Annotated in this window: 52 protein-coding genes, 1 other RNA gene and 1 riboswitch (1 of these 54 running past the window's edge); of the genes, 36 read left to right on the top strand and 17 right to left on the bottom strand. The window is 58.3% G+C overall.

The genetic code is table 11. The features are described from left to right. On the bottom strand, nt 1–735 hold the 5' portion of the coding sequence (locus GS612_RS19855) for a DUF1013 domain-containing protein (RefSeq protein ID WP_171119869.1). It extends 27 nt beyond the left edge of the window; 735 of the gene's 762 nt are visible here — the first part of the coding sequence; its start codon is at nt 733–735; its stop codon lies off the left edge, out of view. Between the two features lie 130 nt (nt 736–865). Between GS612_RS19855 and GS612_RS19850 the strand changes: the two genes are divergently transcribed. Next, nucleotides 866–1,507 carry a ribonuclease T2 gene (locus tag GS612_RS19850; RefSeq protein ID WP_171642643.1) on the top strand — a complete coding sequence of 214 codons (642 nt, stop codon included), beginning with the start codon at nt 866–868 and terminating at the stop codon, nt 1,505–1,507. On the opposite strand, the gene GS612_RS19845 is transcribed toward GS612_RS19850, so the two are convergent. Continuing rightward, complete coding sequence (locus GS612_RS19845) at nt 1,504–1,992, bottom strand: hypothetical protein (RefSeq protein ID WP_152459209.1); 489 nt, start codon at nt 1,990–1,992, stop codon at nt 1,504–1,506. The genes GS612_RS19850 and GS612_RS19845 overlap by 4 nt on opposite strands. Nucleotides 1,993–2,198: 206 nt before the next feature. On the opposite strand from GS612_RS19845, the gene GS612_RS19840 reads away from it, so the two are divergent. Continuing rightward, nucleotides 2,199–2,696: a lactoylglutathione lyase family protein gene (locus GS612_RS19840; RefSeq protein WP_171642641.1), complete on the top strand. Its 498-nt coding sequence runs from the start codon at nt 2,199–2,201 to the stop codon at nt 2,694–2,696. Between the two features lie 69 nt (nt 2,697–2,765). Here GS612_RS19840 and recR read toward each other — a convergent pair whose 3' ends face one another. The 3 genes from recR to GS612_RS19825 form a co-directional block, all read right to left on the bottom strand. Then, a complete protein-coding gene (gene recR, locus GS612_RS19835; RefSeq protein WP_171642639.1) occupies nt 2,766–3,359 on the bottom strand; it encodes a recombination mediator RecR in 594 nt (197 codons plus the stop codon). A 61-nt stretch (nt 3,360–3,420) separates the two neighbouring features. Further along, entirely contained in the window at nt 3,421–3,774 is a 354-nt protein-coding gene (locus GS612_RS19830) for a YbaB/EbfC family nucleoid-associated protein (protein WP_152459206.1), read from the bottom strand. A gap of 400 nt (nt 3,775–4,174) precedes the next feature. Then, complete coding sequence (locus tag GS612_RS19825; protein ID WP_171642637.1) at nt 4,175–5,938, bottom strand: DNA polymerase III subunit gamma/tau; 1,764 nt, start codon at nt 5,936–5,938, stop codon at nt 4,175–4,177. A 171-nt stretch (nt 5,939–6,109) separates the two neighbouring features. Between GS612_RS19825 and GS612_RS19820 the strand changes: the two genes are divergently transcribed. After that, nucleotides 6,110–6,622, top strand: coding sequence for a dual specificity protein phosphatase family protein (locus GS612_RS19820; RefSeq protein ID WP_171207025.1), 513 nt, complete (start codon nt 6,110–6,112; stop codon nt 6,620–6,622). Here the strand turns inward: GS612_RS19820 and GS612_RS19815 are convergent. Then, entirely contained in the window at nt 6,614–7,021 is a 408-nt protein-coding gene (locus tag GS612_RS19815) for a hypothetical protein (RefSeq protein WP_171642635.1), read from the bottom strand. The two genes, GS612_RS19820 and GS612_RS19815, sit on opposite strands and share 9 nt — an antisense overlap. 90 nt (nt 7,022–7,111) lie before the next feature. Beyond that, nucleotides 7,112–7,334: riboswitch (cobalamin riboswitch) on the bottom strand. 70 nt (nt 7,335–7,404) lie between these two features. Between GS612_RS19815 and GS612_RS19810 the strand changes: the two genes are divergently transcribed. Continuing rightward, nucleotides 7,405–8,325 carry a hypothetical protein gene (locus GS612_RS19810; RefSeq protein ID WP_371809366.1) on the top strand — a complete coding sequence of 307 codons (921 nt, stop codon included), beginning with the start codon at nt 7,405–7,407 and terminating at the stop codon, nt 8,323–8,325. A gap of 39 nt (nt 8,326–8,364) precedes the next feature. Here the strand turns inward: GS612_RS19810 and rsgA are convergent, their stop codons facing one another. The 3 genes from rsgA to GS612_RS19795 form a co-directional block, all read right to left on the bottom strand. Beyond that, nucleotides 8,365–9,390: a ribosome small subunit-dependent GTPase A gene (gene rsgA / locus GS612_RS19805; protein WP_171642631.1), complete on the bottom strand. Its 1,026-nt coding sequence runs from the start codon at nt 9,388–9,390 to the stop codon at nt 8,365–8,367. A 157-nt stretch (nt 9,391–9,547) separates the two neighbouring features. Next, nucleotides 9,548–9,646: signal recognition particle sRNA small type (gene ffs, locus GS612_RS19800), an RNA gene on the bottom strand. Nucleotides 9,647–9,685: 39 nt separating this feature from the next. Beyond that, nucleotides 9,686–11,554, bottom strand: coding sequence for a bifunctional 2',3'-cyclic-nucleotide 2'-phosphodiesterase/3'-nucleotidase (locus GS612_RS19795; protein WP_371809365.1), 1,869 nt, complete (start codon nt 11,552–11,554; stop codon nt 9,686–9,688). Between the two features lie 182 nt (nt 11,555–11,736). Here GS612_RS19795 and nudC point away from each other — a divergent pair, with 182 nt between their 5' ends. From nudC to GS612_RS19780, 3 genes are read left to right on the top strand one after another with little or no spacing between them, the layout of a single operon-like run. After that, a complete protein-coding gene (gene nudC, locus GS612_RS19790; RefSeq protein WP_171642627.1) occupies nt 11,737–12,720 on the top strand; it encodes an NAD(+) diphosphatase in 984 nt (327 codons plus the stop codon). 37 nt (nt 12,721–12,757) lie between these two features. After that, entirely contained in the window at nt 12,758–13,225 is a 468-nt protein-coding gene (locus GS612_RS19785; RefSeq protein WP_171642625.1) for an SRPBCC family protein, read from the top strand. Nucleotides 13,226–13,274: 49 nt separating this feature from the next. Beyond that, nucleotides 13,275–13,817: a chloramphenicol phosphotransferase CPT family protein gene (locus GS612_RS19780; RefSeq protein WP_171172569.1), complete on the top strand. Its 543-nt coding sequence runs from the start codon at nt 13,275–13,277 to the stop codon at nt 13,815–13,817. 4 nt (nt 13,818–13,821) lie between these two features. On the opposite strand, the gene GS612_RS19775 is transcribed toward GS612_RS19780, so the two are convergent. Beyond that, a complete protein-coding gene (locus GS612_RS19775; RefSeq protein WP_171642623.1) occupies nt 13,822–14,655 on the bottom strand; it encodes a prephenate dehydratase in 834 nt (277 codons plus the stop codon). A gap of 120 nt (nt 14,656–14,775) precedes the next feature. Between GS612_RS19775 and GS612_RS19770 the strand changes: the two genes are divergently transcribed. The 5 genes from GS612_RS19770 (at nt 14,776) to GS612_RS19750 (ending at nt 21,140) form a co-directional block, all read left to right on the top strand. Further along, nucleotides 14,776–15,288 carry a cytochrome c family protein gene (locus tag GS612_RS19770; protein WP_152459925.1) on the top strand — a complete coding sequence of 171 codons (513 nt, stop codon included), beginning with the start codon at nt 14,776–14,778 and terminating at the stop codon, nt 15,286–15,288. Between the two features lie 170 nt (nt 15,289–15,458). Beyond that, nucleotides 15,459–17,363, top strand: a complete 1,905-nt coding sequence (locus GS612_RS19765; protein ID WP_171642621.1) for an extracellular solute-binding protein — start codon at nt 15,459–15,461, stop codon at nt 17,361–17,363. Between the two features lies 1 nt (nt 17,364). Then, nucleotides 17,365–18,459 (top strand): microcin C ABC transporter permease YejB, encoded by a 1,095-nt coding sequence (locus tag GS612_RS19760; protein WP_152459198.1) that lies wholly within the window; start codon nt 17,365–17,367, stop codon nt 18,457–18,459. Continuing rightward, complete coding sequence (locus GS612_RS19755; protein WP_171642619.1) at nt 18,460–19,566, top strand: ABC transporter permease; 1,107 nt, start codon at nt 18,460–18,462, stop codon at nt 19,564–19,566. Beyond that, a complete protein-coding gene (locus tag GS612_RS19750; protein WP_171642617.1) occupies nt 19,563–21,140 on the top strand; it encodes an ABC transporter ATP-binding protein in 1,578 nt (525 codons plus the stop codon). Before GS612_RS19755 ends, GS612_RS19750 begins: the two co-directional genes overlap by 4 nt. Before the next feature lie 24 nt (nt 21,141–21,164). On the opposite strand, the gene GS612_RS19745 is transcribed toward GS612_RS19750, so the two are convergent. Both GS612_RS19745 and hemN read right to left on the bottom strand, forming a co-directional pair. Next, the gene (locus GS612_RS19745) at nt 21,165–23,093 is read right to left on the bottom strand and encodes an elongation factor G (protein ID WP_171642615.1); all 1,929 of its coding nucleotides are present in this window, start codon (nt 23,091–23,093) and stop codon (nt 21,165–21,167) included. A 212-nt stretch (nt 23,094–23,305) separates the two neighbouring features. Beyond that, nucleotides 23,306–24,661: an oxygen-independent coproporphyrinogen III oxidase gene (gene hemN, locus GS612_RS19740; protein WP_171233864.1), complete on the bottom strand. Its 1,356-nt coding sequence runs from the start codon at nt 24,659–24,661 to the stop codon at nt 23,306–23,308. Nucleotides 24,662–24,722: 61 nt separating this feature from the next. Here hemN and fnrL point away from each other — a divergent pair, with 61 nt between their 5' ends. Together fnrL and GS612_RS19730 are read left to right on the top strand one after the other, a co-directional pair. Beyond that, on the top strand, nt 24,723–25,466 hold the full coding sequence (gene fnrL / locus GS612_RS19735) for a transcriptional regulator FnrL (protein ID WP_152459193.1): 744 nt from the start codon (nt 24,723–24,725) through the stop codon (nt 25,464–25,466). 70 nt (nt 25,467–25,536) lie between these two features. After that, nucleotides 25,537–25,791: a GlsB/YeaQ/YmgE family stress response membrane protein gene (locus tag GS612_RS19730; protein WP_152459192.1), complete on the top strand. Its 255-nt coding sequence runs from the start codon at nt 25,537–25,539 to the stop codon at nt 25,789–25,791. A 52-nt stretch (nt 25,792–25,843) separates the two neighbouring features. Here GS612_RS19730 and GS612_RS19725 read toward each other — a convergent pair whose 3' ends face one another. Further along, a complete protein-coding gene (locus GS612_RS19725; RefSeq protein ID WP_171233862.1) occupies nt 25,844–26,683 on the bottom strand; it encodes a universal stress protein in 840 nt (279 codons plus the stop codon). Between the two features lie 200 nt (nt 26,684–26,883). Here GS612_RS19725 and ccoN point away from each other — a divergent pair, with 200 nt between their 5' ends. The 4 genes from ccoN to ccoP are packed head-to-tail and all read left to right on the top strand — an operon-like array spanning nt 26,884 to nt 30,292. Beyond that, entirely contained in the window at nt 26,884–28,491 is a 1,608-nt protein-coding gene (gene ccoN, locus GS612_RS19720; protein ID WP_171642613.1) for a cytochrome-c oxidase, cbb3-type subunit I, read from the top strand. Between the two features lie 14 nt (nt 28,492–28,505). Next, nucleotides 28,506–29,234: a cytochrome-c oxidase, cbb3-type subunit II gene (ccoO, locus tag GS612_RS19715; protein ID WP_171642612.1), complete on the top strand. Its 729-nt coding sequence runs from the start codon at nt 28,506–28,508 to the stop codon at nt 29,232–29,234. Between the two features lie 12 nt (nt 29,235–29,246). Beyond that, nucleotides 29,247–29,432, top strand: coding sequence for a CcoQ/FixQ family Cbb3-type cytochrome c oxidase assembly chaperone (locus GS612_RS19710; protein WP_050605006.1), 186 nt, complete (start codon nt 29,247–29,249; stop codon nt 29,430–29,432). Beyond that, on the top strand, nt 29,429–30,292 hold the full coding sequence (ccoP, locus tag GS612_RS19705; RefSeq protein ID WP_171642610.1) for a cytochrome-c oxidase, cbb3-type subunit III: 864 nt from the start codon (nt 29,429–29,431) through the stop codon (nt 30,290–30,292). Before GS612_RS19710 ends, ccoP begins: the two co-directional genes overlap by 4 nt. Nucleotides 30,293–30,295: 3 nt before the next feature. Here ccoP and GS612_RS19700 read toward each other — a convergent pair whose 3' ends face one another. Next, complete coding sequence (locus GS612_RS19700; protein ID WP_171642608.1) at nt 30,296–30,712, bottom strand: hypothetical protein; 417 nt, start codon at nt 30,710–30,712, stop codon at nt 30,296–30,298. Here GS612_RS19700 and ccoG point away from each other — a divergent pair. The 6 genes from ccoG (at nt 30,712) to nusG (ending at nt 35,974) form a co-directional block, all read left to right on the top strand. Continuing rightward, the gene (ccoG, locus tag GS612_RS19695; RefSeq protein WP_171642606.1) at nt 30,712–32,139 is read left to right on the top strand and encodes a cytochrome c oxidase accessory protein CcoG; all 1,428 of its coding nucleotides are present in this window, start codon (nt 30,712–30,714) and stop codon (nt 32,137–32,139) included. The two genes, GS612_RS19700 and ccoG, sit on opposite strands and share 1 nt — an antisense overlap. Before the next feature lie 2 nt (nt 32,140–32,141). Beyond that, the gene (locus GS612_RS19690; RefSeq protein WP_171638250.1) at nt 32,142–32,600 is read left to right on the top strand and encodes a FixH family protein; all 459 of its coding nucleotides are present in this window, start codon (nt 32,142–32,144) and stop codon (nt 32,598–32,600) included. A 2-nt stretch (nt 32,601–32,602) separates the two neighbouring features. Beyond that, complete coding sequence (locus GS612_RS19685) at nt 32,603–34,780, top strand: heavy metal translocating P-type ATPase (RefSeq protein ID WP_171642604.1); 2,178 nt, start codon at nt 32,603–32,605, stop codon at nt 34,778–34,780. A 5-nt stretch (nt 34,781–34,785) separates the two neighbouring features. Then, complete coding sequence (gene ccoS / locus GS612_RS19680; RefSeq protein WP_152459183.1) at nt 34,786–34,944, top strand: cbb3-type cytochrome oxidase assembly protein CcoS; 159 nt, start codon at nt 34,786–34,788, stop codon at nt 34,942–34,944. Nucleotides 34,945–35,043: 99 nt separating this feature from the next. Continuing rightward, on the top strand, nt 35,044–35,241 hold the full coding sequence (gene secE, locus GS612_RS19675; protein WP_050605011.1) for a preprotein translocase subunit SecE: 198 nt from the start codon (nt 35,044–35,046) through the stop codon (nt 35,239–35,241). Between the two features lie 199 nt (nt 35,242–35,440). Continuing rightward, nucleotides 35,441–35,974, top strand: coding sequence for a transcription termination/antitermination protein NusG (nusG, locus tag GS612_RS19670; RefSeq protein WP_152459924.1), 534 nt, complete (start codon nt 35,441–35,443; stop codon nt 35,972–35,974). 86 nt (nt 35,975–36,060) lie between these two features. On the opposite strand, the gene GS612_RS19665 is transcribed toward nusG, so the two are convergent. Next, entirely contained in the window at nt 36,061–37,290 is a 1,230-nt protein-coding gene (locus GS612_RS19665; RefSeq protein WP_171172544.1) for a peptidoglycan-binding domain-containing protein, read from the bottom strand. 382 nt (nt 37,291–37,672) lie between these two features. Here GS612_RS19665 and rplK point away from each other — a divergent pair, with 382 nt between their 5' ends. The 9 genes from rplK to GS612_RS19620 all read left to right on the top strand — a co-directional run bounded on the left by rplK (nt 37,673) and on the right by GS612_RS19620 (nt 51,319). Continuing rightward, complete coding sequence (rplK, locus tag GS612_RS19660; protein WP_010440985.1) at nt 37,673–38,122, top strand: 50S ribosomal protein L11; 450 nt, start codon at nt 37,673–37,675, stop codon at nt 38,120–38,122. Nucleotide 38,123: 1 nt separating this feature from the next. Further along, nucleotides 38,124–38,822 (top strand): 50S ribosomal protein L1, encoded by a 699-nt coding sequence (gene rplA / locus GS612_RS19655; protein ID WP_171233857.1) that lies wholly within the window; start codon nt 38,124–38,126, stop codon nt 38,820–38,822. 128 nt (nt 38,823–38,950) lie between these two features. Beyond that, a complete protein-coding gene (locus GS612_RS19650) occupies nt 38,951–39,709 on the top strand; it encodes a nuclear transport factor 2 family protein (RefSeq protein ID WP_152459923.1) in 759 nt (252 codons plus the stop codon). 322 nt (nt 39,710–40,031) lie between these two features. Then, nucleotides 40,032–40,550 (top strand): 50S ribosomal protein L10, encoded by a 519-nt coding sequence (rplJ, locus tag GS612_RS19645; RefSeq protein WP_152459179.1) that lies wholly within the window; start codon nt 40,032–40,034, stop codon nt 40,548–40,550. A 79-nt stretch (nt 40,551–40,629) separates the two neighbouring features. After that, nucleotides 40,630–41,007, top strand: coding sequence for a 50S ribosomal protein L7/L12 (gene rplL, locus GS612_RS19640; protein WP_152459178.1), 378 nt, complete (start codon nt 40,630–40,632; stop codon nt 41,005–41,007). Nucleotides 41,008–41,257: 250 nt separating this feature from the next. Further along, nucleotides 41,258–45,394, top strand: coding sequence for a DNA-directed RNA polymerase subunit beta (gene rpoB, locus GS612_RS19635; RefSeq protein ID WP_171642602.1), 4,137 nt, complete (start codon nt 41,258–41,260; stop codon nt 45,392–45,394). A gap of 50 nt (nt 45,395–45,444) precedes the next feature. Beyond that, on the top strand, nt 45,445–49,686 hold the full coding sequence (gene rpoC / locus GS612_RS19630) for a DNA-directed RNA polymerase subunit beta' (protein ID WP_171642601.1): 4,242 nt from the start codon (nt 45,445–45,447) through the stop codon (nt 49,684–49,686). 191 nt (nt 49,687–49,877) lie between these two features. Beyond that, on the top strand, nt 49,878–50,360 hold the full coding sequence (locus GS612_RS19625) for a hypothetical protein (RefSeq protein ID WP_171172539.1): 483 nt from the start codon (nt 49,878–49,880) through the stop codon (nt 50,358–50,360). 89 nt (nt 50,361–50,449) lie between these two features. Beyond that, nucleotides 50,450–51,319, top strand: a complete 870-nt coding sequence (locus GS612_RS19620; protein ID WP_171642599.1) for a DMT family transporter — start codon at nt 50,450–50,452, stop codon at nt 51,317–51,319. Here the strand turns inward: GS612_RS19620 and GS612_RS19615 are convergent. Together GS612_RS19615 and GS612_RS19610 are read right to left on the bottom strand one after the other, a co-directional pair. Next, nucleotides 51,304–52,110, bottom strand: a complete 807-nt coding sequence (locus GS612_RS19615; protein ID WP_171642650.1) for a putative rhamnosyl transferase — start codon at nt 52,108–52,110, stop codon at nt 51,304–51,306. The genes GS612_RS19620 and GS612_RS19615 overlap by 16 nt on opposite strands. Nucleotides 52,111–52,114: 4 nt before the next feature. Continuing rightward, nucleotides 52,115–52,921: a putative rhamnosyl transferase gene (locus GS612_RS19610; protein ID WP_171642597.1), complete on the bottom strand. Its 807-nt coding sequence runs from the start codon at nt 52,919–52,921 to the stop codon at nt 52,115–52,117. A 390-nt stretch (nt 52,922–53,311) separates the two neighbouring features. On the opposite strand from GS612_RS19610, the gene rpsL reads away from it, so the two are divergent. Genes rpsL through fusA form a run of 3 tightly spaced genes read left to right on the top strand, consistent with a single transcriptional unit; the run spans nt 53,312 to nt 56,305 of the window. Further along, the gene (gene rpsL / locus GS612_RS19605) at nt 53,312–53,683 is read left to right on the top strand and encodes a 30S ribosomal protein S12 (RefSeq protein ID WP_005621086.1); all 372 of its coding nucleotides are present in this window, start codon (nt 53,312–53,314) and stop codon (nt 53,681–53,683) included. A 15-nt stretch (nt 53,684–53,698) separates the two neighbouring features. Beyond that, nucleotides 53,699–54,169 (top strand): 30S ribosomal protein S7, encoded by a 471-nt coding sequence (rpsG, locus tag GS612_RS19600; RefSeq protein ID WP_010441203.1) that lies wholly within the window; start codon nt 53,699–53,701, stop codon nt 54,167–54,169. Nucleotides 54,170–54,187: 18 nt separating this feature from the next. Continuing rightward, complete coding sequence (gene fusA / locus GS612_RS19595; protein ID WP_152459172.1) at nt 54,188–56,305, top strand: elongation factor G; 2,118 nt, start codon at nt 54,188–54,190, stop codon at nt 56,303–56,305. The last annotated feature ends 115 nt before the right edge of the window (nt 56,306–56,420 follow it).

The following is a 56,420-nucleotide window of genomic DNA, read 5'->3' as shown; positions in this document are numbered from 1 at the left end:
GTCATCCGCCCCACCCTTGGGCAGGTTGAAAAAGCTGTCTGCGTCGATGATCGGCTCGTCTTCTTTCTCTTCCGATGGCTCGTCGGACAGCGAGAAGGTTTCCAGACCTTCAATTGCGGTCGGGATTTTCGGCGCTGCGTCCATTTCCAGCGACTGCTCGGTCGAGACCAGCTTGCGACGCTCGTCATCGCTCATCACGCCGCCTTCAGCTGCTTTCTTGGCCGCCGCTTTCTGCACGGCGGTGTCCAGTTCAGACTGTTTGCACAGACCCAGAGCAACAGGATCAATCGGCTGCATGTTGGTGATGTTCCAGTGCGTGCGTTCGCGGATCGACTGGATGGTGGGTTTGGTGGTGCCGACCAGCTTGGCAATCTGGCCGTCGCTGAGTTCCGGGTGGAACTTGACCAGCCACAGGATCGAGTTCGGACGGTCCTGACGTTTCGAAAGCGGCGTGTAACGCGGGCCACGGCGCTTTTCCTCGCCGGCGGCCGATGGGTTGAACTTGAGCTTCAGCTTGTGAAGCGGGTTGTTCTGTGCCGCGTCGATTTCTTCCTGGGTCAGCTGGTTGTTGGCGATCGGGTCAAAGCCCTTGACGCCGGCGGCGACGTCACCATCAGCGATACCCTGCACTTCCAACTCGTGCATTCCTACGAAATCCGCGATCTGCTTGAAGCTGATCGTGGTGTTGTCCACCAGCCATACGGCGGTTGCCTTGGCCATAAGCGGTTTTGCCATCAGCCCGTCTCCTATACATACATCTGTCCCGTCGCCGGAATTCGGCGGCCCCTTGGTTTAGGGGCAGGTTTCCGTTGTCGGGGAACTTGGCCCGTATATAGTCGCGCAAAGGCAAGAAGGGAAGAGGCGAATGCGCCAAGGGATTACGGGGCTGGTTTTGTGGGTCTTGAGCGCGGTCGCTGCGCTGGCCGAGGGCGAAAAGGCGGGCGAGTTCGATTACTACGTGCTGTCGCTCAGCTGGTCGCCCAACTGGTGCGCCCGCGAAGGTGACGCGCGCGGCTCGGATCAATGTGACGATCGGCATGATCACGGCTGGATACTGCACGGGTTATGGCCACAGTTCCATCAGGGCTGGCCGTCCTACTGCCGTACCCCCGAAAGCCCACCTTCGCGACGCATGACGCAGGAAATGGAGGATATTCAGGGCAGCTCCGGCCTTGCGTGGCATCAATGGAAGAAACACGGCACATGCTCGGGATTGTCGGCATCCGACTACTTTGCCTTGTCCCGGCGGGCTTATGAAGCGGTCAAGCGCCCTGAGGTGCTCCGCAAGCTGGATTCATCCGTCAGACTGCCGGCTTCGGTGGTCGAGGAGGCATTCCTGAAGGCCAACCCTGAGTTGGAGCGCGACATGATCACGATCACCTGCAAACAGGGCTATATCGAAGAAGTCCGCCTGTGCCTGTCCCGCGGTCTTGATCCCGTACCCTGTGGCCGCGACGTGATCCGCGACTGCACCGCCAAGGACGCCCTGTTCGATCCGATTCGTTAGAGCTTTTTGTTCTGGCAGTCCCGCGCATAGTCCAGCGCCTTGGCGGTGCCTTTCAGATCGATGGCCATCACCACTTCACCTGCCGGATTGTAGACGGTCATCGTTTTGTTCTGAGCGATGGCGTTCACAAAGCTCCGGTCGGTGAAAAACACGGTTGCGCCCGGCACGTCGCGTTCGTTGAACCCGATGGCCGTCGCATCATAGCTTTTGCCGTCCAGATCAAAGCGGATCGGATAACTCTCACCCTGTTTAATGTCGCCCCATGCCTTGTTGTACACGGCGAAATACCCACGATTGCCCAACGCATCATAGCCCAGCCGCACCACCGAGAGATCCTGATACACTGTCTGGATCAGGCACCCGTTGCCAAGCGCTGGGTCCATCATGATGTTCCAACCTTCGACAAAGCCCTTGTCCACAAGGTCCTGCGACAGGGCGGCGGTTGCAGTGAACGTGGCGAAGGCGAGGGCGAGAAGGCGGGCCATAACGTATTCCAATCAAAGGGATCAAGTCCGAGGCATTCTACTACGCGCGCACGGAAGGCAAAGCCCCTTTTGCTTTGTAGCGAGTATTTTGTCTCCGGGTCATGACCCGTGCGGCGGGGTGAACCCTGCTATGAAGGCTTGGGAAGCAACTTGAAAACGAATCGCTGTCCAATAGTTTTACGTCTTAGCAGATTAAGGAGCCTTCTATGTCTCAGTTTCCAAGGACTTTTTCACATATCGGGTTGTCTGTTCCCAACGTGGACGAAGCCGTGAAGTTCTATTCCGAGGTCTTGGGTTTTTACGTCATCATGCCGCCCACGGACGTGGTCGAAGATGACTCGGATATTGGCGTTATGTGCACGGATGTTTTTGGCCCGGACTGGAGGAAACTGCGTATCGCGCATCTCGCGACAGCGGACAGGATTGGAATTGAACTCTTCGAGTTTGACGGGAATTACGCGCCTGAAAACAACATCGATTTCCGCAGAAATGGTACGTTTCACTTTTGCATTCAGGACCCTGACGTCGAAGGTCTGGTCGAAAAGATTGTGCAGGCTGGTGGAAAACAGAGGATGCCGATACGGCACTACTATCCCGGAGAAAAGCCTTACCGAATGGTCTATGTTGAAGACCCCTTTGGTATCGTATTCGAAATCTACAGCCACTCGTATGAGCTGACCTACTCGTCTGGCGCATATACCTGAAGCCCGTAGGCCCGCGTTGATACGTGCTGGGGTGATGGCGCAGTTATCGCCCCGATCCTCTGAGGTTAGCTAGATTTCCTTCCGCGCCCGCAGCGCGGCCGTGATCGTCCCGTCGTCCAGATAATCCAGTTCTCCGCCAATCGGCACACCTTGCGCCAGTGAGGTCAGGCGCACCTGCCCCTCCAACTGATCGGCGATGTAATGGGCTGTGGTCTGGCCATCTACGGTGGCGTTCAGCGCCAGGATGACTTCGGAAATCCCTTCGGACACAATCCGGTCCTTGAGGCGGGGAATGCGCAACTCGTCGGGGCCGATCCCGTCCAGCGCCGACAGCGTGCCGCCCAGAACGTGATAGCGCCCTTTGAACACTCCGGCACGCTCCATCGCCCAGAGGTCGGCGACGTCTTCGACCACGCACAGCTCGCCGGTTGCGCGGGCCTCATCGTTGCAGATGTCACAGATGTCAGTGGTGCCCACGTTGCCGCAATTCAGGCACTCGCGGGCGGTCACGGCGACCTGCTGCATGGCATCAGACAGGGGCGTCAGCAGCAAGGCACGTTTGCGGATCAGTTGCAGAACCGCGCGGCGGGCCGAGCGCGGGCCCAGGCCCGGCAGTTTGGCCATCAGGTCGATCAGGTTGTCGATGTCGCTGTTCGAACTCATGGCCAATCCTGCTTTGCGCCGGAGGGAGCCTCCGGCGGGAGTATTTCAGAAAAGATGAAGCTCAGAACGGCAGCTTGATGTCTGCGGGCAAGCCCATGCTTTCGGTCAGCTTGGCCATTTCTTCCTGCGAACGTTCGGTTGCCTTGGTCTGCGCATCCTTGATGGCGGCCAGGATCAGGTCTTCGACCACTTCCTTGTCATCGCCGTTGAAGATGGACGGGTCGATATCCAGACCTTTGAGTTCACCCTTGGCTGTCGCCGTTGCCTTGACCAGGCCTGCACCGGATTCGCCGACAACCATCATGTTGTTCAGCTCTTCCTGCATTTCGGTCATCTTGGTTTGCAGGTCCTGCGCGGATTTCATCATCTTGGCCATGTCGCCCAGACCGCCAAGCCCGCCGAGTCCTTTCAGCATAGTATTCTCCTGTGTCTCCGTTTGCGCTCTAGATACGGGCAGCAGCCACATGGCACAAGGGTTCTCCCGCTGGTCGGAGGCTCTGTCGTTCCGGCCGGCATGTTGATCGGCGCAGGCGTCAGCAGGATCGTGCCGCCCATCTGCGACGCCATATTCGCCTGCAGGCCCGACACGCGCATATCGCCCTTGGCGTGCATATGGTCTGCAACCGAGAGTGATTGCATGGAGCGCAGAAAATCTGGGCGGGGTTCGAATGGCTACGCGGCATCGGGATCAGAATTGTCACGGGCCGCCTTCCGTTCGCCGGTGTCGCAACGAACGATCTAAGACATGCAGGCGGATGTGTTCGATCGAAACCTCGGTCAGCTTCGTTTGAAACAGGGGGTGACGGGCGGTGAGGTCAGTCTTCCTCGAACGGGTCCCACTCGTCTTCCACCTCGGGAAGCGCTTCGGTCTCGACCTTGGCGGCGCGTTGCTCCGGCGTTTCGATCCTGGTGATTTTCGCCTTTGGGAATTGCGCCAGTACCGCCTGCACCAAAGGATGTTGTTCGGCCTCGGATTTCAGAGCCAGCTCGGCCTCGTCCCGGATTTCTGCAATTGTGGGGGCTTCTCCGTCCGAGACGATCGAGACAGCCCACCGATTTCCTGTCCAGCGTTGCAAGGCAGAGCCCAAACGTGGCGCCAAATCGGCCGGTGCCTGGGCGGCGGGCGTAAATTCGATTCGTCCGGGTTGATAGGAGACGAGGCGCACACCGTTTTCCACCTCGACCAGCAACTTCACGTCGCGATTTGTCCGGATCAGTTCCACCACGTGGTCGAAGGTCGGGTACCGGGCAAGAGCCGTCTGGGTATCCTGCGCCAGGGCTGCAACCGGTGCGCCACCGGCACCGCGAGGAGGCGGCGCGTAGGCAGGTGGATGGGCCGCGCCAGCCGGCGCCGGGCCGGTGCCCGGTCGGGATATCGAAACGCCGCCATTGGGCCCGCCCGGCGGCGGTGGCGGGGCATCTTGCAACCGTTTGATCAGCTCTTCGGGGCTGGGCAAATCCGCCACATGGGTCAGGCGAATAACGGCCATTTCAGCAGCCATCATGGCGTTGGGGGCTGCCGAGACTTCCTCGAGCGCCTTCAGCAGCATTTGCCACATCCGGGTCAGAACCCGCATCGGCAGAGCCTCGGCCATGTGTTGGCCCCGGGTCCGTTCGTCCGGAGAAACCGTCGGATCCTGCGCCGCGTCAGGCGTGATCTTCACGACGGACACCCAATGCGTGATCTCGGCCAGATCGCGCAGCACCGCCAGCGGGTCTGCGCCTTCGGCGTATTGGCTGCTCAACTCGGTAAGTGCTCCGGCGGCATCACCGCGCAGGATCATGTCCATAAGGTCCAGAACCCGGCCACGGTCTGCCAGTCCAAGCATTGCACGGACCTGATCGGCGGTCGTCTCACCAGCCCCGTGCGAAATCGCCTGATCCAGCAACGAGGTCGCGTCCCGCGCCGATCCTTCCGCTGCTCGGGTGATCAGCGCCAGCGCGTCTTCGGCGATCTGGGCGTTTTCCGCTTCGGCGATCTTGCGCAGCAGGCCAATCATGTCTTCGGGTTCGATCCGGCGCAGGTCGAAACGCTGGCAGCGGGACAGCACGGTGACAGGCACTTTGCGGATTTCAGTGGTTGCGAAGATGAATTTCACATGCGCGGGCGGTTCTTCCAACGTCTTGAGCAGCGCGTTGAACGCGCTGGTCGAGAGCATATGAACCTCGTCGATGATATAAATCTTGTAACGCGCGCTGGCGGCGCGATAGCGGACACTGTCAATGATCTCGCGGATGTCGTTGACGCCCGTACGGCTGGCGGCGTCCATCTCCATCACGTCGACATGGCGGCCTTCCATGATGGCCACGCAATGCTCGCACTGGCCGCAGGGTTCGGTCGTTGGGCCGCCATTGCCGTCGGGGCCGATGCAGTTCATGCCCTTGGCGATGATCCGCGCCGTGGTCGTCTTGCCGGTGCCGCGAATGCCGGTCATGATGAAGGCCTGCGCGATCCGGTCGGCCGCGAACGCGTTTTTCAGGGTGCGCACCATGGCATCCTGACCCACCAGATCGGCAAAGGTTTCCGGGCGATATTTGCGGGCGAGAACCTGATAGGCGGGGCTGGAGCTGTCTGTCATGTCTTCTCGTTGGGATTCGGTGCTTGGGCACAGCGTAGTGGCCACCGGTGCTCGCGTCCACAGCGGGGCGCGATGATTTTTGATTTAGAAACGAGTCGCTTTCGCACTAAACTGCATCAGCGGATTTAATGGCTCATTTTTGTAAAGAGTTCTTTGGGGAGGACAGGATTCATGTCGCAGTTGGTGATCTACGCCCTTCAAGTCGGTGGCGGAACGCTGGCACTGACCTCGATGCCCGGACGCGGCGGAGATTACTCCAGCGATCTGGATATGATCGCAGCCTGGCAGCCGGGGCTTGTTGTTTCGATGACGACGGATGTCGAAATGCTTCAGGACGGGGCGCAGGAATTTGGCAGCGATATTCAAAGCCGCGCCAGCCGATGGGTTCACCTGCCGATCGAAGATTTCGGAGCGCCGACAAAAGCGATTGATGACGCGTGGCCGTCCGTCAGCGCCGCGGCCCGGCACGCGCTGTCCGGCGGAGGTCGCGTATTGGTACACTGCCGCGGGGGATGTGGCAGGTCAGGTATGGTTGTCCTTCGGCTTATGGTCGAATGCGGCGAACGCACGGACACGGCGCTGCAACGATTGCGGGCGGTGCGCCCTTGCGCCGTCGAAACGGATGCGCAACTGGCCTGGGCCTCTCGGCGTGCCCAGGCACAGGTCAGTCTGGATTCAGATTGAAATCTGCACGGGCGCGCAAGCAGGTTTTCGAGGCCGGATCGTGGAAACTTCGATCATCGCGCAGGGTGGGGTCTTCACGACGCCGGATGGCATCGCACTGAACGTGTTTCCGAAGATCAGGTCGGCATAGCCGTTCAGCGGCTCAATTGCGGTTTCGGGCTGCGTCCCGCAAAAAACACGAATGCTGTCTGATTGCGCGCGGAAAATTGCATGACATCCTTCGGTGCAATGTGACAGCTTACTGCTGCCCTCAATCTCGAAATCGTCACTTGTGGCCGAGGTCGCCTGGGCCATGGCTTCGGATATCGAGCGCGCCAGCCGCGCCAAAGCGGGGCAGGTTTTGCCCGTCCGCTGACATACTGTTGCACTGAATTCATGTGTTTTTGTCTTCCAGATCATCCTGCGCCCTCCGCGCTTGGTGGACAGGATATTTGGGACAGGTGGGACATCGTGATGCCGTCAGGACCTGCCCGGACACCCCGCCCGAGTTTCGGTTTCGTTTCCGATGGCAGGTCTCCTGACTTGCGGGTCATCGCTTTGCCGACCTTCCCAGCCTTCGGGGCCAGTGGTGTTTCGGCATCGCTTACCGCTTACAGTTGCGGGGGCAGTCGCGGATTTGGTTGTTGCCTGCATGACCAGACATCACCGCACCGTGTTCCCTTTTCATCCCGACCCCTTGTGGAGGCCGGAAACCATCACACAACCGCTAGCGTTTGAGCACGCATCGAGTCAAGCCGATCTTTTGACCGGACGCTTGGTCATGCTGGATACGGTGTCGGTTCATGCATAGTGTCGAGGGCGTTGAGGTTCGGAAACCGGATTTACCAAGCGCAAAGCCAGAGATCATGTTGGACACAGAGCAAACGGTATTGACCGAAGAGTTTCGCTTTCCGTCCGGGCAGAAAACACTGTCTGCCCGGTTGTACAGCCCGCTGACCTCGCCCGAAATCGTCGTCGTGCTGAACAGTGCAACGGGTGTGCCGCGCGATTATTACCGTCATTTCGCACGATGGCTTGCTGCCGAGCAGGGTATGGCCTGCCTGACCTATGACTATCGCGACTACGGGCATTCCTTGACCGGCCGCCTGAAAGACTCGCGTGCGACCATGGCGGATTGGGCCTTGATCGACATGCCCGCGGCAAGGACGGAAATGCGCAGACGGTTTCCCGATTCGCAGCATTGGACCATCGGCCATTCGATCGGCGCGATGTTGGGGCCTGTGCAGCCGGATGTCGATCTGATTGACCGGATGATCTGTGTGTGTTCGGGGCTGGTAACCGTAAGCGACCATCCATGGCCCTATCGTGGTTTGGCAGGATTGTTCTGGTATGGTCATGCCCCGCTTTTGGCCCGAGCCCTTGGCTACCTTCCCGGAAAGGCGATCGGGTTCGGCTCGGATCTGCCGGCATCGGTCTATTGGCAGTGGCGCAAATGGTGTACCGCGCCTTTGAATTATGTGCCTGAAATCGGGCATGAGTTACCTGCGGCGCAGTGGAAGGATTCTGGAACGCCCGTGGATTTGTTCACCTTCGAAGACGACCAGATGGTGCCGCCGGAAGCGGTTTGGCGGCTTGCGGATCTTTACGGCCCCGCTGCCAACCGCCACCTGCTGAGCCCCGCCGATTTCGGGTTGCCCGAGGTTGGTCATATCGGAGCATTTGCCCGGCGCAATGCAGCGGTTTGGCCGCGACTGATCGCTTGATCAGACGCGGCGCAGGACGGGCCGGGCACCGTCCAACAATCACCGGTTGCGAAGTTTCTTTTCCTTCATGACGCCACGGACCATCTTGCCGAACGCTTTGTCCCGCGCCCGGGACTGCGCGACGGTTTCAGAATTGCGCTGATCTTCGCGCCGAAGCTTGCGCCACCGGTCCAATCGAGCCGGATCAAGCATGCCGTGGCTTATTGCCTTTTGCACGGCACATCCGGGCTCGGAGCTGTGCTGGCAATCCGAAAAACGGCAGTCCCGGCTCAACTCGGCAAGGTCCGAGAAAACGTCGTCGATCCCGTCCTGAGCGTCCAGCAGGCGCAACGCGCGCATTCCAGGTGTATCGATCAACCAGCCGCCGTTGCGCATCCGGTGCAGTGCGCGTGCGGTCGTCGTGTGTCGGCCCCGCGCGTCATCCTCGCGAATGTCCGAGGTGGCAAGATCCTGATCGGTCATGGTATTGGCAAGTGTCGTCTTGCCAACGCCCGACGAACCAACCAGCGCTCCGGTCTGGCTTTTGGGGCACCAGGACAGAACCTTTTCAACCTCTGCCGGGTCTAGCGCGTTGATCGCCAGAACCGTCAGGAACGGGTCCAGTGATTGCACTTGTCCCCAGAAACTGTCAGGGTCCGCCGATTTGTCGGCCTTTGTCAGAACGACGACCGGGTAACACCCGGCCTGATGCGCAAGCGCCAGATATCGTTCCAGCCGGGGCAGGTTGAAATCGGCATTGCACGAGCTGACGATGAACAGCACATCGACATTGGCTGCGATCAGTTGCGTCGCGGCGCCTGTACCGGCGGCGCGTCGGTGCAGCAGGCTGCGCCGATCGAGCAAATGGCGCACGCGTTTGTCGTCATCGGTAAGAACCCAATCGCCAACAGCATAGCTGCCGGTCGTTTGATCGGGGGTCAGCAACGGGACTTCGCCGTCAGGGTTCAGTCCGATCAGGCGGTCCCGATGAACGGAAGTGATGCGAAAAGGCGTGCAGGAAGGATAAGCCGCGTGTTGCGCAGCAAAGTGAGAGGACCATCCCAGGTCCGAAAGTGCAAGAAACATTGGTTTGCCTGTCGTCAGAAATACACTCCCAACGGATGGCGATCGCTCATCCCCGGGTCATGTGTTCAGGCAGTCCGTTGAAACCGTGAGGTCAGAACCGTGCTGCCCGAAGGGTCTTTGCTACAATCATAAAGCCCTCCTGCGGCTAAGGTTCGTAAAGTGAGAGGTTGGACATCGACCCAAGCGGGGCTCGTTGTGGCTGCTTCCTTCCGGACCTGACCAGGTTGGCGAGGCGCTCGCCCGCGCCAACCTCTCGACTCTGGATATAGGGAAGGCTTCGGCAAAAGACAACCCGTCAGAGCGTCAGCCGAATGCGCGCAAAACCGTTTTCGTCAGGTTCAAGAATCTTGGGGGCGAACCTTTTCAATTCGTCGACATACTTCAAAGCACCGGGACCGGTCCGAAGAATGGTCGTCACCCCCGATTTCGGCATCAGAGAGAACGGATATGGTTGCCGGGCCAATGGGTCGGGTGGCAGGCGGTGCGTCATGTAGTCCCGCAAAATGTCCCGGATATCCAGCGGGGGCAGATCGATGGCCGGGGCCGATGACACATGCGGGAATTGTCCGCCCCCGCTTGCGCGATAATTATCGAGCGCAACGACAAATGCCTGATCGGGTTGTACGTCCTGGCCTGCGCAAGTCAGATGATGCACCCGCCTGTGGCCGGGATGGATCATTTGCCCCCCGACATCGTAACGCGCCGGTTGCGACGGGTCGATCTGATAGGACAGGCCAAAGATGACATCGAAATTGTATCCCGCCCGATCCCGGTCGAACAGCTCTGCCTCGGCATCGGGGAATTGTTGGTTGAATGCGCTGGCTGACATCTCCAACCACTCCAGCAGCTGCGCGCCCGTGATCTGAACCGCGCGCAACTCGTTGGGAAAGACATGCAGGTCCGCCACGTGACGCAGACAGATTTCACCGGGCGGCACGTCCGTATAGTGCCTTGGGCCAGAGCGTCCGCCGCATTTGGCCGGTGACGCGGCTGACAACAGCGGCAGCTCTGCAAGTGTGGTGCCGTGTAAAAAAGGGCGCAACGCGGCTGCCTGTGCGGCTGCCACAAGCGTCAATCCACGATCCGGCGCACAGAAACTGAAATAGCTGTGCAATGTGTCCGAGACGCGAGCAACGGGCGCGGCCATGTCCTGACGGGTCTGCTGATGTGCGGGTTCAACCAGATGCGCGATTTCCAAATCTTCGCCAATCGCGGTGCCGCCCACCGAAACCGGGCGCAATTCGGCGTGGCTGTCGACAACGCTCAGCCCCGACTGGGGCTGTAGGGTAACGGCCAGATCGATTACTCCAAGATATGCGCCTGCCGAGCCGGGCATGACAACCGGCGTTCCGTGCACCAGCCCTTTCACGTAATCCACATTCGGGGTTTGCGCGCCGGTGCGTGCAGGAAGGGTCAGGTGAGTGTGCCCGGCGACAACAGCGTCGATGCCCTCGATCGCGGCCAGGGGAATAACGGCATTTTCAGTGTCGGTCGCTGTGTCCGAGTGTCCAAGCCCGGAATGGGCGAGCGCCACGATCAGATCGCACCCCTTTTCGCGCAAGATACGCGTCAGGGACCGTGCCGCGACAACGATGTCGTCCGCCTCTACGGTTTCGTTCAGATTGTGTTCTTCCCAACGTGTTGTCTGCGGTGGCAGCACCGAAAACACGCCGACGCGAATGGGTACATCCTTGTTTCCCACCCTAACGATACGGTCAAGGATCGCAAAACGCTGCCATGATTGTTGTTCTCCGGACCGATGAAGATTGCCGCACAGAACCGGGCACGGGGCTTGTGCAAGGGTCTTGTCCAATGTCGGCAGCCCGAATCCGAAATCATGGTTGCCCAGACCAATCGCATCATAGTCCAGCGCCTTGAATGCCTGCATCATCGGGTGGGGATTGTCGTTCCGAACGGCCCATTCGCCCATCGGCGTTCCCTGGAGCGAATCCCCGTTGTCGAACATCAGCACCAGCGCGTCTGTGGCCTCGTGTCGGGCTTTGCGGATCAGGCTGGCGGTGCGTGTCAGCCCAAGCGTCGGGTCCGGTGTGTCCGCGTAATAGTCAAAACCGGTCAGATGCATGTGCAGGTCGGAGGTGGCAAGAATACGAATATGCCCACGGTCTTTTGTGGGTTGAACCTGCGTCAATGGGTTTTGCTTCACTTTTGTTGTTCTGCTTTTGAATGTGGTAATGGGCTAAAATCATCAAAACGCAGTCTAGATGATTTTTCCGAGGCCGCCATGCGGCTTTTCGGCGGCGCGTCTGTGCGTTTTGCGTCCTGAATTGCCATTGCAACAGGGCCTGAGACGTGGCAGCCCTGTGCGCAAGACCAGAAGGAATTCCAATGAAAAACGCAGAGCAGGTGACTTTCGGCGGCTCGGGCCTGAATCGGGCAGCGCATCTTCGTGGGGATTCAGAGAAGCTGTCCGAGATGGCGCGCGACCCTGCTGCGCGATGCATATTGCTGTGGCGAGGCAAGCTTTTGGTCGTGGGCGCGGCGCTGGATCAGCTTGCCCTGACGCAGATGACCCACCCGCTGGTCAGCGATGGCCCCGGCGGCGTGATCGAAGCACCGGTTTTTCTGGGCCTGAGCGCAGAGGGCGCACCCCTGTTTGCCGCGGATATCTCGGCTTGGGCGGCAGAGGGATTGGATCTGACCGGCCTGGGAGAGTTCGTGGACAGATCCGAACAGCAGCACCCGGATTTGCCTGAAGGGCATGTTTTTGCCGAGCTTCGCCGGATCATGGCGCGATTGTCGCCGCGTGATGCCGAACTGGCCGCATCGGCCAAGGCGGTTGTCGGTTGGCACGAAACACATCGTTTCTGCGCCCGCTGCGGCGCAGCCAGCGATATGTCGCAAGGGGGGTGGCAGCGCAGTTGCCCGTCATGCGGCGGGCAACATTTTCCGCGCACGGATCCGGTTGTGATCATGTTGATTACGCATGGGGACAGCGTGCTTATGGGGCGGTCTCCGGGTTGGCCCGAGGGCATGTTTTCCTTGCTGGCGGGATTTGTCGAACCCGGCGAAACGCTCGAAGCGGCGGTGCGCCGCGAGGTGATGGAAGAGGCAGGCGTACCTGTTGGTGCGGTGTCTTACCTGTCCAGTCAGCCCTGGCCGTTCCCGGCATCCCTGATGTTCGGATGCGCCGGCGAGGCCCTGTCGCGCGACATCGTAATCGATCCGGTCGAGATCGAAGAGGCGATGTGGGTCAGCAAATCCGAAATGATGCAGGCATTTGCCGGCGAACATCCCCGGTTGCTGCCGGCGCGCAAGGGGGCTATCGCTCATTTTCTGCTTCAGAACTGGCTTGCGGATACGCTGGACTGAGGAAAAACTGGTGAAGCCATAAACAGCAAAGGTCATTATGCAGTTTTCAGCGCGCGAAGATATCGAAGCCCCGATCAATTCGGTGTTCGACATGGTGTCGGATTTCGAAAGGTTCGAACGTATGGCGATGCGTCGTGGTATCGACGTGCGGCGTCTGGAGGCTGATGCAATGGTGGTTGCCGGCACTGAATGGAAAACCGAATTCAAGTTGCGTGGAAAGCCGCGCCAGATGTCGGTGGTGATGACGGATTACGACAAGCCGTCGCAAATGCGGTTCGAGGCGGCCAGCAAAGGGATGACCGGCCTGACGACAGTTGATTTTCTGGCCCTGTCTCCGCGCCGGACGCGCCTGAGCATCGAGATGTCCCTGGCCGCAAAGTCCTTGCCCGCGCGGTTGCTGTTGCAGTCCATCAAGCTTGGACAGTCAAAGTTCCGCAAGCAATTCCAGCTGCGGTTCAGCGAGTTTGCGCGTGAACTGGAGCAGCGTCACCTGCACGGGGCGTGAACGGCGTCTGCTGTACTGATCGGGGCAAGGATTGGAAAAGAAACCGCAGATGTCGCACATCATTTTTCTGCATGGCGCATCAAGCAGTGGTAAATCGACGATCGCGCAGGCTTTGCAACAGAAGATAGCGAAGCCGTTCTGGCATATCTCGATCGACCACTTGCGAGATTGTGGTGTTCTGCCGCTGGATCGCTATCGCCGTGGCGAGTTCGATTGGTCCGACGACCGATCGGCAGTCTTTGATGGGTTTCATCAGTCGCTGGCTGCCTACGCGGCCTCGGGCAACAATCTGATTTTGGAACATATTCTGGATACGCCGGGGTGGGACAAAGATTTGCGCGACCTTTTCCGCCCGTTTGATGTTCTGTTCGTGGCTGTCCATTGCCCGGTTCCCGAGTTGAACGCGCGCGAACGATTGCGCGGCGACCGTCCGGTGGGAAGCGCCCAACGGGACCAAACCATGATCCACGCAGGTAGAGTTTACGATATCGAGATTGATTCCATGGACGGCATTGAAGCCAACGTGCAGACAATTCTTCAGGCATGGCGCAGTGACCTGCGCCAATCGGAATTCAGCCAGTCTTTCACGTGACCTGTCAGCCGCGAGGATGGGCCGCAGGGTAGACGCCAAGAACCTCGACATTGGTCGTGAAGTGTTCCAGTTCGTCCATTGCCAGCTGCACGTTGCGGTCTTCGGGATGTCCAACGATATCCGCATAAAACTGCGTTGCAGTGAAGGACCCGTCGACCATATAGCTTTCCAGCTTGGTCATGTTGATCCCGTTGGTGGCAAAGCCACCCATGGCCTTGTACAGCGCGGCCGGGATGTTGCGGACCTGAAACACGAAGCTGGTGATCATTTCATACTCACCCCGACGTGACAGATCCGCCTCTCGTGACATGACAAGAAAACGGGTCGTGTTGTCGTCATTGTCCTCGATATGGCGGGCCAGCACGTTCAGGTCGTAGATTTCAGCCGCAAGCTCGCTGGCCAGAGCGGCGGAATGCAAATCCCCGATTTCGGCCACTTCGCGCGCGGCGCGGGCATTGTCGGGACTGACACGGCCGCGAATACCGTGTTCCTTCAGAAATCCTGAACATTGCGGCAGCAGCACCAGATGCGAATGCGCTTCTGTGATGTCTTCCAGTTTTGCGCCGGGTACACCAAGAAGGTTGATGTGAACACGCACGAACGCTTCATCGATGATGTGAAGCCCGCTATGGGGCAACAGCCGGTGAATATCGGCAACCCGGCCATAGGTCGTATTTTCGACCGGCAGCATCGCCAGATCGGCCGCGCCCGAGCGAACTGATTCGATCACATCCTCGAATGTGCGGCAGGGCAGGGCCTCCATTTCGGGTCGTGCGTTGCTGCAGGCCTCGTGACTGTAGGCGCCGGGTTCGCCCTGAAAAGCAATGCGATTGGTCATTTGGTCGATTCCATGCAACAAGTTCGCGATTTGGTCGTTTCGTCGCGGTGTCTATACCTTGCCTCTCGCAAGTGGAAGCCTTAGACACCTGCGCAGACAGCTGAAATGGACACGCGATCAATGTTCGACACGATGACAGTTACGAAGGCCGCCGCTGGCCTGTTCGGCACTTTCCTGGTGCTGCTTCTGGCCAAATGGGGGGCTGACATCCTCTATTCTTCCGGTGGCCATGGCTCGGCTGAGGCCGCCTACATTATCGAAACCGAAAGCTCGGGCGAAAGCGCCGACGGCGAAGAAGTGGTCTTTGAAGATCTGCTGGCCGCCGCTGACGTTGAGAAGGGCGCGAAAGTATTCCGCAAGTGCACCGCGTGCCACAAGCTGGAAGACGGGGCGAATGGAACCGGCCCTTACCTGTATGGCGTAGTTGATCGCCCGGTTGCCTCGGCAAAAGGTTTCACCGGTTACTCAGCCAGCATGCAGGCCCATGGCGGCAACTGGACGCCCGAAGCGCTGGATGCCTTCCTGGAACGCCCAAGCGCCTATATCTCGGGAACATCGATGAGTTTTGCTGGCTTGAAAAAACCTCAGGACCGCGCGGACTTGATTGCTTATCTGCAGACAATTGGCAACTGATTGCCTGAGAGACCATTGAAGTTCAGAGCCGCTGCCCCGCGCAGCGGCTTTTTTTGTCTGAAGGGAACTTCACAAAGCGCTCACGCATTCTAAACTTGAAACTGTCAGCGTTGGCACTTTAGCTAGCGTATGCGACATAAAAGATTACAATAACCCAGAGGATGAGCCCCATGATATCCCTAATGCCTGCTGCACGTGATCTTAAGGTCAGGCCATTGGCTGGCATATTCGGGCTTTGTGCTGTTCTGCTCTCACCGCAAGCCGCTATGGCATTGGATGAGGGGGTTACCCGCAGTCATGGATACTCGTATTTCGGCAATCTGGATTACCCTGCTGACTATCCGCATCTGAATTACGTGAATCCAGATGCGCCCAAAGGTGGTGAGTTGTCCTTGGCGGCTTCGGGGACGTTCGATTCCTTGAATCCCTATTCCCGCAAAGGGCGCGCAGGCGCCTTGACGACGCTGCAATATGACCGCCTGTTCGAAAGCTCTGATGACGGTGTCGGGCAGTATTACGGCGTGCTGGCGGAAAGTCTGGAATATGATGAAGGGCGCAACTACGTCATTTTCCATTTGCGACCCGAAGCAACCTTTTGGGATGGCACGCCGGTGACGGCCGAGGATGTTGTCTACAGCCATCGCCTGTTCATCGAGCAGGGCCTGCCTTCGTACGCCCAAGCCGTGGGCCGCATGGTGACGGGGGCCGAAGCGCTGGATGATCACACGGTCAAGTTCACGTTCAATCCGGAAGTCACCCGCCGAAGTTTGATCGAGACCGTTGGGTCGACTCCCGTCTTTTCGAAAGCATGGTTCGAGGCGGATGAATCCAGAAGACTGGATGAGCCGCGTCTGGAAGTGGCGGTCGGCTCGGGGCCCTACAAGCTCGACAGCTATGACATCAATCGCCGTATCGTTTACAAGCGACGCGACGACTATTGGGGCAAAGATCTGCCATTCAATGTAGGTCGCAACAATTTCGATACCATCCGGGTCGAGTATTTCGCCGATCAGACAGCGGCGTTCGAGGGGTTCAAGGCCGGTGAATACACGCTGCGGATTGAAAGTGATCCCAAGCTTTGGGCGACGGCGTATGATTTTCCGAAGCTGAACGAAGGTGTGATCGTACGGGATGAGATACCGGATGGCAGCCCGCCAACACCGTCCGGCTTCGTCTTCAACCTCGGAAAACCGCAGTTTTCCGACAAGAACGTACGCAAGGCCCTTGCCTTGGCCTTCAATTTCGAATGGGCAAATGAATCCCTGCTGTTTGGTCTGAATTCACCGCGCAATTCCTTTACACAAGGCACCCCGCTGGAAGCGCAAGGCCTGCCCGAGGGCGATGAACTGGCGTTTCTTCAAGCGCTGGGTGAGGTTGTGCCCGAGGACCTTCTTTCAGAACCTGCGGTGACGGTTCACCAGTCAAACCCCGCGCGCCTGAACGATCGCAGAAATCTGCGAAAAGCCGCGAAATTGCTGGACGAGGCCGGGTGGCCCGTCGGCGATGGCAACGTGCGGCGCAACGCGGAAGGACAGACGCTCAAGGTGGATTTCCCCTATCCTTCAAATCTGCCGACTTCGACGGCCACGATGATTGAAACCTATGTCCAGAACCTGCAAGCCATCGGCGTTGATGCGTCAGCGGAAAAGGTTGACCCGGCGCAATACACGCTGCGCAGCCGCGAGCGGGACTATGACATGGTCTATTCAACACGTTACGGGTCTTTTTTGTCGACCGGTGGCGGGTTGAGCCAGATGTACGGGTCGGAAGAGGCCGCATTCAGTCTTTTCAACCCGGCCGGATTGGCCAGCCCATTGGTTGACGCAATCATCGAAGCATCCTTTGATACCGACAATCAGGCGGATCAGGACACGGCGTTGAAGGCGTTGGATCGCGCTTTGCGGTACGAGTTCTTCGTGATCCCCGTAGGATACATCGCTGACCACTGGGTGGCATATTACGATATGTATGAATATCCGGAAAACCTGCCGCCTTATTCCCTGGGCTATCTGGATCTGTGGTGGATCAATCCGGAAAAAGAGGCCGCACTGAAAGCGAAAGGCGCGCTGCGATAACATGGGCGCCTATATTCTAAGACGTTTGTTGCTGATCATCCCGACCCTTCTGGGCATCATGATCGTCAACTTCACGCTGGTACAATTCGTGCCTGGCGGGCCGGTCGAGCAGATCATTGCCCAAATCGAAGGTCAGGGGGATGTTTTCGCCGGTTTTGCGGGTGCGGGCGATGCCGGCGCAGGGTCAGAGCCGGCGGGCGGCGTTTTCGATGACAAATATGTCGGTGCGCGGGGCCTGCCGCCCGAGTTCATTGCTGAACTTGAAAAGGAATTCGGCTTCGACAAACCGCCCCTGGAACGTTTTCTGATCATGATGGGCAACTATCTGACGCTGGATTTCGGCGAGAGCTATTTCCGTTCGATCAGCGTGATTGATCTGGTGCTCGAGAAAATGCCGGTCTCGATCTCGCTGGGCCTGTGGTCAACGCTGATTGCCTATCTGGTTTCGATCCCTCTAGGCATTCGCAAGGCGATCAGGGACGGTTCGCAGTTCGACACGTGGACCAGCGCTGCGATCATCGTGGCCTATGCGATTCCTGGCTTCCTGTTTGCCATTCTGCTGCTGGTGCTTTTCGCCGGTGGATCCTATTGGCAGATCTTCCCGTTGCGGGGGCTGACATCCGACAACTGGGACAGCCTGAGTCTCTTTGGCAAGATCGCAGATTATTTCTGGCATATCGCGTTGCCGACCATCGCGCTGACGATCTCGGCCTTCGCGACGCTGACGCTGCTGACCAAGAACTCGTTTCTCGATGAAATCAAAAAGCAATATGTCATGACCGCCCGCGCCAAAGGCTTGAGCGAACGCAAGGTGCTGTATGGCCATGTGTTCCGCAACGCGATGCTGATCGTCATAGCCGGATTTCCGGCCGTGTTCATCGGCGTGTTCTTCGGAGGTTCGATCATCATCGAAACGATCTTCTCGCTTGATGGTCTGGGACGTCTGGGTTTTGAAGCCGCCGTGGCGCGGGATTACCCGGTGATTTTCGGCACGTTGTTCATCTTTGGCCTGATGGGTCTGGTGGTCGGTATCATCAGCGATCTGATGTATGTGCTGGTCGACCCGCGCATCGATTTTGAAAAGCGGGAGGGGTAAATGGCATTGTCCCCCCTGAACCAGCGCCGCTGGAGCAATTTTCGCCAAAACAAGCGCGCTTTCTGGTCGTTGATCATCTTCGCCGTGTTGTTCGGCCTGTCGCTGTTTGCCGAGTTCATCGCCAATGACAAACCGATTCTGGTGAAATACCGGGGCGAGTTTTACATGCCGGTCTTCAACTTCTATGCGGAAACCGAATTTGGTGGCGATTTCCAGACTGAAGCCATTTATCGCGATCCCGAAGTTCAATGCCTGATCGATAGCGGTGGACTGGAAGAGTGTTTCGACGATCCCGAAGGTATCATTGAACAAATCGACGCCGGGACTTTCCAGGCGGAAGGGTTCGAGCGTGGCTGGGCGCTTTGGCCGTTGATCCCATACTCCTTCAACACATCGGTGGACCGACCGGGGGCCGCACCTTTGCCGCCCAACGGTCAGAACCTGCTGGGCACGGATGACACCAAACGCGATGTGCTGGCCCGCGTGATTTATGGGTTCCGTCTGTCGATCCTGTTCACTCTGCTTGTGACCGGCGCCGCCAGCCTGATCGGCATTTTTGCTGGTGCCATTCAAGGGTTCTTCGGCGGTTGGCTGGATTTGATCTTTCAGCGGATCATCGAGATCTGGTCAGCGACACCGTCGCTTTACGTCATCATCATCATGTTCGCGGTGCTGGGGCGAAGTTTCTGGCTGCTGGTCGCGTTGATGATCCTGTTCAGCTGGACCGGGCTGGTCGGCGTGGTGCGCGCAGAATTCCTGCGGGCGCGAAACCTTGAATATGTGCGCGCTGCACGGGCACTGGGTGTGGGTAACATGACCATTATGTTCCGCCACATGCTGCCCAACGCAATGGTGGCCACGCTGACCTTCATGCCCTTCATCGTTACGGGCACCATAGGCGGGCTGGCTTCGCTGGATTATCTGGGTTTTGGTCTTCCGTCTTCGGCCCCCTCGCTGGGGGAGCTCACCTTGCAGGCAAAACAGAACCTTCAGGCCCCATGGCTGGCTTTCACGGCCTTTTTCACCTTTGCCATCATGCTGTCCCTGCTGGTCTTCATCTTTGAAGGCGTGCGGGATGCGTTCGATCCCAGAAAGACCTTCTCATGAGCCTGCTGGATGTAAACAACCTGAAGGTCTCGTTCCGGCAGGACGGTCAGATCAGTGCTGCGGTTCGGGGTGTGTCGTTCCATGTCGATCGCGGGGAAACCGTGGCGCTGGTGGGCGAATCCGGATCCGGCAAATCTGTCACCGCGCTCAGCACCGTATCTTTGCTGGGCGACAGCGCGATCGTCGAAGGGTCCGTCACCTATGACGGGCAGGAGATGATCGGCGCCTCGGAGCAACGCCTGATGGATGTGCGCGGCAATGACATCAGCTTTATTTTCCAGGAGCCGATGACATCGCTGAACCCGCTGCACACGATCCAGAAGCAGATGGCGGAGTCGCTGACCCTGCATCAGGGGGTCACGGGTGATGTCGCGCGCGAACGGATTCTTGAACTGTTGAACAAGGTCGGTATCCGCGACCCCGAAGACCGGCTGGACAGTTATCCGCACCAGTTGTCGGGCGGACAGCGGCAGCGCGTGATGATCGCTATGGCGCTGGCGAACAAGCCGGACATCTTGATCGCCGATGAACCGACGACGGCGTTGGATGTAACCATTCAGGCACAGATCCTCGAGTTGCTGGCCAGTTTGCAGAAATCCGAAAACATGGGGATGCTGTTCATCACCCATGATCTGGGCATCGTGCGGCGCATCGCCGACCGGGTCTGTGTGATGAAGGATGGTGAGATCGTCGAGACCGGTGCGACCGCCGAGATCTTCGACAACCCGCAGCACCCCTATACCCGCAAGCTCTTGGCCGCGGAACCTTCGGGTCAGCCAGACGCCGTTGCGACAGATGCCGAGGAAGTCGCGCGCACCGATCACCTGAAAGTCTGGTTCCCGATCCAGCGCGGGTTTCTGAAACGCACGGTCGGCTATGTGAAGGCGGTGAATGACGCCACGCTGAGCGTGCGCGCGGGTGAGACCTTGGGAATCGTGGGCGAAAGCGGGTCGGGCAAGACCACGCTGGCGCTGGCGATCATGCGTCTGATCGCGTCCGAAGGCGGCATCACCTTCCGCGATCAGGATGTTCGAAAATGGTCCACGCGAGAGCTGCGCCGGCTGCGCAAGGATATGCAGATCGTGTTTCAGGACCCGTTCGGCAGCCTCAGCCCACGCATGACCTGTCAGCAGATCATCGCGGAAGGTCTGGCCATTCACAACATTGATCCTCATCGCGCGCCGCGTGAACTGGTCGCTGAAGTGATGACCGAGGTGGGTTTGGATCCTGCGGCGATGGACCGGTATCCGCACGAGTTTTCGGGCGGTCAGCGTCAGCGCATCGCGATTGCGCGCGCGATGGTCTTGCGCCCCAAGCTGCTGGTTCTGGACGAACCGACCAGCGCGCTGGACATGACGGTTCAGGTTCAGATCGTCGATCTGCTGCGCGATCTGCAAAAGAAATACGGGCTGGCTTATCTGTTCATCAGCCATGACCTGAAAGTTGTGCGGGCGATGTCGCACAAGGTGATCGTCATGCGAAACGGAGATGTGGTCGAAATGGGCACGGCCGAGGATTTGTTCGAAAACGCCCAGACCGACTATACCCGCGAATTGATTGCTGCGGCGGGCTGAGATCAGCCCGCCACCGTCAGGCTATCAGGCGCTGGCTTTTTCTTTGTCTGCCGTTTTCGGCACCGGGCCGCGCAGTTCTTCATAGTGATCAAAGCTCAGCTTGACCCACCCGGTTCCGCGCGTGGCACTGGCAAGAGTGCGATGCAGTTCATCCTCGGCCACGGCGGGAATCAGGGCGTTGAAAATCTCCCAGCCTGATACGTTTGGGTTGCCCTCAAATCCCAGAACCTGCCCTTGCAGAGAGCTGATCGTCGGCACGAGGTCGCCGACAAAATCAGAAGGCAGGTGGATTTCAGCGTTCAGGATCGGCTGCAAAACAACGGGCTTGGCCTGTGGCAGCGCTTCGCGCACGGCGTTCTTGCCCGCGGTGCGGAAGGCATAATCCGAACTGTCCACGTTGTGATGTTTGCCGTCATGCAGCGTGACCTTCACATCCACCACCGGAAAGCCCTCGGGGCCTTGCTCCAGCGCGTCTCTGGCGCCCTGTTCCACGGATGGGATGTAATTCTTGGGCACCGCGCCGCCCTTGACCACCTCTTCGAACTGGAACCCTGATCCGCGCGGCAGCGGCGCGACCGAGATCACGACATCCGCGAACTGCCCAGCCCCGCCGGATTGTTTGCGGTGTCTGTGGCGATGTTCGACAGGTGTTCGGATGGTTTCGCGATAGGCGGTTTCGACCGGGTCGGCTTCAATCTCGATCCCGAAATCCTCGGCCAGCTTGGCGGTCATGCGTCGCATGTGCTGCGGACCTTGAGACCCAAGAACGGCGTGGCCGGTAAGCTCATCCTGTTGCAGGTGAAGGCCGGGGTCGATCTCGGCCAGGCGGCTCAGGGCGTTTGACAGGCGCACATCGTCCCGCTCATGCGCGGGCGAGACGATCTGACGATGCGCCACCGGATGCGAGGCTGCCCATTCCGGCAGTTCCGTCGCCGAATTGCTGTCGTAGATATAGCCGGGGTTGAGGTGATCGGATTTCACCGCCAGACCAATCTGCCCGGCCTCCAGCGTGGCGATCTGGGTTTTGGCGTCCAGCGTTGTCAGATTGCCGACGGTCTCACCCCCCAAGGCTTCATGGGCTTGCACGCCGTCGCCCAGGCCGCGCAGAACGACGATTTTTCCGATGTGCTTTTTGACATCCGCAAAACCGGCAATTGCGCGGGCGCTGTCTGCGGCTTCGTCGCGCCCGGCGGCGATGTCAAATTCGGGGGCTTCGTGCCGCAGCGCCTTCATCAGACGCGTCAGCCCGTTGCCGTGACTTGCGGCACCCAGGCAGGCGGGAATCAACTGATGGTTCTTCAGGACCTGTGCTGCCAGATCATAGACCTCGTCACTTGGCGGCTGTTTGTCTTCGATCAGCTGTTCCAGCAGGTTGTCATCGAAATCGGACAGGGTTTCGAGCAGCTCGGTTCGCGCTTCCTGCTCGCGGTCTTCTACGGATTGAGGCAGTTCGATCAGGGCCGAGGGCTGGCCCTCCTGATATTTCCAGGCCCGTTCCGAGATCAGATCAACCGCCCCGATGATCGTATCCCCTTCGCGGATCGGCACCTGACGCAGGGCAATGTGGTGGGTGCAGTATGTTTGCAGAGCGGCGATGATATCGCGGACGCGGCCATTGGGGTTGTCCATCCGGTTGATGAACAGAAAACAGGGGATGCCGGCCTCTTCAACCAACCGCAGGTAGGGCGCGCACAGAACGGCGGCATTCGGGTCGGGGGGCACCACGACCACGGCGGCGTCCGAAATCGCCATTGCAGGGCCGACATAGGCCAGTGCATCGCCGCCCCCATCGACGTCGATCGCGCACCAGGGCTCGTCCAGGTAAGAAAAACCGTGCAAATGCACGGTTCCGGAAACATCGAATGTGGTGGGACGCCCGTCGAGGCGGCTGATGGCCTCGACAAGCGTAGATTTGCCCGATTGGCTGGGCCCGAGGACGGTGAAAACGCGCATGAGTGTTGTCCCTCTTTCAGGTTGCAGATTGGCTACACGAAAGGGACCGACCGACGCGTTGGCGCCGACAAGGATTGTCTGTATTTTGCCCGCCTCAGACCGCAGAGCGAGATGCCGCCCCACAGCATGAGTGTGGGAAAAACCGCAGGCGTGCGTCAAGCCCCTGATGTGTTTTGCGCGTCACGGGCCGAAAGTTGCCCGCCGAAAAAGGGTCAGATGGCCGAGCTGTGCCCGGCTTTGCTTAGGTCATAGGCGTCAAAGCTGCGGGCGATCATCCGGGTCAGCGCCCGCGCTTCGGGCGGTATGAAAAGCCCGGCTTCGGTGATTTGCAGCATCCCGTCGAAAGATGCGTTGGCTGCGCGGTACATCTCGTCCAGGTCAGAGGCCGAAATATCGTGATCCCGCAGGATTTCCGCCGAGTCGATCTTGAAATCGCACATCAATGCCTCGATCAGGCGGGCACGCAGAATGTCCTGACCTTTGAAAAGGTGCCCTCGGGATGTCGAAAACTGCCCATCGCGAATGGCTTTGGTATGGGCAGAGGTGGCCGGAGCGTTCTGCGCGTAACCTTGCGGGAAACGAGAGATCGAGCTGGCCCCGACACCAATCAGAACATCGGCCTGATCGTCGGTGTAACCCTGGAAGTTCCGCTTGAGGCGACCCGCGCGCAAAGCGTGGGTCAGACCGTCATCCTGAGTGGCGAAATGGTCGATGCCGATCTCGGCATAATTGTCCCAAAGGAACAAACGTCGGGCCGTGTCGAACAGTTCAAGGCGCTGTTCCGGTGTGGGCAGGGCGTCCGACGGAATCAGCTGCTGCCGCTTGGCCATCCAAGGCACGTGGGCATAACCGTAGAGTGCCACGCGATCCGGGTTGAGCGACAGGAGTTTCTGCACGCTTTCCGTCATGCGCGCCTTGGTCTGATGTGGCAGACCGTAAAGGATATCCGCATTCAGGCTGGTGATGCCACGTTCACGGATCATGTCAATAGCGTCGCGCGTGGTGTCATAGCTTTGAATACGGCCTATGGTTTTTTGGATTTCGTCATCGAAATCCTGCACCCCGATCGAGGCGCGGTTCATGCCCGCGTCTGCCAGCGCATCCAAACGCGCCTCGTCAATCTCGTTCGGATCGATCTCGACCGAGAATTCGGCATTCGGCCCCATGGGCACGATACCCAGGATGTGTTGCGCCAATTCGCGCATCAATTGGGCGTTCAGCAATGTTGGTGTGCCGCCGCCCCAGTGCAGGCGCGACAGAACCACACCCTCAGGCAGACGTGCGGCCAGAAGGTCCAGTTCGGCCTTCAGAACATCGACATAGGCGATTACCGGATTGTCGGTTTGTGTCCCTTGTGTCCTGCAGGCGCAGAACCAGCATAGCCTGCGGCAGAATGGGACATGAATGTACAGCGAAATTGCACTGCCGGGTTTGATCCCGGAAATCCAGTCGCCGAACATGTCTGATCCCACGTCGTTGCTGAAGTGGGGGGCGGTGGGGTAGCTTGTGTAACGCGGTACTTTCGCGTCAAAAAGTCCAAGCTTTGCCAATTGTGGTTTCACTATCATGGCGATACCTTTATGCGACAGGCGACACAGGTGCTTTGATGGAGATCAAGTGGGAACGCGCATGACAGTAAAAGCACAATTTGACCATTCAAATTGCGGAGATTGCCCGATTCGTCATCGCGCCGTCTGCGCCCGTTGTGATGCCGATGAGCTGGAAGAGCTTGAAAGCATTAAATATTACCGCAGTTTTGAGGCGGGTCAGACGATCATCTGGTCTGGGGATCAGATGAGTTTTGTCGGCTCGGTTGTGGCTGGTATCGCGTCGTTGACTCAGACAATGGAAGATGGCCGCACCCAAATGGTTGGTCTGCTGCTGCCAAGCGACTTCGTTGGCCGCCCGGGTCGCGATACTGCGCCCTATGATGTTCAGGCCACGACGGATGTCGTGATGTGCTGTTTCCGCAAGAAACCGTTCGAAGAGTTGATGGACCACACCCCGCATATCGCCCATCGTCTTTTGCAGATGACTTTGGACGAGCTTGATGCCGCCCGCGAGTGGATGCTGGTTCTGGGGCGCAAAACGGCGCGTGAGAAGATTGCCAGCCTGCTGTCGATCATTGCGCGCCGGGACGCTTCGGTCAGCCAAAAGGGTCTGACTGGATCTATCGTGTTCGACCTGCCCCTGACCCGAGAAGCAATGGCGGATTACCTGGGTTTGACATTGGAAACGGTCAGTCGCCAGATATCAGCTTTGAAAAAAGACGGGGTGATCACACTTGAAGGAAAGCGACACGTGACCATCCCCGATCTGGGCCGCCTGATGGAAGAGGCAGGTGACGATTCGGATGGCGGCTTTCCGGTCTGACGTAATCGGCTTTTGACCACGAACAGCCGCCGCAGTCTTTTTCGCGAGATATCTAATTCAGGAGCTCGGCATGGAATTTACCAGTTTGTTGGCAATGCTTTTGGTCGGCGCAATCGCCGGTTGGCTTTCCGGAAAGATCATGGAGGGCAGGGGTTTTGGTCTTTTCGGAAACATAGTTGTCGGAATCGTAGGTGCGTTTCTGGCGGGGTTGATTTTTCCGGCGCTTGGATTCGCCGTTGGCGGCGGCCTGCTGTCATCTATCCTCTTCGCAACAGCAGGTGCTGTGATCCTGTTGTTCCTGATAGGCCTGATCCGCAGAGGATGACAAAAGAGAGGATGACAAAAGCCGCCACGTCGGGCGGCTTTTGAAGGGCGGATCAATGGGCCAGGAATACCGGTACGGTAGACTGCTCCAGCATGTTGCGGGTTGCGCCGCCCAGAATGGCCTCGCGAAAACGGGAATGACCGTAAGCGCCCATGACGATCAGATCCGATTCTGTATCGGATGCGTGACGGTTGAGAATATCCGACACGCGCGTCATGCTTTTGCTCAGCACATCAATCTCACATTTGACCCCGTGTCGGGCCAGCATCTGTGACAGCATTCCGCCCGGATCAGACCGGTCCGGCCCATGGCGGGGCGGATCGATGACCACGATTCGGACCAGCTCGGCCTGTTTCAGGAAGGGCAGGGCGTGACGAATGGCGCACATGGCCTCTACGCTTTCGTTCCAACCTATCATGATATTGCGCGGCACCGACAGCGGCTCGACGTCGTCCGGTACGACCAGAACCGGGCAATGCCCTTCGAACATGGCGGCTTCGATGATCGGCTCGGCCTCGGCACCGCGGTCTTTGCCATAAGGGTGCGGCAGGACCACCAGATCGGAAAACCGTGCCCTATGCGCAACATGGCGTCCGATATCGGCGATCTGCGCGACGCCGTGCTCGGCGGACCAACGAACGCCGGACTTGCCAAGGTAGTCATTGGCAAAGTTCAACAGCTCCTGGGCCTCGGCATTGGCCCGGCTCAGTGTTTCCTGAACGATAAGCGCGTTGGCACCCGCATAGTAATAACCTGTCTGACTGCGATCGACGCCAAGGCACAGGGCTTCGGCATGTGCATCCTGCGATTCTGCCAGGGCCACCATCTGCGCCAGAGCGGCGGGTGCCGTCTGCGTTTCGGTCATGACAGTGAGTAGTGATTTGTAAGTCATTGCGACCTCATGATTCGGGCATTTGGTCTCATGTGACCAGTCGGCCTATTTCCTCTACAATGCGTGTCACAGAAAACGCAGAACTGTCTTGATACAGATCAAAGCAGTAACAGCTGCCGTGCTTCAGAACGGCAGCCAGTCAAATGGGTTTCGCGCGTACAAGAATCAAAAACGCGCGGGGCATGGCAAAGGGACGCAATATGTCGAATTACATCAAGCTGATCGTGCTTGGTCTGATCGCGCTGTTTGCAGCGATCGGAACCAATTATGCACGCGATTTGGCGTATCAGGTACATGCACTGCTGGTGATGCTTATCGCCGGTGGCCTGTTTATCTGGACGCTTCGAAACACTGACGAGCCAGATATTCTAGTCGATCGCTCGGGCGAATACATGGATGACGTGATCCGCTATGGCGTGATCGCAACCGCCTTCTGGGGCGTGATCGGGTTTCTGGCAGGGACCTTCATCGCGTTTCAGCTCGCCTTTCCGGTGCTGAACTTTGAATGGGCACAGGGGTATCTGAATTTCGGTCGTTTGCGTCCGCTGCATACGTCGGCAGTGATTTTTGCCTTTGGTGGCAACGCGCTGATCGCAACGTCGTTCTACGTCGTTCAACGTACCAGCGCCGCGCGTCTTTGGGGCGGCAATCTGGCCTGGTTCGTTTTCTGGGGCTATCAGCTCTTCATCGTGCTGGCGGCGACGGGCTATGTTCTGGGCGGAACGCAGTCCAAGGAATATGCCGAGCCTGAATGGTATGTCGATCTGTGGCTGACCATTGTCTGGGTCGCCTACCTAGCCGTGTTCCTGGGCACGATCGTCAAGCGGAAAGAGCCGCATATCTATGTGGCCAACTGGTTCTACCTGGCCTTTATCGTCACCGTTGCGATGCTGCACCTGGTCAACAACATGACCGTTCCTGTCAGCATCTGGGGTTCGAAATCGGTCATCGTCTGGTCGGGCGTACAAGACGCCATGATCCAGTGGTGGTACGGCCACAACGCGGTGGGATTCTTCCTGACTGCCGGCTTCCTGGGCATGATGTACTATTTCATCCCGAAACAGGCCGAACGCCCTGTATTCTCGTACAAGCTGTCGATCATCCACTTCTGGGCACTGATCTTCCTGTATATCTGGGCTGGTCCTCACCACCTGCACTATACCGCGCTGCCTGACTGGGCTTCGACGCTGGGCATGGTGTTCTCGGTGGTCCTGTGGATGCCATCCTGGGGTGGTATGATCAACGGTCTGATGACCCTGTCGGGCGCATGGGACAAGCTGCGCACTGACCCGGTGATCCGGATGATGGTGATCTCGGTCGGCTTCTACGGCATGTCCACCTTCGAAGGCCCGATGATGTCGATCCGCGCGGTGAACTCGCTGTCGCACTACACTGACTGGACCATTGGTCACGTGCACTCGGGCGCGCTGGGCTGGAACGGTATGATCACCTTCGGTGCGCTGTACTTCCTGGTGCCCGTCCTGTGGAAGCGTGAGCGTCTGTACTCGCTGCAAATGGTCAGCTGGCACTTCTGGCTCGCCACCATAGGTATCGTGCTTTACGCCGCGTCGATGTGGGTCACCGGTATCATGGAAGGCCTGATGTGGCGCGAAGTGGATGCCAACGGCTTCCTGGTGAACTCGTTCGCCGACACCGTGGCTGCCAAGTTCCCGATGTATGTGGTGCGTGCTCTGGGTGGCGTGATGTTCGTCGCCGGTTCGCTGATCATGTGCTACAACCTGTGGATGACTGTGCGGAAGGCACCGGCCAAAGAGGCCAGCCTGACCGTCGCGGTCCCGGCTGAATAAGGAGGGCCGGAGCAATGGCAATTCTCGACAAACACAAGATCCTCGAGACCAACGCGACCCTCCTGCTGATCTTCAGCTTTCTGGTCGTGACCATCGGTGGCATCGTTCAGATCACCCCGCTGTTCTATCTTGAGAACACGATCGAAAAGGTGGAGGGCATGCGCCCTTATACCCCCTTGGAAATGGCGGGGCGCGAGATCTATATCCGCGAAGGCTGCTATGTCTGCCACAGCCAGATGATCCGCCCGATGCGGGATGAGGTCGAACGCTATGGCCACTACTCGCTGGCGGCGGAATCGATGTACGATCACCCGTTCCAGTGGGGGTCCAAACGGACCGGACCGGATCTGGCGCGTGTCGGTGGCCGCTATTCTGACCAATGGCATGTCGACCACCTGCGGGATCCGCAATCCGTTGTGCCTGAATCGGTGATGCCGAAATACGGCTTCCTTGAACATCGCAAAATTGACGGCAAGTACATCGGTGATGTGATGGCCGCCAATGCTCTGGTCGGGACGCCTTATTCCGAAGAGATGCTGGAAAACGCACAAGCCGACTTCCTCGCTCAGGCTGACCCGGACAGCGACTATGACGGGCTGCTGGAGCGCTATGGCGACAAGGTCAACGTGCGCAACTTCGACGGCCAGCCCGATTTGACCGAAGCTGATGCGTTGGTTGCCTATCTTCAGATGCTGGGCACGTTGGTCGATTTCTCGACCTTCACCCCGGACGCAAGCCGCTAAAGGAGGATCGTGATGGAAGAATACACAATCCTCAGGCAGTTCGCGGATAGCTGGATGCTGCTGCTGTTGTTCGCCTTCTTCGTTGGTATCGTCATCTGGGTTTTCCGCCCCGGTGCCAGCAAGGAATACAAGGACACCGCCAACATCCCCTTCCGGCATCAAGACAAACCCGCCACATCCAAGGAGGCGCGGCAATGAGCAAGACACCTGAAAAACAGCCGGGTGATCCGAACACAACCGGGCACAGCTGGGACGGGATCGAAGAGTTCGACAACCCGATGCCGCGCTGGTGGCTATGGACCTTCTACGCCACTATCTTCTGGGGCGTGATCTACACGATCATGTATCCAGCATGGCCCCTGGTGCAGTCGGCAACCGCCGGCGTCATGGGCTGGTCTTCACGGGCTTTGGTCCAGCAGGAGATGGTCGCATTCGAAGAGGCAAACGCACCCTGGAACGCCAAACTGGTGGAAACACCGCTGGAAGACATCGCGAAGGACGCTGAGCTTCAGCAATATGCCGTGAACTCTGGCGGTGCCGTGTTCCGTACCTGGTGCGCACAGTGCCACGGTTCCGGTGCACAGGGCGCGCCGGGTTTCCCGAACCTGCTGGATGACGCCTGGCTGTGGGGTGGTACGATGGAAGATATCGTCTACACCGTCAGCTATGGTATCCGGAACGAAGAAAGCGACGATGCGCGCTATTCCGAGATGCCTGCCTTCGGTGAAATCCTGGAGCATGACGAAATCACGCAGGTGGTTCAGTATGTCATGTCGCTGAGCAACGCTCAGACTGATGACGCGGCGGCACAGGCGGGCAAGGTTGTCTTCGAAGACAACTGCGCGTCCTGCCATGGTGAAGATGGCAAAGGTGACATCTTCCAAGGGGCGCCGAACCTGACCGACGCGATCTGGCTTTATGGCGGTAGCGAAGAAGCTCTGACCGAAACAGTGACTTACAGCCGCTTTGGTGTCATGCCGCCCTGGGATACCCGACTGACCGAGGCGCAGATCCGTGCGGTTTCCGCCTATGTCCACCAGTTGGGTGGTGGCCAGTAAGACCTAGAGGGCACCTTCGGGCGGTTGGCCGCCCGAAGGCTGTAGCACCGGCTGTTCCATCTGTTCGCGCGTTTCCTGAACAGCCGGTGCTTTTTTACACTGAATTCCTGTTGTTTTGCCATTCCGTTCTTTGCAACGACGGCTGATCACCCGCGTCCGGGCAGGGCTGACCCGGGGCTGCGACAATTGGTCGGCACTTGGAAAACTGCATGTACCACGTGCAACTGGTATCGCGCCACAAGTAGATTTTCCGCCAAAATGGGCTGAAAATCGGGTAAAATACCTGATTTCCAGCGCCGGCAAGATGGGCTGATATTCAAAAGATGTTTGCTCGATGCGCTTTTTGACCCATGTCAAAGTTCGCCTAGGCATGATCTGGAACAAGACGTCTTCAGAAGACCCATTTGTGGAGCCAGCCATTGAGCGATTCCGATCCCGCCCCCAGCCTTTACGCCGCGCGTGAGCCGATTTTTCCAAGACGTGTTTCGGGGCCGTTTCGAAACCTGAAATGGATCATCCTCATCGTGACACTGGGTATCTACTATGTGACACCCTGGATCAGATGGGATCGCGGCCCCAGCCTGCCTGATCAGGCTGTCCTGCTGGATCTTGCAAATCGACGTTTTTATTTCTTCTGGATCGAGATCTGGCCGCACGAATTCTACTTTGTCGCTGGTCTGCTGATCATGGCAGGTTTGGGTCTGTTCCTGTTTACGTCCGCTCTGGGTCGCGTTTGGTGCGGATACGCATGCCCGCAAACCGTCTGGACGGACCTGTTCATTCTGGTCGAGCGGTGGATTGAAGGAGACAGAAACGCCCGCCTGCGCCTGCACCGTCAGGAAAAGCTCGATTTCCGAAAGGCTCGCTTGCGGATCACCAAATGGGCGGTCTGGTTTCTGATCGGTTTGGCGACAGGTGGTGCCTGGGTGTTCTATTTCGCGGATGCACCTACGCTGGCCCGTGATCTTGTGACGGGCAACGCGCATCCCGTTGCCTACACGACGATGTTGATCCTGACGGGTACAACCTTCTTCTTCGGCGGGTTCGCCCGCGAGCAGATCTGTATCTATGCCTGCCCATGGCCGCGCATTCAGGCGGCGATGATGGATGAGGACACGCTGGTTGTCGGCTATCGCGAATGGCGGGGTGAACCGCGCGGCAAAGGCAAGCGGACGGCCGATTCTGAATTGGGGGATTGCATCGACTGTATGGCCTGCGTGAATGTCTGCCCTGTCGGAATCGATATTCGGGATGGCCAGCAGCTGGAATGCATCACCTGTGCCCTTTGCATCGACGCGTGTGATGACATGATGGCCAAGATCGGAAAGCCACGAGGGCTGATCGACTACATGGCGCTGAGCGATGAAGAGCATGAGCGATCTGGCGAGCCCGCCAAGAATGTCTGGAAGCACATTCTGAGGCCGCGTACGATCATGTACACCGCATTGTGGGCGCTGGTCGGGTTCGGGCTGTTGTTTGCGCTCTTCATCCGTTCTGACATCGATCTGACTGTTGCACCGGTCCGCAACCCCACTTTCGTCACCCTGTCGGACGGTACAATCCGCAACACCTATGACGTTCGTCTGCGCAATAAGCACGGTGAGGACCGTCTGTTCAAACTGTCTTTGGCGGGCGATCCGGCGATGCGACTGGAAATCGAGGGAACCAAAATCGATACTGTGAATGTTACGGCGGATACGGCACAATTGACCCGTGTATATATCGTGGCCTCCCGCGATAGCGATCCGGCCGCAGCAGAGGCGACACCAGTACGGATCTGGGTCGAAGACCTCAGCAGCGGCGAACGCGCCTACAAGGACACCACGTTTAACGGACGAGGGAACTGATTATGGCCGAACGTAAATTCACCGGAAAGCACGCTTTGGCCGTGTTTGTCGGCGCTTTTGGCGTGATCATCGCGGTGAACCTCGTGCTGGCGTACAATGCGGTGAAAACCTTTCCCGGGCTGGAGGTCAAGAACTCCTACGTCGCCAGTCAGGAGTTCAACGAACGCCTGAAAGAGCAGCAAGCGCTGGGCTGGACTGTTCGGGCTGAAACCAAAGGCGGCCTTCTGATCCTGCACATCACCGACGAAAGCGGTGCGCCGGTTGAGGTGAGCGAATTGCAGGCCGTGGTCGGCCGGGCAACCCATGTGCGCGACGACTTCGTGCCGGATTTTACGTTCGACGGTACAGCCTATGCCACGCCTGCTACACTGGGCAAGGGCAATTGGAACATCCGATTGGTGGCGCGTGACGGAAACGGTGCCGAATTCTCGCAGCGCGTCCCGCTTTACGTGAAGGGGTAAGCATGACGGCTCAGCTTTCATCCGGCACAGCAGCCTGTCCGGGCTGCCTTGCGGCCCCGGCAGAACCGGCCCGGCCCATACCGGAAGATGTGCAGATCGCCTTGTCTCTGCCGGGTATTCATTGCTCGGCCTGTATCGCGACGGTCGAGCGTGAACTGAACGCGTATCCCGGCGTCGAAGACGCCCGGGTGAACCTGACGCTCAAACGCGCGATGATCAAAGCCACGCCGGAAACGCGTGCAAGCGATCTGATCCCGGTGCTTGAACAGGCAGGATTCGAAGCACACGAGCTTGATCCGGGGGCTTTGTCCGCAACGCAGACAGACAAGGCCGGGCGTGATCTTTTGATGCGGCTGGCCGTGGCCGGGTTTGCATCCATGAACGTGATGTTGCTGTCGGTGTCGGTTTGGTCCGGTGCGACGGATGCAACGCGGGACATGTTCCACTGGATTTCAGCGGCCATTGCGCTGCCGGCCATTGCGTTCTCGGCCCAGCCGTTCTTTGCCAATGCCTGGAGCGCCCTGCGCGTGCGACGGCTGAATATGGATGTGCCGATTGTGCTGGCGATCCTGTTGGCGCTGGTCACGTCGCTGTGGGAAACCGCGTTGAGCGGCGAGCATGCCTATTTCGACGCAGCCCTGACATTGACCTTCTTTCTGCTGGCCGGACGGTATCTGGATTACCGCACCCGTGCCGCGGCGCGATCTGCGGCCGAGGAATTGACCGCGTTGGAAGTTCCCCGCGCCATTCGTGTCGCCGATGGGGTTGAAGATGAAGTTCCCGTTGCCGAGTTGCGCGTCGGTGATCTGATCCTTGTGCGACCGGGTGGGCGTATGCCCGTGGACGGCCAGATCGTGTCGGGTCAGTCCGAACTGGATCGATCCCTTCTGACGGGTGAGACGGTGCCAGTCTTTGCCGAAGCCGGGCAGGTTGTGAGCGCGGGTGAAGTCAACCTGACGGGTCCGTTGACAATCCGGGCAACGGCGGTGGGTGAAGACACGTCGCTCCATCGTATGGCTGATCTGGTCGCCATTGCCGAGTCTGGCCGGTCCCGGTACACCTCGTTGGCCGACAAGGCCGCCAAGCTGTATGCGCCGGGTGTTCACATTCTGTCGGCGCTCAGCTTTGTTGGGTGGTACATCTATTCCGGTGACTTGCGCACGGCGCTGAATATCGCGGCGGCTGTTCTGATTATTACCTGCCCCTGTGCGTTGGGTCTGGCCGTGCCAGCGGTAACCACGGCCGCGTCGGGCCGGTTGTTCCGCAAGGGAATGCTGATCAAGCACGCCACGGCACTGGAGCGGCTGTCCGAAGCTGACACGGTTGTATTCGACAAGACGGGCACGCTGACATCCGGCGCACCCGAACTGGTCAATCTGGCAGACCATGCACGCGCCAAGATCGAGGTCGCTCTGGCGCTGGCCGAGGCTTCTGCGCATCCCTTGTCCGTATCATTGGCAAAAGCGGCGCGTGCGGCAGGGATCAAACCAGCAAATGTGCGGGGAATAGCCGAGGTTCCCGGTTATGGCACCGAGGGCGAATTCCGTGGTCAACGTGTTCGTCTGGGGCGGGCGGCCTGGGTCGGCGCGGATCAGGGCACCGATACTTCGGCCTGGCTGGCAATCGGCGAGGACGCACCCGTGGCCTTCCGGTTCTCGGACGCGTTGCGCCCGGGCGCCGCTGAGGCGGTGGACGCCCTGCGTGCTTCGGGCAAGCGTGTACTTTTGATTTCAGGGGATTCGCAGGGGGCGGTGCGCGCCTTGGCCGAAAAACTGGGAATTGCGGATTGGATCGCCGAGGCTTTGCCGCAGGACAAGGCAAGACGCATTCAGGATCTCAGCGATGAAGGTCACAAAGTTCTGATGGTTGGCGACGGGTTGAACGATACCGCCGCTTTGGTCGCGGCGCATGTGTCGATCTCTCCGGCCTCTGCGCTGGATGCGGCGCGGGTCGCGTCGGATATCGTGCTGTTGGGCAATGATCTTTCGCCCATTGCGGATGCGTGTGACACGGCCGTCAAAGCCACCAGACGCATTCGCGAAAACTTCCAGATCGCAACCGTTTACAACGTGATCGCCGTTCCTCTGGCCGTGATCGGACTGGCGACACCGCTGATCGCGGCCTTGGCGATGTCGACCTCGTCCATTACCGTGTCCCTGAACGCGCTGCGGCTGAGGTAACCTGAATGGAAGTGCTTGCTTATCTGATCCCGATTTCCCTGTTTCTGGGGGGCGTTGGTCTGGCGGCCTTCGTATATACCGTTCGCACGAACCAGTACGAAGACCCAGAAGGTGACGCGCGCCGGATCCTGAGCGACGAATGGGATGACAAACCCAAACCCTGAACGAATGCCCCATAGAGGCAGAGTTGAACCAACTGCCCTTGAAATTGCCGCAATGCCCGGCTATGTCCGGCCCATCCGCTAGCAGAGAGAACACGCCAAATGGCCACCACCAATCCGATCCAGTTCATTCAGCAAGTCCGTGCCGAAGTCTCCAAGGTCGTCTGGCCGACCCGGCGCGAGGTGCTGTTGACCACGGTAATGGTCTTCATCATGGCGGCGCTGACGGCTGTATTTTTCGCTTTGGTCGATTTGGGTATCCGGGGTGGTCTTCAACTGATCCTGGGTGCTTTCAGCTAGACGGGATCAGCGCGCTGAAACGTCTCTGCCCCCTTGCGCTGCGGGCAATGTCAGAGTAGGTGACGCGGTACTATTCGGAATGGGCGTGTGGCGATTCGGGCTGCGCGCCGCTTTTTATTCCGGATGGCGTGACAAGATTTTAATGACGGGTGTGTCCGGTACGCTTGATGCCCCGAAGACAAACAAGGACGACAGGTTCATGGCGAAACGGTGGTACTCGGTCAGCGTTCTTTCGAATTTCGAAAAGAAGATCGCAGAACAGATCCGCACGTCGGTGGCTGAACAGGGCCTTGAGGACGATATCGACGAAGTTCTGGTGCCCACTGAAGAGGTGATCGAAGTGCGCCGGGGCAAGAAGGTCACGACCGAACGCCGCTTTATGCCTGGTTACGTTCTGGTGCATATGGAAATGTCGGATCAGGGGTACCACCTGATCAACTCGATCAACCGCGTCACCGGTTTCCTGGGTCCGCAAGGCCGCCCGATGCCGATGCGCGACGCCGAAGTGAACCAGATCCTGAACCGTGTTCAGGAAGGTGAAGAAGCGCCCAAGCTGATGATCAGCTTCGAGGTCGGTGAGAAGGTCAAAGTCAACGACGGCCCGTTCGAAGATTTCGACGGCATGGTCGAAGGTGTGGACGACGAAAACCAGAAGCTGAAGGTTTCGGTTTCGATCTTCGGCCGGGAAACTCCGGTCGAGCTGGACTTCACGCAGGTCACCAAGCAGAGCTGAGGAAACATTCCCCGAGAATTGAAACGCCGCGATGCCAAGGGCAACGCGGCGTTTTTTGTTTGGGTATTCGCTGAAAACGTATCGACCTATTGCGCCTGAACCATGGCCGCGCGCAAGAGTTGCGGGCGGTCGGTCTGGGAAGGCAGGAACACAGCCTGCGATCCGGCATCCAGTGCCGACAGGCTCGCGTCATACCACTGCATCGCAAGATCGCGACGTTTCTGCACACCGAAGCCTTCGCGCAGATGGTGGCCAATCAGCTCGCCATAGGCGGGCTCACCCATTGCGACCAGCATCAGGGCAGACCCAAGAGCAGCATCCATGTTGTCCTGACGATAGCCAATCGCCAGGCAGACCTTGCTTGTCGCGGCAAGATCTTGGGGGCTGAGGCCCGAGTCCAGCGCCAGCTTGCGCATCTGGGTTTCAGCCTCAGTTTTCGAGTTGATAGACAGAGCATCAACCTGAGGCGCCACCATTTCACCATACGAGTCGCATTGAGCACTCACCTGATCCGGCGTGAGCCCCTGGATATCCTGAATCAGATCTTCACCGCGCGCCATCGCGTAGCTGCGGGCAAGACAGAACTGTTCGCTGAGCGCAAAGTCGGGATCCGACATGTTCGCCAGGGTCGTATAACCGCCATTGGTAGATGTTTGCAGCATGACCCCGCTACAGCGATTGGCCAGCGACGGGCCTCCGGTGCCGCCGGAAAACAGGCTCGGCAGGCTGGCAGACGTTGTTTCGGTTGTCTCCGGCTCAGGTTCTTGCGGTGTCGCAACCGGAACAGGCTGTGCCGGGGCGGCTTGTGCCGGAGCTTGCGGGGCAGTAGCCAAAGCAGATCCCGTCTGCACCTGACGGCGATACGCCATCAGAAGCGGTTGGCCCGCAAGTTGAGTCGTCGCCTGTCCACCGCTTGTGGCCCAATAGTAGGCTTGCATCAGAAAGTCATACTGATATGGCTGAAAATCATAGCCGTTTACAGGATAACCCATCGAGGCCTGATAGCGTTCGATTGCGGACCGGGTGCCGCGACCCACCTGACCATCGACCCGTCCTGCATTGTACCCGAAGTAATTGAGCGCGGTCTGAGTTTGCGCGCCTTGCGTGGTCGATGGAATACCTGACCGATAGGTGCGGTTCGATGTAGTTGTTCTCTGAGATTTTTTCTTTTGTTGGTCCTTGCCGATTGCGTAACCAACGATCCCGCCGACGACCGCACCACCAAGAAACTCTCCAGCGTCGGCCCGTGCCGTTTGAGGGATGGCAGCAGCAAGAGAAAAGGCGATGCCAAGAGTTAAAGCTAAACGAAGTATCATAATTAACCTCCACCAATAATCACAATTTTTAAGGAGTATAGCACGGTCATCTGCGTTGTGGCGAAGCAAGCGCCAATGTCGCGTTCAATTGGCGGCAAACCGGCGGTTTTACACGTCTTTGCAAATTGTTAGAGGGATTCGAAACTGCAAGGAGACACGCGTGTAATCACGCAGGCAGCAAGAATCCTCTCAGGGTTTGATTCGGTACAACCCGAATGGTGCACCAACCACTTGTCATCTCTCCTGATCCCATGTAAACGCCGCCTTTATCGTCTTCGGGCGAGATTCTCTCGTGGGAGGTTGCCGGGGTCGCGATCCCGAACCGGACCACGCAACATAATCTGGGTGAGACGCGTTTCACCCAAGTTGAAAGGAAAACCAAATGGCCAAGAAGCTTGCTGGTACAATGAAACTGCAGGTTCCTGCAGGTCAGGCGAACCCGTCGCCGCCAGTTGGTCCGGCGCTGGGTCAGCGCGGTATCAACATCATGGAATTCTGCAAGGCGTTCAACGCCAAGACCGCAGACATGGAGCCCGGCGCTCCGTGCCCGACCGTGATCACCTATTATCAGGACAAGTCCTTCACCATGGACATCAAGACGCCGCCCGCGTCTTATTACCTGAAAAAAGCAGCTGGTCTGAAGCCGGTTGGCAAGCGTAACCGTCCCCGCGGCGCGGAAAACCCAGGTCGTGAGACCGTGGCAACCGTGACCTCGAAGCAGGTTCGCGAAATCGCCGAAGCCAAAATGAAAGATCTTAACGCCAACGACGTCGAAGGCGCAATGCAGATCATCCTGGGCTCGGCCCGCTCCATGGGCATCGAGGTGAAGTAAGATGGCAAAACTCGGTAAACGTACCCGCGCTGCGCGCGAAGCTGTCGCTGGCAAGGAAAACCTGTCGGTCGAAGAAGCAGTTGCCCTGGTCAAAGCCAACGCAACCTCGAAATTCGACGAGACCATCGAAATCGCGATGAACCTGGGCGTTGACACTCGTCACGCAGACCAGATGGTTCGTGGCGTTGTCGGTCTGCCGAACGGCACCGGTAAAGCGATGCGCGTTGCTGTATTCGCTCGTGGCCCCAAGGCTGACGAAGCAAAAGAAGCAGGCGCAGATATCGTTGGCGCAGAAGACCTGATGGAAACCATTCAGGGTGGCACCATCGAATTTGATCGCTGCATCGCAACCCCGGACATGATGCCGATCGTCGGTCGTCTGGGTAAGGTTCTGGGCCCCCGCAACCTGATGCCGAACCCCAAGGTTGGCACCGTGACCATGGACGTGAAAGCGGCCGTGGAAGCAGCCAAGGGTGGCGAAGTTCAGTTCAAGGCGGAAAAAGGCGGCGTTGTGCATGCCGGTGTTGGCAAAGCGTCGTTCGACGAAGCCAAACTGGCTGAAAACGTCCGCGCGTTTGTCTCGGCTGTTGCCAAGGCGAAACCGTCAGGTGCCAAAGGCACCTATATGAAGAAAATCGCGCTGAGCTCGACCATGGGCCCCGGTGTGACCGTTGATGTAGCAGAGGCCTCGGGCGAGTAAGCCAGACAAATCTGATGTAAAGAATTGATCCCGGGTGGTGCAAACTGCCCGGGATTTTCATTTTGCCGGGTTCGGTGCGAAGATAAATCGCATGCATTTCAGTTCTGGCAATCGAACGGACCATGGCTATGGAAACTAAGCGCGAACTCCTCCAAAGATTTCTTAAGGGATTGGAAACCGGTGACGCCATGGCGGCAGCGGTTGTGAATGAAGAGAAGTACATCCAGCACAACCCTCAAACTCACGAAGGCAGCGAAGGTATTGCCGACCTGTTCGCAAGGCTGTCCAAAACCTCACCCAAGGTTACATTCAAAAGGGTTTTCGAGGATGGCGACTTTGCCTTTGCGCATATCGAGTACGATTTCAGTAGCCTGCGCGCCGCGTTTGAGGTGTTTCGGTTCGAAGATGGCAAAGCCGTAGAGCATTGGGACAACATTCAGCCCTTGCGCAGTCCAAACCTTTCTGGGCGTGGAATGCTGGATGGCCACACCGAAGTAACGGACCTGGAGAAGACGGAAGAAAACCGGGCCGCTAGCAGCATGTTTGTCACAGAGGTTCTGATAAAGCGCAGGTTTGACAGATTGGCGGACTTTGTTGCAGAGGATCTAAAACAGCACAATCCGGACATGGCCGACGGAATCGTAGCGCTCAAGAACGTGTTGGAAGGAACAAACGAAAGCGGGACAAAATTTGTCTACAAGCATTTGCATCGGGTTTTGGCAGAGGGAAATTTCGTCCTTTGCGTGTGTGAAGGGGAAAGAAATGGGGTGCATTCCAGCTTTTATGATTTGTATCGTTGGGACGCTGATCAGATCGTCGAACATTGGAGCACCATCGAAGCGGTTCCGCCGCGCGAGGAATGGAAAAACGACAACGGGAAGTTCTGAAAAGATGCCCTTGAAATTTGGGTGCTGTATGATCTGAATTGGGTGCAATTTACCCCTTGGAAACCCCCTCCATCTGCCCTAAGAAGACCTGCGGAACAAAGCGTGCGATTCGTCGTGCGCTTTGTTTCGTTTCGTCCAAGACGGTGGGTGGGTCCGTTCGGCCCCTTAATTCCCTGCCTGAGACGGGTAAGACCAAAGAATTCTGGGGGTCCCACCCTCGGGCGCATTTTGGCCAATCCCGTAACAAGGACCTGAACGCCGGAGCGAAAGCTGCGGCAAATATGAGCCGGGGTGAGATTTCGCCCCTAACTTGGAGAGAACTGTGGATAGAGCCCAGAAAGAGAAAGTGGTCGAGGAACTCGGCCAAATCTTCGAAAGCTCTGGCGTCGTAGTGGTTGCCCACTACGCCGGTCTGACAGTTGCCGAGATGCAGGACCTGCGCGCGCGTGCACGCGAAGCGGGCGGTTCCGTGCGTGTTGCCAAAAACAGGCTCGCCAAAATCGCCCTTGAGGGTAAGCCGTGTGCAAACATGGCCGACCTGCTGACAGGGATGACCGTTCTGACCTATTCCGAGGACCCCGTGGCAGCAGCCAAGGTGGCCGAGGACTTCGCCAAGGAGAACAAAAAGTTCGAAATCCTTGGCGGTGCAATGGGCGAGAACGCTCTGGACCGCAAAGGCGTCGAAGCTGTTTCGAAAATGCCGTCTCGCGAGGAGCTTATTGCTTCGATCGTGGGCTGCATTGGCGCACCTGCTTCGAACATCGCCGGCGCGATTGGCGCACCTGCAAGCAATATCGCAAGCATCCTTTCCACCATCGAAGAGAAGGCGGAAGCTGCGTAAGCGGTTGGCACTGAATGATCTGCGTGGGGCATGTGCCCTGACGTTGGAACACACACTGTAAACGGAAAGAGCTGATAAAATGGCTGATCTGAAAGCACTCGCAGAAAGCATCGTGGGTCTGACCCTGCTGGAAGCACAAGAACTGAAAACCATCCTCAAAGACGAATACGGCATCGAGCCGGCAGCTGGCGGCGCCGTAATGGTCGCAGGTGCAGCTGGCGACGCCGGCGGCGCAGCCGAGGAAGAAAAAACCGAATTCGACGTCGTTCTGAAGAACGCCGGCGCATCGAAAATCAACGTCATCAAAGAAGTTCGCGGCATCACCGGCCTGGGCCTGAAAGAAGCCAAGGAACTGGTCGAAGCCGGCGGCAAGATCAAAGAAGGCGTGGACAAAGCAGAAGCAGAAGACGTCAAAGCCAAGCTGGAAGCAGCTGGCGCCGAAGTCGAACTGGCCTAAGCTTATCCTCAGGTGCATCGCTGATGTGCCGAAAAATTTGGCTGGGTCCGGAGAAATCCGGGTCCAGCCGAACCTGTCTTAGAAAGGGCCTCAAGACGCGAGGCGTTTTCTAAGACACGGTTTTCGGATCGGGAGGCCGCCTTCGGGACGGTGGCCATGAATTGATCCGGACGTGTTGTCTCGATTGTGCAAGATGCCGGGGCCCGACGGTGTCTTTGCCCGCTGAGAACATCGAAAGGTGACATCTGACATGGCTCAAACGTTCCTTGGCCAGAAACGTCTTCGTAAATATTACGGCAAAATCCGCGAAGTGCTGGAAATGCCGAACCTCATTGAGGTCCAGAAATCTTCTTATGATCTTTTCCTGCGCTCCGGCGATGCAGAGCAGCCCACCGACGGCGAAGGCATCAAAGGCGTGTTCCAGTCGGTTTTCCCGATCAAGGATTTCAACGAAACCTCCGTTCTGGAATTCGTGAAATACGATCTGGAAAAACCCAAATACGACGTTGAAGAATGTATGCAACGCGACATGACCTACAGCGCGCCGCTGAAGGTAACACTGCGTTTGATCGTTTTTGATGTCGATGAGGATACTGGCGCAAAATCGGTAAAGGACATCAAGGAACAGGATGTCTTCATGGGCGATATGCCTTTGATGACGCCGAACGGCACCTTTGTCGTGAACGGGACCGAGCGTGTGATCGTATCCCAGATGCACCGTTCGCCCGGCGTGTTCTTTGACCACGACAAAGGCAAGACTCATTCCTCGGGCAAGCTGCTGTTTGCCTGCCGCATCATCCCGTATCGCGGCAGCTGGCTGGACTTTGAGTTCGATGCCAAAGACATCGTTTTCGCCCGTATCGACCGTCGCCGTAAGCTGCCTGTGACCACCCTGCTGTACGCGCTGGGTCTGGACCAGGAAGCGATCATGGACGCGTATTACAACACCGTGTCCTACAAGCTGGACAAGAAAAAGGGCTGGATCACTCCGTTCTTCCCCGAACGTGTGCGTGGTACACGCCCGACCTATGATCTGGTCGACGCCAAATCCGGTGAAGTGATTGCCGAAGCGGGTAAGAAAGTTACCCCACGCGCGGTCAAGAAGCTGATCGACGAAGGCACCGTCACCGACCTGCTGGTTCCGTTCGATCACATCGTTGGCAAATTTGTCGCCAAGGACATCATCAACGAAGAAAACGGCGCGATCTATGTCGAAGCCGGTGATGAGCTAACCCTGGAATATGACAAAGACGGCGACCTGATTGGCGGCACCGTCAAAGAGCTGATCGATGCAGGTATCACCGACATCCCGGTTCTGGACATCGACAACGTCAATGTTGGTCCTTACATGCGCAATACCATGGCTCAGGATAAGAACATGAGCCGCGAAACTGCGCTGATGGATATCTACCGCGTCATGCGTCCGGGTGAGCCGCCCACCGTCGAAGCGGCGTCGGCCCTGTTCGACACGCTGTTCTTCGACAGCGAGCGGTATGACCTGTCCGCCGTTGGCCGCGTGAAGATGAATATGCGTCTGGCCTTGGATGCGCCGGACACCCTGCGCACTCTGCGCCGCGAAGACATCGTGGCCTGCATCAAGGCGCTGGTGGAACTGCGTGACGGCAAAGGCGACGTGGACGACATCGACCACCTCGGCAACCGTCGCGTGCGTTCGGTTGGCGAACTGATGGAAAACCAGTACCGCGTCGGTCTGCTGCGCATGGAGCGCGCGATCAAAGAGCGTATGTCGTCGGTTGAAATCGACACCGTCATGCCTCAGGACCTGATCAACGCGAAACCGGCGGCGGCCGCTGTTCGTGAATTCTTCGGCAGCTCGCAGCTGTCGCAGTTCATGGACCAAACCAACCCGCTGTCCGAGGTTACCCACAAACGCCGTCTTTCGGCGCTTGGCCCCGGTGGTCTGACTCGTGAACGTGCGGGCTTTGAGGTGCGCGACGTGCACCCGACCCACTATGGCCGGATGTGCCCGATCGAAACGCCCGAAGGTCCGAACATCGGTCTGATCAACTCGCTGGCCACCTTCGCCCGTGTGAACAAGTACGGCTTCATCGAAACCCCTTATCGCTTCGTGAAAGACGGGCAGGTGACCGACGAGGTCCACTACATGTCCGCGACCGAGGAAATGCGTCACACCGTGGCACAGGCCAACGCGACGTTGGATACGGATGGCAAGTTCATCAACGATCTGGTTTCGACCCGTCAGGCGGGTGACTACACGCTTGCCCCGCGCGAGAATGTGGACCTGATCGACGTGTCGCCGAAACAGCTGGTGTCGGTTGCTGCATCGCTGATCCCGTTCCTTGAAAACGACGACGCCAACCGCGCGCTGATGGGCTCGAACATGCAACGTCAGGCGGTTCCGCTGCTGCGCGCCGAAGCGCCGCTGGTCGGTACCGGCATCGAGGAAAAGGTAGCGATCGACTCAGGTGCTGCGATCCAGGCGAAACGCGCCGGTATCATCGACCAGGTCGATGCCCAGCGTATCGTGATCCGCGCCACCGAGGATCTCGAACTGGGCGATGCTGGCGTTGACATCTATCGTCTGCGCAAATTCCAGCGTTCGAACCAGAATACCTGCATCAACCAGCGTCCGCTGATCAAGGTGGGTGACACCGTCCAGAAGGGCGAGGTTATTGCTGATGGTCCGTCGACCGATATGGGTGAACTGGCCCTTGGTAAGAACGTGGTCGTCGCGTTCATGCCGTGGAACGGTTACAACTACGAAGACTCGATCCTGATCAGCGAACGTATCGCGCGTGATGACGTATTTACCTCGGTCCATATCGAGGAATTCGAAGTCGCCGCCCGTGACACCAAGCTGGGCCCGGAAGAGATCACCCGCGACATCCCGAACGTTGGTGAAGAAGCGCTGCGCAACCTCGACGAGGCGGGCATCGTTTACATCGGCGCGGATGTTGAGCCGGGCGATATTCTGGTCGGCAAGATCACTCCGAAGGGCGAAAGCCCGATGACCCCGGAAGAAAAGCTGCTGCGCGCCATCTTCGGTGAAAAAGCATCTGACGTGCGCGACACCTCGCTGCGCGTGAAACCGGGCGATTACGGTACGGTCGTGGAAGTCCGCGTCTTCAACCGTCACGGCGTCGAGAAAGATGAGCGTGCGCTGCAGATCGAGCGTGAGGAAGTCGAACGTCTGGCCCGTGACCGGGACGATGAGCTGGCGATCCTGGACCGCAACATCTATGCGCGTCTGCAAGGCTTGATCCTGGGTAAAACCGCTGTCAAAGGCCCGAAAGGCGTCAAGGCAGGGTCGGTGATCACCGAGGAACTGCTGGAAACCCTGACCCGTGGTCAGTGGTGGCAGCTGGCGCTGGAAGACGAGCAGGACGCACAAATCGTTGAGGCTCTGAACGAGCAGTACGAAGTGCAAAAGCGCGCTCTGAACGCCCGTTTCGAGGACAAGGTCGAGAAAGTCCGTCGTGGCGACGATCTGCCGCCGGGTGTGATGAAGATGGTCAAAGTCTTCATCGCCGTGAAGCGCAAGTTGCAGCCGGGCGACAAGATGGCCGGTCGCCACGGAAACAAGGGTGTGATTTCCAAGGTCGTTCCGATGGAAGACATGCCGTTCCTGGCCGATGGTACGCCGGTTGATTTCTGTCTGAACCCGCTGGGTGTGCCGTCGCGTATGAACGTCGGTCAGATCCTTGAAACCCACATGGGGTGGGCCGCACGCGGTCTGGGTCTGAACATCGATGAGGCGCTGCAGGAATACCGCCGTTCGGGCGACCTGACGCCGGTACGTGACGCGATGAAACACGCCTATGGCGAGGATGTCTATGAAGAGGGCATCAGCGGCATGGACGAGGACCAGCTGATCGAAGCGGCCAGCAACGTCACCCGCGGTGTTCCGATCGCAACCCCGGTCTTTGACGGCGCCAAAGAGGCTGACGTCAACGACGCTCTGGTGCGCGCGGGCTTCTCGGAAAGCGGTCAGTCGATCCTGTTCGACGGTCGTACCGGTGAGCAATTCGCGCGTCCGGTCACCGTGGGCATCAAGTACCTGCTGAAACTGCATCACCTGGTGGACGACAAAATCCACGCGCGTTCGACCGGGCCGTACAGCCTGGTGACCCAGCAGCCGCTGGGTGGTAAGGCGCAGTTCGGTGGTCAGCGCTTTGGTGAGATGGAAGTCTGGGCTCTGGAAGCTTACGGCGCCGCCTACACCCTGCAGGAGATGCTCACCGTGAAATCGGATGACGTCGCCGGCCGGACCAAGGTCTATGAGTCGATCGTCAAGGGCGAGGATAACTTTGAAGCGGGCGTACCGGAATCGTTCAACGTTCTGGTGAAAGAAGTCCGCGGCCTCGGCCTGAATATGGAACTCCTGGATGCGGAGGTTGAGGAGTAAGGGCGCTGCCCTTTCTCCCGTCCCCCCTTCCGCAAGATTTGAGGTAACAAATGAACCAGGAAATCACCAACAACCCGTTCAACCCGCTGACGCCGCCTAAGGTCTTTGACGAGATCAAAGTCTCGCTGGCGTCGCCCGAGCGGATCCTGTCTTGGTCCTATGGTGAGATCAAGAAACCCGAAACCATCAACTACCGGACGTTCAAGCCCGAACGTGACGGTCTGTTCTGCGCGCGTATCTTTGGCCCGATCAAAGATTACGAATGTCTGTGCGGCAAATACAAGCGGATGAAGTATCGCGGCGTTGTCTGCGAGAAATGCGGTGTGGAAGTCACCCTGCAGAAAGTCCGCCGCGAGCGTATGGGCCATATCGAACTGGCCGCGCCCGTCGCACATATCTGGTTCCTGAAATCGCTGCCGTCCCGCATCGGTCTGATGCTGGACATGACGCTGCGCGATCTGGAACGCGTTCTGTACTTTGAAAACTACGTCGTCATCGAGCCCGGTCTGACCGACCTGACCTACGGCCAGATGCTGACTGAAGAAGAGTACATGGACGCGCAGGATGCTTACGGCATGGACGCGTTCACCGCGAATATCGGTGCCGAAGCCATCCGTGAGATGCTGGCCCAGATCGATCTGGAAGCCGAAGCCGAGCAGCTGCGTGCTGATCTGGCCGAAGCAACCGGTGAGCTGAAGCCGAAGAAGATCATCAAGCGTCTGAAGGTTGTTGAATCCTTCCTCGAGTCGGGCAACCGGCCCGAATGGATGGTGATGACCGTGATCCCGGTTATTCCGCCGGAACTGCGTCCGCTGGTTCCGCTGGATGGCGGCCGTTTCGCGACGTCGGATCTGAACGATCTGTATCGCCGCGTCATCAACCGGAACAACCGTCTGAAGCGTCTGATCGAACTGCGTGCACCTGACATCATCGTCCGCAACGAAAAGCGGATGCTGCAGGAATCCGTTGACGCTCTGTTTGACAACGGCCGTCGTGGCCGCGTGATTACCGGTGCCAACAAGCGTCCGCTGAAATCGCTGTCGGACATGCTGAAAGGTAAGCAGGGTCGCTTCCGTCAGAACCTTTTGGGTAAGCGCGTCGACTTCTCGGGCCGTTCGGTCATCGTGACCGGTCCGGAGCTGAAGCTGCACCAGTGTGGTCTGCCCAAGAAGATGGCGCTGGAACTGTTCAAGCCGTTCATCTACTCGCGCCTTGAAGCCAAGGGTCTGTCTTCGACCGTGAAGCAGGCGAAGAAACTGGTCGAGAAAGAGCGTCCCGAAGTGTGGGATATCCTCGACGAGGTGATCCGCGAACACCCTGTCATGCTGAACCGTGCGCCGACGCTGCACCGTTTGGGCATTCAAGCGTTCGAGCCGGTCCTGATCGAAGGTAAAGCCATCCAGCTGCACCCGCTGGTCTGTTCGGCCTTTAACGCCGACTTCGACGGTGACCAGATGGCTGTGCACGTCCCGCTGAGCCTTGAGGCCCAGCTGGAAGCCCGTGTTCTGATGATGTCGACGAACAACGTTCTGTCGCCTGCAAACGGTGCGCCGATCATCGTTCCGTCGCAGGATATGATCCTGGGTCTGTACTATGTGACCCTGGAACGCGAAGGCATGCCGGGCGAAGGCAAGATCTTTGGATCGATCGAAGAAGTTCAGCACGCGCTGGATTCGGGCGAGGTGCATCTGCACTCGAAAATCACGGCCCGGATCACGCAGATCGACGAGGAAGGCAACGAAGTTCAGAAGCGCTATGAAACCACCCCGGGCCGTCTGCGTCTGGGTGCGTTGCTGCCGATGAACAACAAGGCGCCGTTCGATCTGGTCAACCGTCTGCTGCGGAAGAAAGAAGTGCAGCAGGTGATCGACACCGTCTACCGTTACTGCGGTCAGAAAGAGTCGGTGATCTTCTGTGACCAGATCATGTCGATGGGCTTCAAGGAAGCGTTCAAGGCGGGCATCTCGTTCGGCAAGGATGACATGGTCATTCCGAAGGACAAGTGGAGCATCGTCGATGACACCCGCAGCCAGGTGAAAGACTTTGAACAGCAGTACATGGACGGCCTGATCACTCAGGGCGAAAAGTACAACAAGGTTGTCGATGCTTGGTCGAAGTGTAACGACCGCGTGACCGAGGCAATGATGAGCACGATCTCGGACGTTGCCAAGGCCGAAGACGGGTCGGACATGGAGCCGAACTCGGTCTACATGATGGCCCACTCGGGTGCGCGTGGCTCGGTCACTCAGATGAAACAGCTGGGCGGTATGCGGGGCCTGATGGCCAAACCGAACGGTGACATCATCGAGACGCCGATCATCTCGAACTTCAAGGAAGGTCTGACCGTTCTCGAGTACTTCAACTCGACCCACGGTGCCCGTAAGGGTCTGTCGGATACCGCTCTGAAGACGGCGAACTCGGGTTACTTGACCCGTCGTCTGGTGGACGTGGCGCAAGACTGTATCGTTCGTGAGATCGACTGCGGCACCGAGCGTGCGATCACAGCCGAAGCAGCCGTGAACGACGGTGAGGTTGTCGCCTCGCTGGCCGAGCGCGTGTTGGGCCGTGTAGCCGCTGACGATGTTCTGCGTCCGGGCACCGATGAGGTGATCGTCGCAGCCGGTCAGCTGATCGACGAACGTATGGCCGATACCATCGACGAAGCCGGCGTTCAGTCGATGCGCATCCGCTCGCCTCTGACCTGTGAGTCCGAGGAAGGCGTCTGTGCGACCTGCTATGGTCGTGACCTTGCACGCGGTACGATGGTGAACACAGGTGAAGCTGTCGGCATCATCGCGGCTCAGTCGATCGGTGAACCCGGTACACAGCTGACCATGCGGACCTTCCACATCGGTGGTGTTGCGCAAGGTGGTCAGCAGTCGTTCCAAGAAGCCAGCCAGGAAGGTATCGTTTCCTTCGAGAACCCGCAGATTCTGGTCAACGCAGCCGGCGAAAGCCTGGTCATGGGCCGGAACATGAAGCTGGTGATCAAGGACGAACACGGCGAAGAGCGTGCCAGCCACAAGCTGGGCTACGGCTCCAAGCTGTTCGTCAAGGACGGCACCAAGGTGGCCCGTGGCGACAAGCTGTTCGAGTGGGACCCGTACACCTTGCCGATCATCGCCGAGAAAGCCGGTACTGCGAAATATGTCGATCTGGTTTCGGGCCTCGCTGTCCGCGACGAGACCGACGAAGCAACCGGTATGACGCAGAAGATCGTGATCGACTGGCGCGCCGCCCCCAAAGGCAGCGACCTCAAGCCCGAGATCATTCTGGTTGGCGAAGATGGCGAGCCGGTCCGCAACGATGCGGGCAACCCGGTTCACTATCCGATGTCGGTGGATGCGATCCTGTCGGTCGAAGACGGTCAGAAGGTCGAAGCCGGTGACGTCGTCGCGCGTATCCCGCGCGAAGGTGCCAAGACCAAGGACATCACCGGTGGTCTGCCGCGTGTGGCCGAACTGTTCGAAGCGCGCCGTCCCAAGGATCACGCGATCATCGCCGAGGCCGATGGTTATGTGCGCTTTGGCCGCGACTACAAGAACAAGCGCCGCATCAGCATCGAGCCGGCTGACGAGTCCATGGAGACCATCGAGTACATGGTGCCCAAGGGCAAGCACATCCCGGTCGCCGAAGGGGACTTCATCCAGAAGGGTGAATACCTGATGGACGGTAACCCTGCGCCGCATGACATCCTGTCCATCATGGGTGTCGAAGCGCTGGCCGATTACATGATCGACGAGGTGCAGGACGTGTATCGTCTGCAGGGCGTGAAGATCAACGACAAGCACATCGAGGTCATCGTGCGCCAGATGCTGCAGAAGTGGGAGATCCTGGATTCGGGCGACACCACCCTGCTGAAAGGCGAGCATGTCGACAAGCAGGAGTTCGACGCGGCCAACCAGAAGACCATCGCCCGCGGTGGTCGCCCTGCTCAGGGTGAGCCGATCCTGTTGGGGATCACCAAGGCCTCGTTGCAGACGCGCTCGTTCATCTCGGCGGCGTCGTTCCAGGAGACCACCCGCGTGCTGACCGAAGCTTCGGTTCAGGGCAAGAAGGACAAGCTGGTCGGCCTGAAAGAGAACGTCATCGTCGGTCGTCTGATCCCCGCCGGTACCGGTGGTGCAACGCAGGCTGTCCGCCACATCGCGCAGTCGCGTGACAACGTGGTGATCGAAGCCCGCCGGGAAGAGGCCGAGGCCGCCGCCGCCCTGGCCGCGCCGATCATGGATGATGATATGGTCGGGGATGAGCTGGACGTTCTGGTCGAAACACCGGAAAGCCGCGAATAAACCGCGTCATTCAGAATCGAACAGAAAAAGGCCCTGCGATTTCGTGGGGCCTTTTTTTGTCGCCTCTCCTGATACGCAATTGTGAACCGTCGTGACAGAGCACAGCCTTTGACGCGATTTCATCAGGCTTGTGGTTCTGCAATCGGTGGTTTAGCGATGTTCTGTGTTTTCGGATTATTTTGAGCTGAACAATGGACACCAAAAGCAACTCTTTCGAGGACCGTGTGGCGCGGATCAAAAAGCGTTCGGCAGAAAACACACACAAGTCGCCTATGCCTCGAACCGAGAGTATCTGGCAACGTCTGGGGTATCCCGCTGCGTTTATGGGGGCTTTTTTACTGGGTGTTTTTGCGGTCTTCCTGTCCCGCCTGATTCAATACCAATCGGTTGGCATTCCGGTGCCCGGAAAGGTGGGAACGCAGGATTTCGTAAGCCTCGGCCTTGCAGGCGGGGCCTGCATCATGGTTATGCTGTTTCTGAAAGGTAAACTGCGAGAGTTCGCCGGGGCGCTCACGGTTGGTGCGTTGGTGACGACCTTTTCCTTTCATAATTTCGTGTGGAAATATCCTGTGTTTTTCGAACTTGTATACGGGGAAGACTGGGTGGAGTTTGTAAAAGACACGACAGAGCCTTCCAGCCTGAATCTGTTCGGGACCATCCTTCCGTTCGGTTGATGATCTCTGCACCCCTTGTGCGTTGTTGACATCCAGCCCGTCTCGGCGGCCAATGCGGGGCGATCAATAGCCCCGGAGCCCGAAGCAGCATGACTCCAAACACCAAAGGCGCTTTGCTGATGATGGGCAGCATGGCTGCCTTTACCCTGAACGATACGCTGGTGAAGGTTGCCTTGCAGGATCTGCCATTGTTTCAGTTGGTGGCCATGCGCGGGTTTCTGGCGGTATTTCTGATCTATGTGCTTGCCCGGTACCTGGGCACGTTGCATCTGAATTTTTCGCGCCATGACAAGTGGCTGGTTGCACTGCGCTGCCTTGCAGAGCTGGCGGCGACATTCTTTTTCCTGACGGCGCTGAAGAACATGCCGCTTGCCAATGTTACGGCCATTCTTCAGGCATTGCCTCTTACGGTAACATTGGGTGCTGCTCTGGTTTTTTCCGAACAGGTTGGTTGGCGACGCGCTTTGGCAATCGCCGTGGGTTTCGTCGGAATGCTGCTGATCGTAAGACCCGGGCCAGAGGGGTTCAGCGTGTATTCCATCTATGCTCTGGTTGCAGTGGTTTCGATTACAGTTCGGGACCTCATCACGCGACGCATGTCAGCCGACGTGCCGTCAATGCTGGTTACCCTTGCCACCTCGGTTTCCATAGCGGGGGCCGCGGCAATAGCCTCGGTTTTCGAAGGATGGGTTGCGGTTTCGGCAACGGCGGGTTCTCTGGTCGCGGCGGCGGCCGTGTTTGTGTTGCTTGGCTATTTGCTCAGCGTCATGGTCATGCGGCAGGGAGATGTCGGATTCGTTGCACCGTTCAGATATTCCAGCCTGATCTGGGCGCTCGGGTTGGGTTGGGTCGTGTTTGACGAATGGCCTGACAGCCTGACGATGCTGGGTGCTGTCCTGATCGTGGGTGCCGGTCTGTTCACCTTGTTCCGGGCACGTGCGCGTCAGGGCTTGGCGTGACTCCGTCTGACCATGTCCGGATCAATGGCGAAACGGGTTTGAAACTCGAGCTCTTGCTGCCGGGTAAGAGGGTTGAGCGCGACATCCGTGTTTCTGGTTCGCGGTGAGTCATTGAACCGGTTCAATCCCCGTACCCACATAGGACTATCGGGTCGGGTCACAACGGGCATCGCGCGGTTGATCCTGTTATGGGCAAAATTCATGATCGATTTCTGCTGCCCGCCTTGCACGTACATTCCCAGACCGGCAGTGATCAACGGGCGATGCACACGCGTGGCCCGTATCCCCTCGGAACTGGCGCGGGCCAGATAACCGCAGTTGAAGTCAACGGCGACCATCGCGTGCCTTTCGAACAAGCCAACGCATTCCCTGACACAGCCTCGAAACCGCTCGACAAAATCCACGGCCACTGCATCATCATCGTCGTGGCGAAACTGAAGGCAGGGTTGATCGGAATCGTTCCGCGCCGAATTCAGGACATCCTGCATGACTTTTCTGTGCCGCCCCGGAGGTTTCGCGACTATGCGCACCTGTTTCAACCCACCGGTCAGATCGTTGAGGCGGTCAAATGCCGGCTTGGGCAGGCAGTCGCCGACCACGATCACCAATTGGAAATCTTCGTCGGACTGTTTTTTGAAACCGGGCAGGGCGACCGTCTCGAACAGGCGAAACCGTTCTTCCAACCTGTCGTGCTGGTAAAGGAATTGCCGTCTTTCTTCGATACTTTCGTGCGTTGTCTGAAAGCCGCCAATTGCGGGATAGGAAAACCGACAAAGGCCAATCACTTGCATTTTCTCAGCGCGCCGCATATCTGGCCTCGAACGCGTCAGGGTCGATCGAGAACTGTACCCGCAAGCCTTCTGCCTGTTCAGGCGTGAAAGGCGATAGCTCGCTGGTATCTTTGCGCGCGTGGTCCGAGTCGTTGAAATCGTGCAGCATCCTTACCCACATGGGCGTGTCCGGATAGCTGACCACGGGCATGAACCGGGCGAGCCTGTTGTGCAACCGGTCAAAGATCGTCCGCGTGCTGCCGGCTTGAACATACATGCCCAGGCCAACGCCCAGCAGCGATCGATAGACCCGAGCGGTCCGAATTCCGCGGGCCTCGCGCCGGGCGATGTACCCTTGATTGAAGTCTATACCGACGGACTCGCTCTGCTGCATCAGCCCTGTGTTTTCGACAACAGCAGCGCGAAGGCGTTCCATGAAATCAACGGAAACGGCGTCATCGTCATCATGCCGAAACTGTAGGCAGGGCTGATGCGGGTCCGCGCGGGCGGTGTTCAGCACCTCTCGTACAATCTGCTTATGATCCCCTGGTTCTTTTGCAATGATACGGATCTGTTTGATCCCGGCGGTCAGGTCGCGCAGCCGGTCCGCATGGATCTGAGGCAGGCACGTCCCGGTCAAAACATACAACTCGAACGTCTCATCGGTCTGGGTGCCAAAACCGGGCAGGGTGATTGCCTCGAAAAGACGAAAGCGTTCTTCCAGCCGGTCGGGGGCATACAGAAATTGCCGTTGTTCTTCAATCGTATCCCGGTTCAGCCGAAAACCGCCGGTTGCGGGATAGGAAAACCGGCAAAGGCCAATCACTTGCATCTGTAATCCATCAGCAGATATTCGACCCGACTATGCCCTTGCCGCGGTTCAGCCGCAACCGGGACAGCGGCGCGCAGGAATGGCAATCCTACAGGCTGCATTCAACGCGCGCGCCTGGGCGCTGGGATAGGGCTGTTGACACTTGGGACGACTCCCCCTATACGCGCGTCATCTCGGTACCGGGGGCCGCCCCGTAGCCGATTCCAGTAATGAACTGGTCAAGGCCCGGACAATTTTACAGTTCGCGCCCTCTGAGAACCAACCGCGACGTTCACCTCGGAATGGGAACGCTCGTGGGTTTTGCGCTTGTGGACGCATAAGTGCAGCGAATTTAGCCGCACGCAACGCGCGTGCATGTCATGTGTGTTGCAAAACGGGGAAAGAACCGGAATGCCAACTATTCAACAGCTGATCCGCAAGCCGCGGCAGCCCAAAGTCAAACGCTCGAAGTCCATGCACCTGGAGCAGTGCCCGCAAAAGCGCGGTGTCTGCACACGTGTCTATACCACAACGCCTAAAAAGCCGAACTCGGCGATGCGTAAGGTTGCCAAAGTGCGCCTGACCAACGGGTTCGAGGTCATCTCGTACATCCCCGGTGAAAGCCACAACCTGCAGGAACACTCGGTTGTTCTGATCCGTGGCGGCCGTGTGAAAGACCTTCCCGGTGTGCGTTACCACATCCTGCGCGGTGTTCTGGATACTCAGGGCGTCAAAGACCGTAAGCAACGTCGTTCGAAATACGGCGCGAAGCGTCCCAAGTAAGAAGGAGAGGCTGATATGTCACGTCGTCACGCCGCCGAAAAACGCGAAGTCCTGCCTGACGCCAAATTTGGCGACAAGGTACTGACCAAATTCATGAACAACCTGATGATCGACGGCAAGAAGTCGGTCGCAGAGCGCATCGTCTACAACGCATTTGACCGCGTTGAGAACAAGGTAAAGCGCGCTCCGGTCGAAGTGTTCCACGAAGCGCTCGACAACATCAAACCTTCGGTCGAGGTTCGCTCGCGCCGGGTTGGTGGTGCAACCTACCAGGTTCCGGTCGAAGTGCGCCCCGAGCGCCGCGAAGCACTGGCCATCCGCTGGCTGATCACCGCTGCGCGCGGCCGCAACGAAAACACCATGGAAGAACGCCTCGCCGGCGAACTGCTGGACGCCGTACAGTCCCGCGGTACTGCCGTTAAGAAGCGCGAAGACACCCACAAGATGGCCGAGGCGAACAAAGCCTTCAGCCATTACCGCTGGTAATTCTAGAGGCTTATCCAAATGGCACGCGAATATCCGCTCGAACTATACCGTAACTTCGGTATCATGGCGCACATCGATGCAGGCAAGACGACCTGCTCGGAACGCATCCTGTATTATACTGGCAAATCCCACAACATCGGTGAGGTGCACGATGGTGCCGCCACCATGGACTGGATGGAGCAGGAGCAGGAACGCGGCATCACCATCACTTCGGCTGCGACCACCACGTTCTGGGAACGCACCGAGGACGGTAAAACCGCCGATACCCCCAAGCACCGCCTGAACATCATCGACACCCCCGGCCACGTTGACTTCACCATCGAAGTCGAACGCTCGCTGGCGGTTCTCGACGGTGCCGTCTGCGTTCTCGACGCAAACGCCGGTGTTGAGCCCCAGACCGAAACCGTGTGGCGTCAGGCTGACCGCTACAAGGTTCCGCGTATGGTTTTCGTCAACAAGATGGACAAGATCGGCGCAGATTTCTTCAACTGCGTTCGCATGATCGAAGACCGCACCGGCGCACGTGCTGTTCCGGTTGGTATCCCGATCGGCGCCGAATCCGAGCTGGAAGGTCTGATCGACCTGGTCACCATGGAAGAATGGCTGTGGCAGGGTGAAGACCTGGGCGCAAGCTGGATCAAAGCTCCGATCCGCGACAGCCTGAAAGACATGGCTGAAGAATGGCGCGGCAAGATGATCGAAGCGGCCGTCGAAATGGACGACGACGCGATGATGGAATACCTGGAAGGCAATGAGCCCGACGTTCCGACCCTGCGCAAACTGCTGCGCAAGGGCACACTGGAAATCGCGTTCGTTCCGGTACTGGGTGGTTCTGCGTTCAAGAACAAAGGCGTTCAGCCGCTGCTCAACGCTGTGATCGACTATCTGCCCAGCCCGCTGGACGTTGTCGATTACATGGGCTTCAAACCCGGTGACGAGGACGAAGTTCGGGACATCGCCCGTCGTGCTGACGACAACATGGCGTTCTCGGGTCTGGCGTTCAAAATCATGAACGACCCCTTCGTCGGTTCGCTGACCTTCACCCGGATTTATTCGGGCGTACTGAACAAGGGTGACTCGATCCTGAACTCGACCAAAGGCAAGAAAGAGCGCATCGGTCGTATGATGATGATGCACTCGAACAACCGGGAAGAGATCGAAGAAGCGTTTGCAGGCGACATTATCGCGCTGGCGGGTCTGAAAGACACCACCACCGGTGACACCCTGTGTGACGCGAAGGATCCGGTGGTTCTGGAAACCATGACCTTCCCCGATCCGGTGATCGAGATCGCGGTCGAGCCCAAAACCAAGGGCGACCAGGAGAAAATGTCTCAGGGTCTGGCGCGTCTGGCGGCCGAAGACCCGTCCTTCCGTGTGGAAACCGATCTGGAATCGGGTCAGACCATCATGAAGGGCATGGGCGAACTTCACCTGGACATCCTGGTTGACCGCCTCAAGCGCGAGTTCAAGGTCGAGGCCAATATCGGTGCGCCGCAGGTGGCCTATCGTGAAACCATCTCGATGCCGGTCGAGCACACCTACACCCACAAGAAACAGTCTGGTGGTTCGGGTCAGTTCGCCGAGGTCAAGCTTGAGATCACTCCGACCGAGCCGGGCGAAGGTTATTCGTTCGAAAGCCGCATCGTTGGTGGTGCTGTTCCGAAGGAATACATCCCGGGTGTCGAAAAAGGCATCCAGTCTGTCATGGACAGCGGCCCTCTGGCTGGCTTCCCCGTGATCGACTTCAAGGTTGCCCTGCTGGACGGTAAGTTCCACGACGTTGACTCGAGCGTTCTGGCGTTCGAAATCGCTGCCCGTATGTGCATGCGTGAAGGCATGCGCAAAGCCGGCGCGAAACTGCTGGAACCGATCATGAAGGTCGAAGTGATCACCCCGGAAGAATACACCGGCGGTATCATCGGCGACCTGACCTCGCGTCGTGGCCAGGTGTCTGGTCAGGAACCGCGCGGCAACGCAATCGCGATCGACGCGTTCGTTCCGCTGGCGAACATGTTCGGCTACATCAACACTCTGCGTTCGATGTCGTCGGGCCGAGCCCAGTTCACCATGCAGTTCGACCACTACGATCCGGTTCCGCAGAACATCTCGGACGAGATCCAGGCGAAATACGCATAAGCGAAGATTTGAGGGAGCGTGGGTATCACGCTCCCTTCATTACCGAAAAAGGAGGCCATCATGGCAAAGGAAAAGTTTGAGCGTACAAAACCGCACGTCAACATCGGCACGATTG

Origin of the sequence: Ruegeria sp. HKCCD6157 (genome assembly GCF_013110685.1) — a bacterium.
Taxonomy (GTDB): domain Bacteria; phylum Pseudomonadota; class Alphaproteobacteria; order Rhodobacterales; family Rhodobacteraceae; genus Ruegeria.
Note: the sequence above shows the minus strand (reverse complement) of the source record. Positions and strands in the feature narration are given on the sequence as shown.

What these genes read in the sequence shown, in the direction of transcription:
- GS612_RS19810 (WP_371809366.1), top strand. Translation starts at nt 7,405, where the DNA reads ATGCATAGTGTCGAGGGCGTTGAGGTTCGGAAACCGGATTTACCAAGC.
- rplK (WP_010440985.1), top strand. Translation starts at nt 37,673, where the DNA reads ATGGCCAAGAAGCTTGCTGGTACAATGAAACTGCAGGTTCCTGCAGGT.
- GS612_RS19775 (WP_171642623.1), bottom strand. Translation starts at nt 14,655, where the DNA reads ATGACCAATCGCATTGCTTTTCAGGGCGAACCCGGCGCCTACAGTCAC.
- GS612_RS19830 (WP_152459206.1), bottom strand. Translation starts at nt 3,774, where the DNA reads ATGCTGAAAGGACTCGGCGGGCTTGGCGGTCTGGGCGACATGGCCAAG.
- GS612_RS19785 (WP_171642625.1), top strand. Translation starts at nt 12,758, where the DNA reads ATGCAGTTTTCAGCGCGCGAAGATATCGAAGCCCCGATCAATTCGGTG.
- GS612_RS19625 (WP_171172539.1), top strand. Translation starts at nt 49,878, where the DNA reads ATGGACACCAAAAGCAACTCTTTCGAGGACCGTGTGGCGCGGATCAAA.
- GS612_RS19620 (WP_171642599.1), top strand. Translation starts at nt 50,450, where the DNA reads ATGACTCCAAACACCAAAGGCGCTTTGCTGATGATGGGCAGCATGGCT.
- nusG (WP_152459924.1), top strand. Translation starts at nt 35,441, where the DNA reads ATGGCGAAACGGTGGTACTCGGTCAGCGTTCTTTCGAATTTCGAAAAG.
- rplL (WP_152459178.1), top strand. Translation starts at nt 40,630, where the DNA reads ATGGCTGATCTGAAAGCACTCGCAGAAAGCATCGTGGGTCTGACCCTG.
- rpsL (WP_005621086.1), top strand. Translation starts at nt 53,312, where the DNA reads ATGCCAACTATTCAACAGCTGATCCGCAAGCCGCGGCAGCCCAAAGTC.
- GS612_RS19825 (WP_171642637.1), bottom strand. Translation starts at nt 5,938, where the DNA reads ATGACAGACAGCTCCAGCCCCGCCTATCAGGTTCTCGCCCGCAAATAT.
- GS612_RS19650 (WP_152459923.1), top strand. Translation starts at nt 38,951, where the DNA reads ATGGAAACTAAGCGCGAACTCCTCCAAAGATTTCTTAAGGGATTGGAA.
- GS612_RS19850 (WP_171642643.1), top strand. Translation starts at nt 866, where the DNA reads ATGCGCCAAGGGATTACGGGGCTGGTTTTGTGGGTCTTGAGCGCGGTC.
- rpoB (WP_171642602.1), top strand. Translation starts at nt 41,258, where the DNA reads ATGGCTCAAACGTTCCTTGGCCAGAAACGTCTTCGTAAATATTACGGC.
- ccoS (WP_152459183.1), top strand. Translation starts at nt 34,786, where the DNA reads ATGGAAGTGCTTGCTTATCTGATCCCGATTTCCCTGTTTCTGGGGGGC.
- rplA (WP_171233857.1), top strand. Translation starts at nt 38,124, where the DNA reads ATGGCAAAACTCGGTAAACGTACCCGCGCTGCGCGCGAAGCTGTCGCT.
- GS612_RS19665 (WP_171172544.1), bottom strand. Translation starts at nt 37,290, where the DNA reads ATGATACTTCGTTTAGCTTTAACTCTTGGCATCGCCTTTTCTCTTGCT.
- ccoO (WP_171642612.1), top strand. Translation starts at nt 28,506, where the DNA reads ATGGCAATTCTCGACAAACACAAGATCCTCGAGACCAACGCGACCCTC.
- GS612_RS19760 (WP_152459198.1), top strand. Translation starts at nt 17,365, where the DNA reads ATGGGCGCCTATATTCTAAGACGTTTGTTGCTGATCATCCCGACCCTT.
- rpoC (WP_171642601.1), top strand. Translation starts at nt 45,445, where the DNA reads ATGAACCAGGAAATCACCAACAACCCGTTCAACCCGCTGACGCCGCCT.
- GS612_RS19780 (WP_171172569.1), top strand. Translation starts at nt 13,275, where the DNA reads ATGTCGCACATCATTTTTCTGCATGGCGCATCAAGCAGTGGTAAATCG.
- ccoN (WP_171642613.1), top strand. Translation starts at nt 26,884, where the DNA reads ATGTCGAATTACATCAAGCTGATCGTGCTTGGTCTGATCGCGCTGTTT.
- ccoP (WP_171642610.1), top strand. Translation starts at nt 29,429, where the DNA reads ATGAGCAAGACACCTGAAAAACAGCCGGGTGATCCGAACACAACCGGG.
- GS612_RS19815 (WP_171642635.1), bottom strand. Translation starts at nt 7,021, where the DNA reads ATGATCTGGAAGACAAAAACACATGAATTCAGTGCAACAGTATGTCAG.
- hemN (WP_171233864.1), bottom strand. Translation starts at nt 24,661, where the DNA reads ATGATAGTGAAACCACAATTGGCAAAGCTTGGACTTTTTGACGCGAAA.
- GS612_RS19730 (WP_152459192.1), top strand. Translation starts at nt 25,537, where the DNA reads ATGGAATTTACCAGTTTGTTGGCAATGCTTTTGGTCGGCGCAATCGCC.
- recR (WP_171642639.1), bottom strand. Translation starts at nt 3,359, where the DNA reads ATGAGTTCGAACAGCGACATCGACAACCTGATCGACCTGATGGCCAAA.
- GS612_RS19770 (WP_152459925.1), top strand. Translation starts at nt 14,776, where the DNA reads ATGTTCGACACGATGACAGTTACGAAGGCCGCCGCTGGCCTGTTCGGC.
- GS612_RS19615 (WP_171642650.1), bottom strand. Translation starts at nt 52,110, where the DNA reads ATGCAAGTGATTGGCCTTTGTCGGTTTTCCTATCCCGCAATTGGCGGC.
- GS612_RS19690 (WP_171638250.1), top strand. Translation starts at nt 32,142, where the DNA reads ATGGCCGAACGTAAATTCACCGGAAAGCACGCTTTGGCCGTGTTTGTC.
- GS612_RS19725 (WP_171233862.1), bottom strand. Translation starts at nt 26,683, where the DNA reads ATGACTTACAAATCACTACTCACTGTCATGACCGAAACGCAGACGGCA.
- rpsG (WP_010441203.1), top strand. Translation starts at nt 53,699, where the DNA reads ATGTCACGTCGTCACGCCGCCGAAAAACGCGAAGTCCTGCCTGACGCC.
- secE (WP_050605011.1), top strand. Translation starts at nt 35,044, where the DNA reads ATGGCCACCACCAATCCGATCCAGTTCATTCAGCAAGTCCGTGCCGAA.
- GS612_RS19750 (WP_171642617.1), top strand. Translation starts at nt 19,563, where the DNA reads ATGAGCCTGCTGGATGTAAACAACCTGAAGGTCTCGTTCCGGCAGGAC.
- GS612_RS19840 (WP_171642641.1), top strand. Translation starts at nt 2,199, where the DNA reads ATGTCTCAGTTTCCAAGGACTTTTTCACATATCGGGTTGTCTGTTCCC.
- GS612_RS19755 (WP_171642619.1), top strand. Translation starts at nt 18,460, where the DNA reads ATGGCATTGTCCCCCCTGAACCAGCGCCGCTGGAGCAATTTTCGCCAA.
- GS612_RS19710 (WP_050605006.1), top strand. Translation starts at nt 29,247, where the DNA reads ATGGAAGAATACACAATCCTCAGGCAGTTCGCGGATAGCTGGATGCTG.
- GS612_RS19685 (WP_171642604.1), top strand. Translation starts at nt 32,603, where the DNA reads ATGACGGCTCAGCTTTCATCCGGCACAGCAGCCTGTCCGGGCTGCCTT.
- GS612_RS19745 (WP_171642615.1), bottom strand. Translation starts at nt 23,093, where the DNA reads ATGCGCGTTTTCACCGTCCTCGGGCCCAGCCAATCGGGCAAATCTACG.
- GS612_RS19845 (WP_152459209.1), bottom strand. Translation starts at nt 1,992, where the DNA reads ATGGCCCGCCTTCTCGCCCTCGCCTTCGCCACGTTCACTGCAACCGCC.
- GS612_RS19765 (WP_171642621.1), top strand. Translation starts at nt 15,459, where the DNA reads ATGATATCCCTAATGCCTGCTGCACGTGATCTTAAGGTCAGGCCATTG.
- fnrL (WP_152459193.1), top strand. Translation starts at nt 24,723, where the DNA reads ATGACAGTAAAAGCACAATTTGACCATTCAAATTGCGGAGATTGCCCG.
- rsgA (WP_171642631.1), bottom strand. Translation starts at nt 9,390, where the DNA reads ATGTTTCTTGCACTTTCGGACCTGGGATGGTCCTCTCACTTTGCTGCG.
- GS612_RS19610 (WP_171642597.1), bottom strand. Translation starts at nt 52,921, where the DNA reads ATGCAAGTGATTGGCCTTTGCCGGTTTTCCTATCCCGCAACCGGCGGT.
- nudC (WP_171642627.1), top strand. Translation starts at nt 11,737, where the DNA reads ATGAAAAACGCAGAGCAGGTGACTTTCGGCGGCTCGGGCCTGAATCGG.
- fusA (WP_152459172.1), top strand. Translation starts at nt 54,188, where the DNA reads ATGGCACGCGAATATCCGCTCGAACTATACCGTAACTTCGGTATCATG.
- GS612_RS19820 (WP_171207025.1), top strand. Translation starts at nt 6,110, where the DNA reads ATGTCGCAGTTGGTGATCTACGCCCTTCAAGTCGGTGGCGGAACGCTG.
- GS612_RS19700 (WP_171642608.1), bottom strand. Translation starts at nt 30,712, where the DNA reads ATGGCTGGCTCCACAAATGGGTCTTCTGAAGACGTCTTGTTCCAGATC.